Source organism: Bacillus sp. AR13-1 (assembly GCF_008042285.1).
Classification (GTDB): domain Bacteria; phylum Bacillota; class Bacilli; order Bacillales; family Bacillaceae_G; genus Bacillus_A; species Bacillus_A mycoides.
Map to the genome: position 1 here is coordinate 1 of NZ_QNUA01000013.1, position 56,405 is coordinate 56,405.

63 protein-coding genes, 12 tRNA genes and 5 riboswitches (1 of these 80 running past the window's edge) are annotated in these 56,405 nt (G+C 36.2%); of the genes, 51 read left to right on the top strand and 24 right to left on the bottom strand.

All coding sequences use genetic code 11. The features are described from left to right. The first annotated feature begins 29 nt into the window (after positions 1–29). From DN408_RS11660 to DN408_RS11725, 14 genes are all read left to right on the top strand, one after another. A tRNA-Pro gene (locus DN408_RS11660) sits at positions 30–103 on the top strand. Between the two features lie 15 nt (positions 104–118). Further along, a tRNA-Ala gene (locus tag DN408_RS11665) sits at positions 119–191 on the top strand. Positions 192–209: 18 nt separating this feature from the next. Further along, positions 210–302, top strand: a tRNA-Ser gene (locus DN408_RS11670). Positions 303–363: 61 nt separating this feature from the next. Then, positions 364–456 (top strand) — tRNA-Ser (locus DN408_RS11675). A gap of 24 nt (positions 457–480) precedes the next feature. After that, a tRNA-Met gene (locus tag DN408_RS11680) sits at positions 481–557 on the top strand. Between the two features lie 2 nt (positions 558–559). Continuing rightward, positions 560–635 (top strand) — tRNA-Asp (locus DN408_RS11685). A 9-nt stretch (positions 636–644) separates the two neighbouring features. Next, positions 645–720, top strand: a tRNA-Phe gene (locus DN408_RS11690). A gap of 19 nt (positions 721–739) precedes the next feature. Continuing rightward, positions 740–812 (top strand) — tRNA-Thr (locus DN408_RS11695). 6 nt (positions 813–818) lie between these two features. Then, a tRNA-Trp gene (locus tag DN408_RS11700) sits at positions 819–889 on the top strand. 8 nt (positions 890–897) lie between these two features. Continuing rightward, positions 898–974 (top strand) — tRNA-Ile (locus DN408_RS11705). 7 nt (positions 975–981) lie between these two features. Beyond that, a tRNA-Asn gene (locus tag DN408_RS11710) sits at positions 982–1,056 on the top strand. Between the two features lies 1 nt (position 1,057). After that, positions 1,058–1,129, top strand: a tRNA-Glu gene (locus DN408_RS11715). Positions 1,130–1,260: 131 nt separating this feature from the next. Continuing rightward, positions 1,261–1,680: a CBS domain-containing protein gene (locus tag DN408_RS11720; RefSeq protein WP_002125317.1), complete on the top strand. Its 420-nt coding sequence runs from the start codon at positions 1,261–1,263 to the stop codon at positions 1,678–1,680. 423 nt (positions 1,681–2,103) lie between these two features. Next, positions 2,104–3,255, top strand: coding sequence for a DUF3965 domain-containing protein (locus tag DN408_RS11725; RefSeq protein ID WP_002125318.1), 1,152 nt, complete (start codon positions 2,104–2,106; stop codon positions 3,253–3,255). A 241-nt stretch (positions 3,256–3,496) separates the two neighbouring features. Here the strand turns inward: DN408_RS11725 and DN408_RS11730 are convergent, their stop codons facing one another. Both DN408_RS11730 and DN408_RS11735 read right to left on the bottom strand, forming a co-directional pair. Next, complete coding sequence (locus DN408_RS11730) at positions 3,497–3,829, bottom strand: hypothetical protein (protein ID WP_078178466.1); 333 nt, start codon at positions 3,827–3,829, stop codon at positions 3,497–3,499. A gap of 5 nt (positions 3,830–3,834) precedes the next feature. Then, complete coding sequence (locus tag DN408_RS11735; protein WP_078178467.1) at positions 3,835–4,989, bottom strand: SH3 domain-containing protein; 1,155 nt, start codon at positions 4,987–4,989, stop codon at positions 3,835–3,837. Positions 4,990–5,248: 259 nt separating this feature from the next. Continuing rightward, a riboswitch (TPP riboswitch) is annotated at positions 5,249–5,361 on the top strand. A 60-nt stretch (positions 5,362–5,421) separates the two neighbouring features. Beyond that, positions 5,422–5,525, top strand: a riboswitch (TPP riboswitch). An 89-nt stretch (positions 5,526–5,614) separates the two neighbouring features. Between DN408_RS11735 and tenA the strand changes: the two genes are divergently transcribed. From tenA to kdpDN, 18 genes are all read left to right on the top strand, one after another. Beyond that, on the top strand, positions 5,615–6,310 hold the full coding sequence (tenA, locus tag DN408_RS11740) for a thiaminase II (RefSeq protein WP_002125324.1): 696 nt from the start codon (positions 5,615–5,617) through the stop codon (positions 6,308–6,310). Next, on the top strand, positions 6,279–7,028 hold the full coding sequence (locus DN408_RS11745) for an ABC transporter ATP-binding protein (protein ID WP_078178468.1): 750 nt from the start codon (positions 6,279–6,281) through the stop codon (positions 7,026–7,028). The genes tenA and DN408_RS11745 overlap by 32 nt, the downstream gene beginning before the upstream one ends. Continuing rightward, positions 7,028–7,780 carry an ABC transporter permease gene (locus DN408_RS11750; RefSeq protein WP_033708231.1) on the top strand — a complete coding sequence of 251 codons (753 nt, stop codon included), beginning with the start codon at positions 7,028–7,030 and terminating at the stop codon, positions 7,778–7,780. Before DN408_RS11745 ends, DN408_RS11750 begins: the two co-directional genes overlap by 1 nt. Continuing rightward, on the top strand, positions 7,777–8,778 hold the full coding sequence (locus tag DN408_RS11755) for an ABC transporter substrate-binding protein (RefSeq protein ID WP_002125329.1): 1,002 nt from the start codon (positions 7,777–7,779) through the stop codon (positions 8,776–8,778). Before DN408_RS11750 ends, DN408_RS11755 begins: the two co-directional genes overlap by 4 nt. Positions 8,779–8,788: 10 nt before the next feature. Continuing rightward, complete coding sequence (tenI, locus tag DN408_RS11760) at positions 8,789–9,409, top strand: thiazole tautomerase TenI (protein WP_016101785.1); 621 nt, start codon at positions 8,789–8,791, stop codon at positions 9,407–9,409. Then, the gene (thiO, locus tag DN408_RS11765; protein ID WP_002186756.1) at positions 9,402–10,511 is read left to right on the top strand and encodes a glycine oxidase ThiO; all 1,110 of its coding nucleotides are present in this window, start codon (positions 9,402–9,404) and stop codon (positions 10,509–10,511) included. The genes tenI and thiO overlap by 8 nt, the downstream gene beginning before the upstream one ends. Positions 10,512–10,526: 15 nt before the next feature. Continuing rightward, the gene (gene thiS / locus DN408_RS11770; protein WP_001049509.1) at positions 10,527–10,730 is read left to right on the top strand and encodes a sulfur carrier protein ThiS; all 204 of its coding nucleotides are present in this window, start codon (positions 10,527–10,529) and stop codon (positions 10,728–10,730) included. Between the two features lie 2 nt (positions 10,731–10,732). After that, a complete protein-coding gene (thiG, locus tag DN408_RS11775; RefSeq protein WP_002125333.1) occupies positions 10,733–11,503 on the top strand; it encodes a thiazole synthase in 771 nt (256 codons plus the stop codon). After that, a complete protein-coding gene (locus DN408_RS11780) occupies positions 11,496–12,515 on the top strand; it encodes a thiazole biosynthesis adenylyltransferase ThiF (protein WP_002125334.1) in 1,020 nt (339 codons plus the stop codon). Before thiG ends, DN408_RS11780 begins: the two co-directional genes overlap by 8 nt. A gap of 15 nt (positions 12,516–12,530) precedes the next feature. Next, complete coding sequence (thiD, locus tag DN408_RS11785; RefSeq protein WP_147740109.1) at positions 12,531–13,343, top strand: bifunctional hydroxymethylpyrimidine kinase/phosphomethylpyrimidine kinase; 813 nt, start codon at positions 12,531–12,533, stop codon at positions 13,341–13,343. 85 nt (positions 13,344–13,428) lie between these two features. Beyond that, positions 13,429–13,576, top strand: a riboswitch (cyclic di-AMP (ydaO/yuaA leader). Positions 13,577–13,669: 93 nt separating this feature from the next. After that, entirely contained in the window at positions 13,670–14,056 is a 387-nt protein-coding gene (locus DN408_RS11790; RefSeq protein WP_002010661.1) for a hypothetical protein, read from the top strand. Positions 14,057–14,072: 16 nt separating this feature from the next. Next, positions 14,073–14,303 (top strand): hypothetical protein, encoded by a 231-nt coding sequence (locus DN408_RS11795; protein WP_016101779.1) that lies wholly within the window; start codon positions 14,073–14,075, stop codon positions 14,301–14,303. Between the two features lie 262 nt (positions 14,304–14,565). Then, a riboswitch (cyclic di-AMP (ydaO/yuaA leader) is annotated at positions 14,566–14,711 on the top strand. 94 nt (positions 14,712–14,805) lie between these two features. Beyond that, positions 14,806–14,910 (top strand): SipW-dependent-type signal peptide-containing protein, encoded by a 105-nt coding sequence (locus DN408_RS11800; RefSeq protein ID WP_000887888.1) that lies wholly within the window; start codon positions 14,806–14,808, stop codon positions 14,908–14,910. Further along, complete coding sequence (gene kdpF, locus DN408_RS11805; protein WP_000972378.1) at positions 14,907–14,987, top strand: K(+)-transporting ATPase subunit F; 81 nt, start codon at positions 14,907–14,909, stop codon at positions 14,985–14,987. Before DN408_RS11800 ends, kdpF begins: the two co-directional genes overlap by 4 nt. 19 nt (positions 14,988–15,006) lie before the next feature. Next, complete coding sequence (gene kdpA / locus DN408_RS11810; protein WP_078178471.1) at positions 15,007–16,674, top strand: potassium-transporting ATPase subunit KdpA; 1,668 nt, start codon at positions 15,007–15,009, stop codon at positions 16,672–16,674. A 13-nt stretch (positions 16,675–16,687) separates the two neighbouring features. Next, on the top strand, positions 16,688–18,778 hold the full coding sequence (gene kdpB, locus DN408_RS11815; protein ID WP_002125344.1) for a potassium-transporting ATPase subunit KdpB: 2,091 nt from the start codon (positions 16,688–16,690) through the stop codon (positions 18,776–18,778). Between the two features lie 17 nt (positions 18,779–18,795). After that, positions 18,796–19,377, top strand: a complete 582-nt coding sequence (gene kdpC, locus DN408_RS11820; RefSeq protein WP_147740110.1) for a K(+)-transporting ATPase subunit C — start codon at positions 18,796–18,798, stop codon at positions 19,375–19,377. 56 nt (positions 19,378–19,433) lie between these two features. Beyond that, positions 19,434–20,588, top strand: coding sequence for a KdpD-like non-kinase potassium sensor (gene kdpDN / locus DN408_RS11825; protein WP_087946251.1), 1,155 nt, complete (start codon positions 19,434–19,436; stop codon positions 20,586–20,588). A 19-nt stretch (positions 20,589–20,607) separates the two neighbouring features. On the opposite strand, the gene DN408_RS11830 is transcribed toward kdpDN, so the two are convergent. Then, a complete protein-coding gene (locus DN408_RS11830; RefSeq protein WP_002169125.1) occupies positions 20,608–21,786 on the bottom strand; it encodes an MFS transporter in 1,179 nt (392 codons plus the stop codon). 140 nt (positions 21,787–21,926) lie between these two features. On the opposite strand from DN408_RS11830, the gene DN408_RS11835 reads away from it, so the two are divergent. The 4 genes from DN408_RS11835 to DN408_RS11850 all read left to right on the top strand — a co-directional run bounded on the left by DN408_RS11835 (position 21,927) and on the right by DN408_RS11850 (position 24,025). Next, positions 21,927–22,388, top strand: a complete 462-nt coding sequence (locus DN408_RS11835) for a MarR family transcriptional regulator (protein ID WP_078178472.1) — start codon at positions 21,927–21,929, stop codon at positions 22,386–22,388. A 130-nt stretch (positions 22,389–22,518) separates the two neighbouring features. Then, entirely contained in the window at positions 22,519–23,373 is an 855-nt protein-coding gene (locus tag DN408_RS11840) for a patatin-like phospholipase family protein (RefSeq protein WP_002140445.1), read from the top strand. Between the two features lie 127 nt (positions 23,374–23,500). Continuing rightward, positions 23,501–23,704, top strand: a complete 204-nt coding sequence (locus DN408_RS11845; RefSeq protein WP_000432819.1) for a hypothetical protein — start codon at positions 23,501–23,503, stop codon at positions 23,702–23,704. Between the two features lie 48 nt (positions 23,705–23,752). Then, positions 23,753–24,025 (top strand): hypothetical protein, encoded by a 273-nt coding sequence (locus DN408_RS11850; protein WP_000143386.1) that lies wholly within the window; start codon positions 23,753–23,755, stop codon positions 24,023–24,025. Positions 24,026–24,052: 27 nt separating this feature from the next. Here the strand turns inward: DN408_RS11850 and DN408_RS11855 are convergent, their stop codons facing one another. The 4 genes from DN408_RS11855 to DN408_RS11870 form a co-directional block, all read right to left on the bottom strand. Beyond that, positions 24,053–25,048 (bottom strand): ABC transporter permease, encoded by a 996-nt coding sequence (locus tag DN408_RS11855; RefSeq protein WP_001054974.1) that lies wholly within the window; start codon positions 25,046–25,048, stop codon positions 24,053–24,055. Continuing rightward, on the bottom strand, positions 25,032–26,519 hold the full coding sequence (locus tag DN408_RS11860; protein WP_147740111.1) for a sugar ABC transporter ATP-binding protein: 1,488 nt from the start codon (positions 26,517–26,519) through the stop codon (positions 25,032–25,034). Before DN408_RS11860 ends, DN408_RS11855 begins: the two co-directional genes overlap by 17 nt. Next, entirely contained in the window at positions 26,516–27,628 is a 1,113-nt protein-coding gene (locus DN408_RS11865; RefSeq protein ID WP_002125355.1) for a sugar ABC transporter substrate-binding protein, read from the bottom strand. Before DN408_RS11865 ends, DN408_RS11860 begins: the two co-directional genes overlap by 4 nt. Before the next feature lie 87 nt (positions 27,629–27,715). After that, positions 27,716–27,821: riboswitch (SAM riboswitch) on the bottom strand. Between the two features lie 92 nt (positions 27,822–27,913). Then, positions 27,914–29,215 (bottom strand): NCS2 family permease, encoded by a 1,302-nt coding sequence (locus DN408_RS11870; protein WP_002029878.1) that lies wholly within the window; start codon positions 29,213–29,215, stop codon positions 27,914–27,916. 224 nt (positions 29,216–29,439) lie between these two features. On the opposite strand from DN408_RS11870, the gene DN408_RS11875 reads away from it, so the two are divergent. From DN408_RS11875 to DN408_RS11885, 3 genes are all read left to right on the top strand, one after another. After that, positions 29,440–30,306: an SDR family oxidoreductase gene (locus DN408_RS11875; RefSeq protein WP_002087502.1), complete on the top strand. Its 867-nt coding sequence runs from the start codon at positions 29,440–29,442 to the stop codon at positions 30,304–30,306. A gap of 221 nt (positions 30,307–30,527) precedes the next feature. Continuing rightward, positions 30,528–31,289, top strand: coding sequence for a L,D-transpeptidase (locus DN408_RS11880; protein WP_002029880.1), 762 nt, complete (start codon positions 30,528–30,530; stop codon positions 31,287–31,289). 163 nt (positions 31,290–31,452) lie between these two features. Further along, the gene (locus tag DN408_RS11885; RefSeq protein ID WP_002029881.1) at positions 31,453–31,704 is read left to right on the top strand and encodes a hypothetical protein; all 252 of its coding nucleotides are present in this window, start codon (positions 31,453–31,455) and stop codon (positions 31,702–31,704) included. 12 nt (positions 31,705–31,716) lie between these two features. Here the strand turns inward: DN408_RS11885 and DN408_RS11890 are convergent, their stop codons facing one another. The 13 genes from DN408_RS11890 to DN408_RS11950 form a co-directional block, all read right to left on the bottom strand. Continuing rightward, complete coding sequence (locus tag DN408_RS11890) at positions 31,717–32,658, bottom strand: carbohydrate kinase family protein (protein WP_016126587.1); 942 nt, start codon at positions 32,656–32,658, stop codon at positions 31,717–31,719. Beyond that, the gene (locus tag DN408_RS11895; RefSeq protein WP_063226061.1) at positions 32,655–34,130 is read right to left on the bottom strand and encodes a glycoside hydrolase family 32 protein; all 1,476 of its coding nucleotides are present in this window, start codon (positions 34,128–34,130) and stop codon (positions 32,655–32,657) included. The genes DN408_RS11890 and DN408_RS11895 overlap by 4 nt, the downstream gene beginning before the upstream one ends. Positions 34,131–34,147: 17 nt before the next feature. Further along, positions 34,148–35,524 carry a sucrose-specific PTS transporter subunit IIBC gene (locus tag DN408_RS11900; protein ID WP_078178473.1) on the bottom strand — a complete coding sequence of 459 codons (1,377 nt, stop codon included), beginning with the start codon at positions 35,522–35,524 and terminating at the stop codon, positions 34,148–34,150. A 135-nt stretch (positions 35,525–35,659) separates the two neighbouring features. Beyond that, positions 35,660–36,646 carry a LacI family DNA-binding transcriptional regulator gene (locus DN408_RS11905; RefSeq protein WP_147740112.1) on the bottom strand — a complete coding sequence of 329 codons (987 nt, stop codon included), beginning with the start codon at positions 36,644–36,646 and terminating at the stop codon, positions 35,660–35,662. 118 nt (positions 36,647–36,764) lie between these two features. Then, positions 36,765–36,980, bottom strand: coding sequence for a DUF1540 domain-containing protein (locus DN408_RS11910; RefSeq protein ID WP_002029883.1), 216 nt, complete (start codon positions 36,978–36,980; stop codon positions 36,765–36,767). Between the two features lie 72 nt (positions 36,981–37,052). Continuing rightward, positions 37,053–37,505, bottom strand: coding sequence for a thioredoxin family protein (locus DN408_RS11915; protein WP_002029885.1), 453 nt, complete (start codon positions 37,503–37,505; stop codon positions 37,053–37,055). A gap of 12 nt (positions 37,506–37,517) precedes the next feature. After that, a complete protein-coding gene (locus tag DN408_RS11920) occupies positions 37,518–37,937 on the bottom strand; it encodes a disulfide formation protein C (RefSeq protein ID WP_002125372.1) in 420 nt (139 codons plus the stop codon). A gap of 165 nt (positions 37,938–38,102) precedes the next feature. Then, positions 38,103–38,351 (bottom strand): YhdB family protein, encoded by a 249-nt coding sequence (locus DN408_RS11925; RefSeq protein ID WP_001195459.1) that lies wholly within the window; start codon positions 38,349–38,351, stop codon positions 38,103–38,105. A gap of 121 nt (positions 38,352–38,472) precedes the next feature. Then, the gene (locus DN408_RS11930) at positions 38,473–38,982 is read right to left on the bottom strand and encodes a PCYCGC domain-containing protein (RefSeq protein WP_002125374.1); all 510 of its coding nucleotides are present in this window, start codon (positions 38,980–38,982) and stop codon (positions 38,473–38,475) included. A 45-nt stretch (positions 38,983–39,027) separates the two neighbouring features. Next, a complete protein-coding gene (locus DN408_RS11935; protein ID WP_000840531.1) occupies positions 39,028–40,137 on the bottom strand; it encodes a GerAB/ArcD/ProY family transporter in 1,110 nt (369 codons plus the stop codon). A 12-nt stretch (positions 40,138–40,149) separates the two neighbouring features. Continuing rightward, a complete protein-coding gene (gene gerYC / locus DN408_RS11940; RefSeq protein ID WP_016126588.1) occupies positions 40,150–41,232 on the bottom strand; it encodes a spore germination protein GerYC in 1,083 nt (360 codons plus the stop codon). Continuing rightward, positions 41,229–42,734, bottom strand: coding sequence for a spore germination protein (locus DN408_RS11945; RefSeq protein WP_033729732.1), 1,506 nt, complete (start codon positions 42,732–42,734; stop codon positions 41,229–41,231). Before DN408_RS11945 ends, gerYC begins: the two co-directional genes overlap by 4 nt. A gap of 124 nt (positions 42,735–42,858) precedes the next feature. Continuing rightward, a complete protein-coding gene (locus DN408_RS11950; RefSeq protein WP_002087481.1) occupies positions 42,859–43,455 on the bottom strand; it encodes a hypothetical protein in 597 nt (198 codons plus the stop codon). Between the two features lie 231 nt (positions 43,456–43,686). On the opposite strand from DN408_RS11950, the gene DN408_RS11955 reads away from it, so the two are divergent. Together DN408_RS11955 and spoVR are read left to right on the top strand one after the other, a co-directional pair. After that, positions 43,687–44,247 carry a nitroreductase family protein gene (locus DN408_RS11955; RefSeq protein WP_002125380.1) on the top strand — a complete coding sequence of 187 codons (561 nt, stop codon included), beginning with the start codon at positions 43,687–43,689 and terminating at the stop codon, positions 44,245–44,247. A 117-nt stretch (positions 44,248–44,364) separates the two neighbouring features. Then, a complete protein-coding gene (spoVR, locus tag DN408_RS11960) occupies positions 44,365–45,780 on the top strand; it encodes a stage V sporulation protein SpoVR (protein WP_016101765.1) in 1,416 nt (471 codons plus the stop codon). Between the two features lie 59 nt (positions 45,781–45,839). Here spoVR and DN408_RS11965 read toward each other — a convergent pair whose 3' ends face one another. Beyond that, positions 45,840–46,313, bottom strand: a complete 474-nt coding sequence (locus tag DN408_RS11965; protein ID WP_002087475.1) for a MarR family winged helix-turn-helix transcriptional regulator — start codon at positions 46,311–46,313, stop codon at positions 45,840–45,842. 152 nt (positions 46,314–46,465) lie between these two features. On the opposite strand from DN408_RS11965, the gene DN408_RS11970 reads away from it, so the two are divergent. The 9 genes from DN408_RS11970 (at position 46,466) to DN408_RS12010 (ending at position 52,125) form a co-directional block, all read left to right on the top strand. Then, complete coding sequence (locus tag DN408_RS11970) at positions 46,466–47,050, top strand: DUF3238 domain-containing protein (protein WP_147740113.1); 585 nt, start codon at positions 46,466–46,468, stop codon at positions 47,048–47,050. Between the two features lie 136 nt (positions 47,051–47,186). Beyond that, the gene (locus tag DN408_RS11975) at positions 47,187–47,771 is read left to right on the top strand and encodes a DUF3238 domain-containing protein (protein WP_078178478.1); all 585 of its coding nucleotides are present in this window, start codon (positions 47,187–47,189) and stop codon (positions 47,769–47,771) included. A gap of 241 nt (positions 47,772–48,012) precedes the next feature. Then, positions 48,013–48,276 carry a metal-sensitive transcriptional regulator gene (locus DN408_RS11980; protein ID WP_000456201.1) on the top strand — a complete coding sequence of 88 codons (264 nt, stop codon included), beginning with the start codon at positions 48,013–48,015 and terminating at the stop codon, positions 48,274–48,276. An 88-nt stretch (positions 48,277–48,364) separates the two neighbouring features. Further along, on the top strand, positions 48,365–48,925 hold the full coding sequence (locus DN408_RS11985) for a sulfurtransferase TusA family protein (RefSeq protein ID WP_002125386.1): 561 nt from the start codon (positions 48,365–48,367) through the stop codon (positions 48,923–48,925). Between the two features lie 38 nt (positions 48,926–48,963). After that, positions 48,964–50,100, top strand: coding sequence for an MBL fold metallo-hydrolase (locus DN408_RS11990; protein ID WP_002188384.1), 1,137 nt, complete (start codon positions 48,964–48,966; stop codon positions 50,098–50,100). A 21-nt stretch (positions 50,101–50,121) separates the two neighbouring features. Then, on the top strand, positions 50,122–50,355 hold the full coding sequence (locus DN408_RS11995; RefSeq protein ID WP_078179138.1) for a sulfurtransferase TusA family protein: 234 nt from the start codon (positions 50,122–50,124) through the stop codon (positions 50,353–50,355). 35 nt (positions 50,356–50,390) lie between these two features. After that, on the top strand, positions 50,391–50,750 hold the full coding sequence (locus tag DN408_RS12000) for a rhodanese-like domain-containing protein (protein ID WP_002169111.1): 360 nt from the start codon (positions 50,391–50,393) through the stop codon (positions 50,748–50,750). 88 nt (positions 50,751–50,838) lie between these two features. Beyond that, on the top strand, positions 50,839–51,318 hold the full coding sequence (locus DN408_RS12005) for a DsrE/DsrF/DrsH-like family protein (RefSeq protein ID WP_078179139.1): 480 nt from the start codon (positions 50,839–50,841) through the stop codon (positions 51,316–51,318). A 33-nt stretch (positions 51,319–51,351) separates the two neighbouring features. Then, the gene (locus DN408_RS12010) at positions 51,352–52,125 is read left to right on the top strand and encodes a sulfite exporter TauE/SafE family protein (RefSeq protein ID WP_078179140.1); all 774 of its coding nucleotides are present in this window, start codon (positions 51,352–51,354) and stop codon (positions 52,123–52,125) included. Between the two features lie 33 nt (positions 52,126–52,158). Here DN408_RS12010 and DN408_RS12015 read toward each other — a convergent pair whose 3' ends face one another. After that, the gene (locus DN408_RS12015; protein WP_002029912.1) at positions 52,159–52,599 is read right to left on the bottom strand and encodes a hypothetical protein; all 441 of its coding nucleotides are present in this window, start codon (positions 52,597–52,599) and stop codon (positions 52,159–52,161) included. Between the two features lie 148 nt (positions 52,600–52,747). Further along, complete coding sequence (locus DN408_RS12020; RefSeq protein ID WP_147740114.1) at positions 52,748–53,950, bottom strand: LCP family protein; 1,203 nt, start codon at positions 53,948–53,950, stop codon at positions 52,748–52,750. Positions 53,951–54,264: 314 nt separating this feature from the next. Here DN408_RS12020 and DN408_RS12025 point away from each other — a divergent pair, with 314 nt between their 5' ends. Continuing rightward, a complete protein-coding gene (locus DN408_RS12025; protein ID WP_098632416.1) occupies positions 54,265–55,263 on the top strand; it encodes a YhdH/YhfP family quinone oxidoreductase in 999 nt (332 codons plus the stop codon). Positions 55,264–55,297: 34 nt separating this feature from the next. On the opposite strand, the gene DN408_RS12030 is transcribed toward DN408_RS12025, so the two are convergent. Continuing rightward, on the bottom strand, positions 55,298–56,405 hold the 3' portion of the coding sequence (locus DN408_RS12030; RefSeq protein ID WP_098632415.1) for a Na/Pi cotransporter family protein. The gene runs 548 nt beyond the window's last position; the window shows 1,108 of its 1,656 coding nt (coding positions 549–1,656); its start codon lies off the right edge, out of view — the gene reads right to left on this strand; its stop codon occupies positions 55,298–55,300.

Here is a 56,405-nt window from a genome sequence, read left to right on the forward strand (position 1 = left end):
TCGACTCCTCTCGGGCGCGCTTTTATTAACGGGAAGTGGCTCAGCTTGGTAGAGCACCTGGTTTGGGACCAGGGGGTCGCAGGTTCAAATCCTGTCTTCCCGATTTTCCCAAAAACATGGGGCCTTAGCTCAGCTGGGAGAGCGCCTGCCTTGCACGCAGGAGGTCAGCGGTTCGATCCCGCTAGGCTCCACTTTATTTTTTATATGTCGGAGGTATACCCAAGTTCGGCTGAAGGGATCGGTCTTGAAAACCGACAGGCGGCGAGAGTCGCGCGGGGGTTCGAATCCCTCTACCTCCTCCATTTTTTTAAAAAGTGGTTTAGTTACATATAAAAATGAATAAGATATTAATTTTTCCTTCATGGAGGTATACCCAAGTTCGGCTGAAGGGATCGGTCTTGAAAACCGACAGGCGGCGAGAGTCGCGCGGGGGTTCGAATCCCTCTACCTCCTCCATTTATTTTTAAAACATAATATCGTCGCGGGGTGGAGCAGTACGGTAGCTCGTCGGGCTCATAATCCGAAGGTCGCAGGTTCAAATCCTGTCCCCGCAACCAATGGTCCCGTGGTGTAGTGGTTAACATGCCTGCCTGTCACGCAGGAGATCGCCGGTTCGACCCCGGTCGGGACCGCCATTTTATGTTGGCTCGGTAGCTCAGTCGGTAGAGCAGAGGACTGAAAATCCTCGTGTCGGCGGTTCGATTCCGTCCCGAGCCACCATTTTTTTGTTTTTTTTTATGCCGGCTTAGCTCAATTGGTAGAGCAACTGACTTGTAATCAGTAGGTTGGGGGTTCAAGTCCTCTAGCCGGCATCATTTAGGGGCATAGTTTAAAGGTAGAACTGAGGTCTCCAAAACCTCCAGTGTGGGTTCAATTCCTACTGCCCCTGTAAAGTATGGGCCTATAGCTCAGCTGGTTAGAGCGCACGCCTGATAAGCGTGAGGTCGATGGTTCGAGTCCATTTAGGCCCACCATATATATTCCGCAGTAGCTCAGTGGTAGAGCTATCGGCTGTTAACCGATCGGTCGTAGGTTCGAGTCCTACCTGCGGAGCCATGGCCCGTTGGTCAAGTGGTTAAGACACCGCCCTTTCACGGCGGTAACACGGGTTCGAATCCCGTACGGGTCATAAAAAAAGAGTCAGCATATTGCTGACTCTTTTTTATTATGTATAAGCCTCTTTTTATCACCTTATTTTTCTGAAATAAATAAAGGGATTTAGGAAAAGCTATGGTATGTATTAAAAGGAGGAGATGAAAAATGACGCAAGTTAGAGAACTTATGAGTACTCATATCGTACATTGTACACCATTAGACAATGTATATGAGGCAGCTGTAAAAATGAAAGAAGAATCGGTTGGATTGATTCCTGTTATTGAAAATAAACAAGTTGTTGGGCTTGTTACTGATCGAGACTTAGTTGTTCGTGGGATTGCTGAAAAACATCCTGGATCTAATCAAATTACAAATGTAATGACAACAAACATTGTTTCAGTTTCTCCAGATGATTCTATTGAAAAAGCTACAGAATTAATGGCACAATATCAAATTAGACGGTTACCGGTTGTTGAGAGCGGTCAACTTGTTGGGATGCTAGCACTAGGTGATTTAGCTATAAGAAAATCAGCAGATGATCAAGCAGGGTTTGCTTTAAGTGAAATCTCAGAGCATACGGAATAAACTATTTATAAAGATCAGATACATTATTCTAGTATATACGGATTAAACTAATATGTTAGCGTGATGTATCTGAGACATTATATAATAAGTATAGCGTCAATATTTTTGACAGTTTTTTTAAATTTGTCATTCCTGATTTTTAATAAGAGAAAAAATGATATACTGAGAGATATAAGTATTATGATAGATTTTGAATATAACAATATTCATCGTTAATGATGTAATAATGAATTAATATTTCCTACATAGATAAAGTGAAACTTTAATTATTGGGGGGTGTCCATCCCAAAATAATTATTAGTTGAACCAATCGGGCTTTTATGGGCAGTTTTATCTCCTACCTAACTTCCTCGCATTCGCAGAATTTTGAGGTGGGAGTCTTACTGCCCGCAAATAGCGGGATAAAAAGGGAAGGGGAATTATATGAGGGCTGTACAGGGCGATCCAAATTGGAATTTGGTTACAGATACATATATAGAACCAAATGATTTCGCTGAGTTATTTTCTTTGCTTGTACCTTGTCATCCAAAAGGTGAAGGGAAAGAGCGAACTATATTAGTATGGAAAGAAAAAGAATTTTATAAAGAAGAAAATTTAGCGCCATTTATCGTATATGGCATGAATAAAGTAAAGAATTTACCGCAGTTTCATAAAGATGAAATTCCAACTCTAGTACGTATTCTTCGTTTATGTCAAGAGATTGGTTGGTATGAAGAGGCAAATGCTTTTATGATAACCCAAGGGCTAGATGAATTTGTCCGAACTTCATTGGAGTATGAAACATGGGATCTTTTGACGAAAGCAGTTGCTTTAAACTATTTAATTATTAAATATCGTATTGGTGAATTAACAGCTGAGGATGTAGAAATTTGGGATCGAGTTAAATTTAATGAGAAATGTATAACAGATTGCAAACATCTATTATCTCATAAAGAAGTATTGGAATTTACATTCTTTTATATGTGTAAGCGAGCTAAGCTACTGTCAAAAGAGCAATTAAATAGTGATATGATGAGTCTGGCAATGTATTGTAATACTTTTGTGTATGATTTATATACACATGACTTATTACGGAAGTATCGTAAGTGTACAGACTTCCTATCATATTATGGACCTAGTCAAGCGGTTTTAGCTTGTCAAAGAGCTGTACTTTCACAAATTTCCGATCGATTAGACCCTTTAAAGACAACTCATGTAGATGATTATTTATATGTGATGAAAGAAATGATGGAGCATATGACGATAGGGGTAATGGATCGGTATGGTCATTTTATTGGAAAGCTACTATCATATGTACCATTTTTCGAAATGATCCAAGTTCCACAGCATGCATATTACTGTGAAGAATTACTGTATATTTGTAAGGGAATTGAATACAAAGAAGAAATACTACGCAATTATATATTTATACAATTACATGATTGTTTACCATCATTCTTTAAACTATTTCTTAAAAATAAGCGTTATGCAACGATTCATGATATTCTTTTCTATTGGTGCGACGATGAACAAAGAATGAGCTTAGAGAAAAAATATAATCTTAGTTTCATTTATGAAAAATATGCTTGTGGATAAACCATATTTTTCATATTAAAAATTAATATAAATTAAAAAGGATCTCAAGTTTATGTGAGATCCTTTTTTTGTTAGTAAAGCAAGGAGAAAGTACCTAAGATAAGAAATAACATTCCATAAAGGAGAAATTGTGCAGTATAACTTCCTTGTATACCAAAAAAAGTATTCATTTTTTCATATAAATTCAATATATATTTCATTGGATTATCTTTGAAAGATTGGTACACAGTGTCTCCTCTTTCTAAGCTTCTTGTTCATGTTTTTGGTTATTAGGAACATGAACGTATCTAGCTATGAATAATAAAACACCTATAAAGAATACAGGAAGTACGGTAGATAAATAAAAACCATTACTAATTATATTTGTTACAAGAGCACTTAAAAGAAAAATTACATTATAAATATGGGCAATTTTTTGTTTTAGCCGCATTTGTAATGCTTCCATAATGATTTCTAAAGCAACAAAAGCAATAATAATAGATAAAAATACAGTGTTCGTATTATAAATGATTAAACAACAGATTAAACCTAAAAAGGCCAGGTATTCAATAAAGAGAGGTATATTGCGTGGCATATAATTTACCTAACTAAATATGGCAGTGGGTTTACTGCATTTGTTTTTTCAAAATTCCATTCCCCATTATGTAATTCAAAATGGAGATGTTGCCCGTATGAATGACCTGTGTTTCCCATATGACCTACTAATTGTCCAGTTTGTACTTGATCACCAGCTTGTACAGTGCGATCCTTCATATGAGCATAAACTGTTGTATATAATTTCCCATTTATTTGATGGGCGATGAACACGACATTGCCGTAGCTAGCCGAATAATAAGATTTCACAACCTTACCTGCAGCAGCAGCTTGAATAGAGACATTTCCTTGTGCTGCTATATCTATACCATAATGCATTTGCTCCCAGCGCATATCAAAAGTGGAGCTGATTTTCCCTTGAGTAGGGAATTTGAAAACTGCTGGAATTGATGCAGGTTGAGCTGTTTTAGCTTGTGGTTGATTTTGCACTACATAGTGTTTTGCTACATATCCGTATCCTGTGCCAAAACGAATTTTATACCAAGTACCTACCGTTTCTACTACTTGTACTTGTGTACCATTTTGTAATGAGCCAAGTAGAGTGCCACTTGTGCTAGCATTGCTACGTACATTTAATTTTGGTGTTGCAACAGTATACGAAGGAGAACCTTGTACTGTTACACCTTTTACTAGAGGTGTGGATCCATTAGATACAAATGTTTTTTGTACGTAACCAATTTGACCGTTATGTAATATTTTGTACCAATCTCCTTGTTCACCTTGAATGGTAATGAATTGACCATTTGGTAATATATCTAGAATAGAAGACTCTGTATTAGGTTCAGAACGAACGTTTAATGCGTTTGCAGTTACGATATATTGAGACTTTGGTTGAACATTTTTTTTGAATAGAATTGCATCTTTTTTCATATAGCCTGTTTTGTTGTTAACAGATACTTTATACCAATCTTGAACTGTTTCAAGAATAGTAACCGGGCTATTAAATCGAATGGTATCAACTATTGCACTGTCTGTATGGCTATTTTGATGTAGTGCAACGTTGTCAATTTTTACATATCCAGTTTTTACTGTAGATGGTTGCTTAGCAGCCGCTGTTTGTATATCGGATTCTCCCATAGAAGGAAGTAAAGAAGCAATTGCGATAGTAGTTGCTGTTAAAGCTGTGGCTTTCATATTCATGTAATAAAGACCTCCTCTAGTTGTATAGTTGTAATTTTATTATAGTATAAAGATATAATATATTGGTCGTATTCACATAAATGTAATATGAAATCAATAAAAATAATGTCAGAAGAGAGATTCGTATATAAATATTGTATATATCATTTGTGAGGTCGCATTTATATTTGTTTAACACGTTAAGAATTAATTCTTAATTAAGAAAATTAAAACAGTTGATGATGTCTTATGGCGATGTTATACTGACAGTGATAATTTTATAGTTTGCTAGGAGGGCTGGTGTTGCCAGCTGAGAGTAGGGCCATAAGCCTTTGATCCTTTTTATTACCTGATCTAGATTATGCTAGCGTAGGGAAGCAATTCGGACATTAACAATGAGTCCCCGTTTCTTTGCGTATAGAAACGGGGCTTTTTTATTTGAAAATTTCATATTAACACCACTAGGGGTGCTTTTCGTGCTGAGAGAGGAATAATCCTTAACCCTTACAACACCTGATCTAGATAATACTAGCGAAGGGAAGTGGAACAACGAATAAATTATAATTTTATTTGCTGTAACCACTTCTTATATACAGAAGTGGTTTTTTTATTGAGATAAATAGATATATAGGAAGGGGAATTATTAATGAAATTTTGTGAAAGATTATTTGATACGGTGCAGCCTGTTTGGGAGAAAAGTCATAATCATCCGTTTGTAGTAGGTATGGGGGATGGTACGTTGGAAAAAGACAAATTCCAGTATTATATTATTCAAGATTATTTATATTTGTTAGATTATGCAAAGCTATATGCAATTGGGGTTGTAAAGGCAACGAATCCACAAGTTATGGCAAAATTTGCAGAGCAAATTGATGGGATTTTAAATGGAGAAATGACGATCCATAAACAGTATGCAAATAAACTTGGCATTACTGTAGAGGAGATAGAATCTGCGAAACCATCTGCTAAAAATTTAGCCTATACAAATTACATGATGTCTGTATCTCAAAATGGCACACTTGCAGAATTAATATCAGCTTTACTTCCATGTATGTGGAGCTATTGGGAGATCGGAAAGCGTTTAAATGATATTCCTGGAGCAAGCGATCATGAGTTCTTTGGAGAGTGGATTCAAGGATATTGTTCTGAAGAATACGGTAACCTTTGTATTTGGTTAATAGATTTATTAAATGAAATGGCAGTTGGAAAGTCAGAGAAAGAGCTAGACCGATTAGAGGAGATTTTCTTATATTCCAGCCGATTTGAATATTTATTCTGGGATATGGCTTATCGTAAGGAGATGTGGGGTTTTGAGGAGCAAGAACATACTACAGTTTCATAATGTTTCCTTTCATTATGATGAGAAACCAATCATCAATGAATTAAATGCTTCTATACAAGATAAAGAGTTTGTAAGTATTATCGGGCCGAGTGGATGCGGGAAAAGTACTTTATTTCGCCTTATTACAGGCTTAGAAGAGGCAAGTACTGGACAGATAGAGCTGACAAAAACAAAGAGTCATCCTGTAGGGTATATGCCCCAAAAAGATATGCTCTTGCCGTGGAGGACGATTATTGAGAATGCTGCCCTGCCGCTAGAGTGCCAAGGTGTGCAGAAGAAAGAAGCGCAAGTAAAAGCGAAACAACTGTTACATAAATTTGGTTTACAAGGGTACGAGAAAAAATATCCGAAAGATTTATCTGGTGGTATGAGGCAACGCGTATCTTTTATCCGAACTTTATTAACAGGCGGGGAGATATTATTGTTAGATGAACCGTTTAGCGCATTGGACGCTTTAACGAAGGCATCTTTGCAAGAATGGTTGTTTGAACAATGGAAAGAGTGGGAAAAAACAATTTTATTTATCACTCATGATGTTGAAGAAGCATTGTTTCTTTCTAATCGAATTTTGGTTGTAGAAAATCAACCGATAGCAACTTTAACTGAGCGAATTGTGCCGCTTGATCGTAACCGAACAAGAAAAGATTTATATAAGCCTGAAGTGTTAGCGCTTAAAGAAGAGCTCCTTAGTATGTTACAAAGGCAGGTACTCGTATGATGAATCGCTTGAAGGAGTTATTACCTGCCCTAATATTAAGTGGAATTTTACTTGCTCTGTGGGAAGTAGGAGCAAGAATTGTAGATGAGATGTACATTTTGCCATCACCTTCTGCAATTGTAATGAAGATATGGGCGCTGAAAGATATATTATTTACCGTTCATTTACCTGCAACGTTGTACGTCGTTTTAATAGGCGTTGTTATTTCTATCGTACTGGGCGTAGGGCTAGCAATGTTAATGAATGCGAGTACGTGGATGGAAAGAGCATTTTATCCGTTATTAGTTGCTTCACAAACCATCCCGATTACTGCGCTTGCGCCGCTCTTCGTTTTATGGTTTGGATATACCATCTGGAGTAAGGTTGTTGTTACCGTTTTAATTACGTTTTTCCCAATTGCGGTCAATACGTATGATGGACTGCGCAGTACGAAAAAAGAATGGGAGGAGCTATTAGTTACATATGGTGCAACGAAAAAAGATGTTTTTCTAAAGCTAAAGTTGCCATCTGCTCTTCCTTACTTTTTTTCAGCGTTAAAAATTGCGGTACCACTTAGCGTTATTGGGGCAGCGATTGGTGAATGGCTCGGTGCACAAGCTGGGCTTGGATATTTCAGTAAAAGAATGATGACGCAGTTAGACGGAGCTGGTGTATTTGCACCAATCGTATTGTTATCATTATTAGCTATTTTCTTCGTCATACTTATTTCCATATTGGAAAAGAAATTTATTAGTTGGAGGAAACATTCATGAAATTATTAAAACGCATCTTTGTGTTTACATTATTAGTTGCAATGATTGCAGGATGTTCGAGTAACTCGGCATCAGATAAGAATAAATCAGAAAAAGAAATAACAGTAATGCTTGATTGGTACCCGAATGCGGTACATAGCTTTATTTATACGGCAATTGAAAAAGGATACTTTAAAGAAGAAGGAGTCAAGGTGAATATTAAATTCCCTTCTAATCCGACTGATCCATTAACGCTAGCGGCAGCAGGGAAAGTGACAGTTGGTTTGTATTATCAACCAGATGTTGTCATGGCAAAAGCAAATGAACAAATTCCAGTGAAATCAATTGGAGCTGTCGTACGTTCACCGTTAAATCATGTTGTATCACTGAAATCAGCAGGCATTCAATCGCCAAAAGATTTAGAGGGGAAAACAGTTGGATATTCTGGAACACCTTTAAGTGAGATGTATTTAAAAACGATGGTAAAAGAAGCTGGTGGTAATCCAGATACAGTGAAAGTAGTCGATGTTGGCTTTGATTTAGTACCAGCATTAATTACGAAAAAAGTGGATGCGGTAACAGGGGCATACATTAACCATGAAGTACCTGTTATGCGTCATGAAGGTCATGAACCAGCATACTTTAATCCAGCAGATTATGGTGTACCGAACTATCATGAGCTTGTGTTTGTAACGGGTGATAAAACGTTGAAAAAAGATAAAGAAGCATTGCAAGCCTTTTTACGTGGGGCACAAAAAGGGTATGACTTTATGAAGAAAAAACCCGATGAAGCATTAAATATTTTATTAAATCATCAAGAAAAAGAAAACTTCCCGCTTGTACCAGAAGTTGAAAAAGAAAGTATGAAAATTTTATTAGAGAAGATGGAAACGAAAGATGAGCCATTCTTATCGGATTCAAAAGAGTCATGGGAGAAACAAAACAAATGGTTGAAAGACAAAGGAATGACGAAAGAAATCGTTCCAGCCGATGAATTATTTGAAAACATTTTAAAGTAGGCGAATGAATATGAAAAATGAGCTCCATGTAATCTCAAATGGCCATATGCCATTCGAAGAGTTAGTGAATGTAGCGATGCAAATTGAGAGTGAGATCGATTATTTGCATATTCGTGAGCGTGAGAAAAGTACGAAGGAATTGTATGAAGGTGTGGAAAGTCTTTTGGGGAAAGGCTTTCCAGCATCGAAGATAGTGATAAATGATCGAATTGATATTGCTATTCTATTAAATATTCCGCGTGTTCAGCTAGGATATCGAAGCGCAGATGTAAGGTTAGTAAAAGAAAAGTTTTCTTATTTGCATGTCGGTTATTCAGTACATTCGCTAGATGAAGCGATAGTAGCATTTAAAAATGGAGCAGATTCACTCGTTTATGGTCATGTATTTCCGACAGATTGTAAAAAAGGTGTGCCAGCGAGAGGATTAGAAGAAATTGCTCATATGGCAAGTTGTTTATCCATACCAATAACTGCAATTGGTGGGATTACCCCTGAAAATACAGGTGATGTTCTTGCAAATGGTGTAAGTGGCATTGCTGTTATGTCCGGGATTATAAGCAGTAGTAATCCGTATAGCAAGGCGAAATCTTATAAGGAATCAATAAGAAAGTGGGCGGAAAAACATGTGTAAGAAGTATGATGTAGCGATTATTGGCGGAGGTGTAATTGGTAGTTCAGTTGCACACTTTCTAGCAGAAAGAGGGCATAAAGTAGCGATTGTAGAGAAGCAAAGAATCGCATCTGAAGCTTCGAAAGCAGCTGCTGGTTTGCTCGGTGTTCAGGCAGAATGGGATGCATATGATCCGTTGTTTGAGCTTGCTAGAGAAAGCCGTGCTATATTTCCACAACTTGCAGCAGTTTTACGTGAAAAAACAGGCATCGATATTGGGTATGAAGAAAAGGGCATTTATCGCATCGCTCAAAATGAAGATGAGAAGAAAAGAATTCTTCATATTATGGATTGGCAGCAGAAAACAGGTGAAGATTCCCGATTTCTAACGGGGGACCATTTACGGGAAAAAGAGCCGTTTCTTTCCGAGTCAATTATAGGGGCGGTGTATTATCCGAAAGATGGTCAAGTTATTGCACCAGAGCTTACGAAAGCATTCGCACATTCTGCAGCAATTTCCGGAGCTGATATATATGAACAAACAGAAGTGTTTGATATTCGTATTGAAAATAATAAAGTGACTGGAATTGTGACAAGCGAAGGTGTAATCACATGTGAAAAAGTCGTTATCGCCGGAGGATCATGGAGTACGAAATTGCTACATTATTTTCAGAGTGATTGGGGTACATATCCTGTTAAGGGGGAGGTTGTTGCAGTAAGAAGCAGGAAACCTCTGTTGAAAGCTCCTATTTTCCAGGAGAGGTTTTATATTACGCCGAAGCGCGGTGGCCGTTATGTGATTGGGGCAACGATGAAGCCTCATACATTTAATAAATCTGTACAACCAGAAAGTATTACTTCCATATTAGAGCGTGCGTATACAATATTGCCTGCTTTAAAAGAAGCAGAATGGGAAAGTACGTGGGCTGGGTTAAGACCGCAGTCTAATCATGAAGCTCCTTATATGGGAGAGCATGAAGAAATAAAAGGTTTATATGCTTGTACTGGACATTATCGAAACGGCATTTTATTAAGTCCTGTTTCTGGTCAGTATATGGCTGATTTAATAGAAGGAAAGCAGGAGAATCACTTGCTAGATTCATTGCTTTCTAAAACGGTTTAGAAAGGGGATGGAAGTTTGAATTTAAAAATTAATGGTAACCAAATTGAAGTACCAGAGAGTGTGAAAACAGTAGCTGGGCTACTTACACATTTAGAGTTAGATAACAGAATTGTTGTAGTAGAACGTAATAAAGATATTTTACAAAAAGATGATCATAACGATACATCTGTTTTTGATGGGGACCAAATTGAGATTGTAACTTTCGTAGGAGGCGGTTGATTATGTTAAACATTGGACAATTTTCATTTCATTCTAGACTTTTATTAGGAACAGGGAAATTCCCTGATTTTGATGTGCAGCAAAAGGCAATTGATGTTTCTGAGGCTGAGATTTTAACATTCGCAGTACGTCGTATGGATATATTCGATGCGAAGCAGCCTAATTTATTAGAGAAACTTGATGTGAAAAAATATACGTTATTACCGAATACAGCAGGAGCAAAAAATGCTGAAGAAGCTGTTCGTATTGCAAAATTAGCAAAAGCTTCTGGACTTTGTGACATGATAAAAGTAGAAGTTATTGGTGATGATAGAACGTTATTACCTGATCCAGTAGAAACGTTAAAGGCATCTGAAATGTTACTAGAAGAAGGATTTATCGTTCTACCATACACATCTGATGATGTTGTATTAGCTCGTAAATTACAAGAACTTGGTGTACACGCGATTATGCCAGGAGCATCACCGATTGGTTCAGGGCTTGGTATTGTAAATCCATTAAATTTAAGTTTCATTATTGAACAAGCGACAGTACCAGTTATCGTTGACGCTGGTATTGGTAGTCCAGCTGATGCAGCATTTGCAATGGAATTAGGAGCAGATGGTGTGTTATTAAATACTGCAGTATCTGGATCGAACGATCCTATTAAAATGGCATATGCAATGAAATTAGGTATTGAGGCAGGACGATTAGGGTTTGAAGCAGGTCGTATTGCACGTAAACGTTGTGCAACAGCAAGTAGTCCTTTAGAAGGAATGAGCGTAGTTGAATAATCGATATTCTCGCCAAGAGCTATTTTCTCCAATTGGGGAAGAAGGGCAACAAAAGATAAGGACAAAGCATGTACTTATTATCGGTGCAGGCGCATTAGGTAGTGCAAACGCAGAGATGTTTGTAAGAGCAGGCGTCGGTCAAGTAACAATTGTTGACCGTGATTATGTCGATTGGAGTAATTTGCAAAGACAACAATTGTATGCAGAGAGTGATGTAGAGAATAATCTTCCGAAGGCTGTAGCGGCAAAAAAACGTCTAGAAGAGGTTAATAGTGAAGTAAGAGTAGAAGCTCTCGTTCAGGATGTAACGGCTGAAGAGTTGGAAGAACTCGTTACAAATGTTGATGTAATCATCGATGCGACTGACAATTTTGAAACACGTTTCATTGTGAATGATATATCGCAAAAATATTCTATTCCATGGGTTTATGGGGCATGTGTAGGGAGTTACGGTCTTTCTTATACTATTCTTCCAGGAAAAACGCCATGTTTATCTTGTTTATTACAATCGATTCCGCTTGGCGGAGCGACATGTGATACAGCGGGGATTATATCGCCTGCTGTGTCTCTTGTCGTTTCTCATCAAGTAACGGAAACACTTAAACTGTTAGTAGAAGATTATGACTCGCTTCGAGATGGGCTTGTATCATTTGATGTATGGAAAAATGAATATTCATGTATGAATGTGCGAAAGCTTCGTAAACATAATTGTCTATCGTGTGGTGAACAGGCAGTATATCCATATTTAAATAAGGAAAACACTTCAAAAACAGCAGTGTTATGCGGGAGAAATACAGTTCAAATTAGACCACCTCATAAAGAGGAAATGGATTTTGAACAATATAAAAAATTGCTGAATGATCGCGTGAATGATTTGAATGTAAATCCATATTTATTATCATTTTCGGTTGAAGAAAAGAGATTAGTTGCTTTTAAAGATGGCCGTGTACTTGTACATGGCACGAAAGATATAAGCGAAGCGAAAACAATTTATCATCGCTATTTTGGGTAGAAAAGGATGAGTGGGATGAAAGTGAATAAAGCTTTAACAATTGCAGGGTCTGATAGCGGAGGCGGCGCTGGGATTCAGGCGGATTTAAAAACATTCCAAGAGCTTGGTGTGTATGGAATGACGGCTATTACAGCAATTACTGCTCAAAATACGTTTGGCGTTCAAGGGGTATATCCTGTTTCTTTAGAAGGGATTACGGAGCAGCTGAATTCAATTGGTACGGATTTAACGCCAGATGCTGTGAAACTGGGAATGTTATTTAGTAGTGAAATTATTCAAATTGTGGCAGAGCATATTAAGAAATTTGGCTGGAATAATATTGTGCTAGATCCTGTTATGATTGCTAAAGGCGGTGCGTCATTATTACAACAAGAAGCAGTACAAGCATTAAAAGAATATTTATTGCCAGTAGCAACTGTTGTCACACCGAATGTTCCTGAAGCAGAAGTGTTAACTGGAATGGAGATTCATAATGTAGAAGATAGTAAGGAAGCTGCAAAAGTATTGCATGAATTAGGGGCTAAATATGTGCTTATGAAGGGCGGACATGCAGAATATCAAGGTAATGAAGTAATTGATTTACTCTTTGATGGTGAGCAGTTTATTGAATTTAGAAGTGAACGAATTCCTTCGAAGCAAACGCACGGAAGTGGGTGTACATTTGCTTCAGCGGTTACAGCAGGACTTGCGAAGGGCTACTTGATGGAAGAGGCAGTTCAAGAAGCAAAACGATTTATTAGTATAGCAATTGAAGAGCCATTGAATATTGGAAGTGGTCATGGGCCGACGAATCATTTTGCATATAAATTGAATAAGACGCATGTATAAAGATACGAGAAGCCAGTTTGTTAACTGGCTTTTTTTGTGTTTACTTTTTCCAAATACAGGAGTAATATATCAGCCAGAATATATTTTTTGTAATACGCTGAGTCCAAATGTATGGAGCGGAGGAACCAATTTGTGCGTCGTCACTAGGGGTGAATCTTTCAATGTTGAAAGTAGGGCTACTCTCAAAGTCCGAATCCGACAGCTAACTTCGTAAGCGTCTTGAGAGAGGACGGTGCCATGATGGATACATCACTTCATCGGTCTGATTAGTATAGGAGAATATCAATCTATGTTTGAGTTCTTTTATGCTAAGGAGGATGAGGTACATGGAACTAACACTTATTTGTGTTGGAGAAAAAAACAAGGTAAAGAGTTTAAGAGAGCTAGTAGCATTTCAGCATGAGTTAATTATTTTTACAGCCAATGAAGAGATAGCGGCTGAAGTTAGAGAGTATGGGTTTGAATCAGCTTATAGCTGTAATAAGGAGAAGGATTTTACTAGTATTTGCACACGTATTAAGAAGGTGATTTTACTAGGGGATGAGCTTCCGATAGTTAGTTTCTTCACAGAACACATTCGTTTTTCTTTTCAAGCGCCTATTACTGTTGTTACAAAGAATAAACGCTATCCGGCCAGGCTCTATGAAACAATTGGAGCTAAATTTGTAGTGTTTACGAACTGTGATAATATTTCTTTTTTATTTTTTGAATAAGGTGGGGGAAATGAAGATGAAAGTGTTGTTACTAGGAGATATAGCGAATCGTTGGGCGATATCGGTAGAGAGAGTTCACGAATTGGTAGTGCTCGATCCTCTTTTTCCAGGTCCATATATTATATTACCATCAAAAGATGTTTTGTATTTAGAGGCGGATATTACCGAATATGAGCAGTTACATGCGGAATTATCACAAGTTTATATTCGAGGGAGAAATTTGCGTGCTTTTTTGCGTGGAGAATAAAGGTTGAATGAAAAAAGAGCGAATGCTGAGTGCAACAAGCTATGCACTTCATGTAATTCGCTCTTTTTATTTCGTATTTAAAAGATCATTTCTGTGAAAAAGAAAGGAAAGACGAGAAAACAGATGAAAAAATATTAATAACAACTAATGTAAACGCTTAAATAGATGGATATTTTCTTATTTTCAGTAATTTACCCCTTTACAAGTTAAATTTAGAGGAGTATATTTACTCTCATAAATCATTCGTAAAATTTCCAAAAAAAACCTAAAATCGCTGAGTTCCAGAAATGGAGCGGGGGAACCAATTTTGTGCATTGTCACTTGGGGTGAATCTTTCAATTTTGAAAGTAGGGCTACTCTTTAGGCCCGAATCCGACAGCTAACCTCGTAAGCGTTTAGAGAGGAGGTTTACTTTGTGTTGTTCGTTTCGAACACTAAGTAGAGCTTAGTGTTCTTTTTTTGATAACTAGATGGTAAAAATTAACAAAAGTGAGGGGTAGTTATGTTAGATGTTGTAATGATCGGTATTTTTGTTGGGTTAGTCGCATCGATGGCAAGTCTTGCAAGTTGGTCAGATAAAGTTGTGAAAGAAGGGAAGCAATCATGATGATTGCCTTATCGGTTATTGTTGCAGCGATTACGGTGTACTTAGTATACGCATTATTAAATCCAGAAAAGTTTTAATTAGGGGGAATCATTCATTATGATTTGGGTTGCAGTCGTTATTACAATGCTCTTGTTTATTTTAGTAGCAAAGCCAACGGGGATTTATTTAGAGAAAGCCTTTCAAGGTAGCAAGAAGCTAGATAAAGTATTCGGGCCTTTTGAGAAACTTATTTTTAAAATTACAGGTGTAAAAGGATACAATCAAACGTGGAAACAGTATGCATTATCATTAGTTCTACTCAATGGATTTATGATTGTCGTCGTATATTTCATTTTCAGATTACAAGGTGTATTGCCATTAAATCCAGCGCATATTGAAGGGATGAAGCCTACGCTCGCTTTTAATACAGCGATTAGTTTTATGGCTGATACAAACTTACAACATTACAGCGGTGAAAATGGTTTATCTTATTTATCACAATTAATCGGGATTACATTTTTAATGTTTGCGGCACCAGCAACGACGTTAGCCATCGTTATGGCATTTATAAGAGGGCTCGCTGGAAAAGAACTTGGTAACTTTTTCGTTGATTTTACGAGAGCGTTAACGAGAGTTTTTCTTCCTATCGCATTTATTGCGGCGTTAGTCTTTGTCGCACTTGGTGTACCACAAACGTTAGATGGGGCGGTTACAGCACAAACAATTGATGGTGCGAAGCAAAGTATTTTACGTGGTCCAGTTGCATCATTCGTTTCCATTAAGGAACTTGGAAATAACGGCGGAGGATTTTTCGGAGCAAACTCTACACATCCTTTCGAAAATCCAGGGCAAATGAGTAATATTTTGCAAATGATGCTTATGATGTTATTGCCAACAGCACTTCCATTTACGTACGGAAGAATGGTAGGAAATAAAAAACAAGGACGTACCCTTTTCGTTTCACTATTTATGGTGTTTTTACTCGGATTTATAACGATTACTACATCTGAATTAAATGGTAATCCGGCATTAAATGGAATGGGTATCGAACATGTACAAGGAAGTACAGAAGGAAAAGAAGTGCGATTTGGAACAGTATTTTCTTCACTATACGCAACAGTAACGACAGCTGCTGAAACAGGGGCCGTTAATACGATGCATGATACGTTAACACCAATTGGCGGATTAGTACCACTCGTAAATATGATGTTGAATACAGTATACGGTGGTGTTGGAGCGGGCTTTATTAATATTATTATGTATGCAATTATTGCAGTCTTTATATCTGGATTAATGGTCGGAAGGACACCAGAGTTTTTAGGTAAAAAGATTGAAGGTAAGGAAATGAAATTAATTGCAGTAACGATTCTATTTCATCCATTACTTATTTTAGGATTTTCAGCATTAGCTCTTTCAACAAGTTTAGGAACGGATGCGATTTCTCACTCCGGTTTTCACGGTTTAACGCAAGTTGTATATGAATACACATCGTCAGCTGCGAATAACGGATCTGGATTTGAAGGATTAGCAGATAATACACCGTTTTGGAATATTACGACTGGTTTAGTTATGTTTTTAGGACGTTATTTCAGTTTAATTACGATGCTAGCTGTGGCAGCTTCATTGAAAGAGAAGACGGTAGTACCAGAAACAGTCGGAACGTTCCGTACGGATAATGGTTTATTTGGAGGAATCTTTATTGGAACGATTGTAATTGTTGGTGCGTTAACATTTTTCCCGATGTTAGTACTCGGCCCAATTGCAGAATTTCTTACATTGAAGTAATGGAGGGTAAATGATGAGACCGGTAGTAGTAAAAGAAAAACAAGTAAATCAGTCACAAATACATGCTGTAGAAGATGAAGTTAGACAAGCGAAAACGATGGATCGTGATATCGTGACACATGCGATGAAACAATCCTTTGCGAAATTGAACCCGAAAGTAATGATAAAGAATCCGATTATGTTTGTTGTGGAAATTGGATTTATCATTACGTTAATTTTATCCTTTCTTCCAAGTATTTCCAGTAGTGTACCAGGATGGTTTAATATAACAGTTTCTCTTATTCTATTATTTACAGTTTTATTTGCTAACTTTGCAGAAGCGTTGGCTGAAGGTCGTGGTAAAGCGCAAGCCGATTCTTTAAAACAATCGAAGAAAGATGTGTTTGCAAACGTTGTAAAAGAAAATGGAGACATTGTTCAAGTTTCAGCAACTGATCTGAGAAAAGGTGACGTTGTTATTGTAAAACAAGGAGAAATGATTCCGAATGATGGTGAAGTAATTAAAGGATTAGCGTCTGTAGATGAATCTGCAATAACAGGAGAATCAGCTCCTGTTATAAAAGAAGCGGGTGGTGATTTTTGTTCCGTAACAGGCGGTACGATGGTCGTAAGTGATGAGATTACGATTGTAATTACGAGTAACCCTGGCGAATCATTTATTGATAAAATGATTTCTTTAGTAGAAGGAGCTGCGCGTCAAAAAACGCCGAATGAGATTGCTTTAAATACAGTATTAACGAGTTTAACGCTTATTTTCTTAATCGTCGTTGTGACGTTGCCGATTTTCACAAATTATCTAGGGTTTCAAATTGATACTGCTGTACTTGTAGCGTTGTTAGTTTGTTTAATTCCAACGACAATTGGTGGGTTATTATCAGCGATTGGTATTGCCGGGATGGACCGCGTGACAAAGTTTAATGTGCTAGCAATGTCAGGGAAAGCAGTAGAAGCTGCGGGTGATATTAATACAATTATTTTAGACAAAACGGGTACGATTACTTTCGGGAACCGTATGGCACATACACTACTCCCTGTGGGAAATGAAACGATTGAACAAGTAGGAAAATGGGCTGCGATTAGCTCAGTTTTAGATGAAACACCAGAAGGTCGATCTGTTATAGAATATGTACAAACGAAATCTATATCATATAATAGAGAAATTGCAGAACAAGGTGAATTTGTTCCATTTAAAGCAGAAACAAGAATGAGCGGTGTTGATTTACAGGATGGAACGAAAGTGAGAAAAGGTGCTGTTGGTGCCGTGATTGAATGGGTTCAATCGCAAGGCGGGATGATTCCAAAAGATGTGAATCAAAAAGCAGATTTGATTTCAAAAGAAGGCGGAACACCACTTGTAGTTGCAGTAGACAATCGTATTTACGGTTTAATATATTTAAAGGATACAGTGAAACCTGGTATGCGTGAACGTTTTGAACAATTGCGCCAAATGGGGATTAAAACGGTTATGTGTACAGGTGATAATCCGTTAACAGCAGCAACAATTGCAAAGGAAGCAGGAGTAGATGAATTCGTTGCTGAGTGTAAACCAGAAGATAAAATTGCGGTTATTAAAGCAGAGCAAGACAAAGGGAAACTTGTAGCGATGACAGGTGATGGTACAAATGATGCCCCGGCATTAGCGCAGGCGGATGTTGGATTAGCGATGAATAGTGGTACGACAGCTGCGAAAGAAGCAGCGAATATGATTGATCTAGATTCGAATCCAACAAAAATCATTGAGGTTGTAGGAATTGGTAAGCAATTGTTAATGACGCGTGGTGCGTTAACAACGTTTAGTATTGCAAACGATATAGCAAAATACTTTGCAATCATTCCAGCGATGTTTACATTAGCAATTCCGCAAATGGAAGCATTGAACATTATGAAATTAACATCGCCACTTTCAGCGATTTTATCAGCATTAATATTTAATGCAGTTATTATTCCACTACTAATTCCGTTAGCGATGAAAGGTATTGCGTATAAACCGATGAGTTCTAATGCATTGCTTAGCCGAAACTTACTCATTTATGGGCTTGGTGGAGTTATCGTTCCATTCATTGGAATTAAAGTAATTGATATGATTGTCGGCTTGTTCATATAAGGAAGAGGGGAAAAAAGATGGCGAAAAAACAAAGTATAATTTCACCAATTATTCGTATTACTTTTATATTTCTAGTTTTGTGCGGCCTCGTATACCCACTTATTGTAACTGGTATTGCGCAAGCGGTAATGAAGGATAATGCGGATGGAAGTCTTATATATAATGATAAAGATGAAGTAGTTGGTTCAAAATTAATCGGTCAAAATTTCACAGATCCACGTTATTTTCATGGACGTGTCTCTAGTATAGAATATAAAGCAGAAGCATCTGGTTCAAATAACTATGCACCGTCTAATCCAGATTTAGCAAAACGAGTTGAGAAAAGTATTGATGACTGGAAGAAACAAAACCGGGCCATTCCAGTTACAGAAGTACCAATAGATTTAGTGACGAATTCAGGTTCAGGGCTTGATCCTGACATTAGTCCGAAGGCGGCTTCTGTACAGGTAGATCGCATCTCGAAATTAACGAATATTTCGAAAGAAAAGCTAGATCAATTGATTAAGGATCAAACGGAAGGTGCAGCGCTTGGCTTGTTTGGAGAAGATCGCGTGAACGTCTTAAAGTTAAATTTAGAATTACAGAAACTAATGAAATAGTAACAGTGCTACCTCAATCTAACGGATTGAGGTAGCGTTGTTTCGAAAGAAAGGTTGTGAGTGTTTTGTATGCGGATGACTATAAACCGACGTTTCAAAGGCGAACGCCAGAAGAGTATTTAGAATATATTCGGCAGCAAAATCGCGGAAAGTTAAAGCTATACGTAGGGGCTGCACCTGGAGTTGGGAAAAGTTATAAAATGCTATTTGATGCAAGAGAGATGAAAAAAGACGGTATTGATATTGTAGTTGGTTTAATTGAAACACACGGTAGAAAAGAGACGGAAGAAGCAATTGCTGATTTAGAAAAAGTTCCTTTAAAAGAAATAGATTATAAAGGGAAAGTATTTTATGAACTTGATGTAGAAGAAATTATAAAGCGGGCACCACAAATTGTTGTTGTGGATGAACTTGCGCATAGTAATATTCCCGGATCGAAAAATAAGAAACGTTACATGGATGTGCAGGAATTGTTAGATGCCGGTATATCTGTATTATCAGCGTTTAATATTCAACATTTAGAAAGCGTTCATGATATTGTAGCTCAAATTACGAATGTCAAAGTACGAGAGCGTATTCCAGACTTTATTTTACAAAAAGCAAATGAAATTCAGCTTGTTGATGCAACACCTGAGGTACTCCGGAAGAGATTAATAGATGGAAAGATATATAAGGAAGAAAAAATTCAACAAAGCTTACAAAACTTCTTTACGATAAATAATTTAGGGGCATTAAGAGAGTTATCACTTCGAGAAGTTGCAGATGATATGGATGAGAAAATTAGCCAAACAGTAATAGAACCGATCGGTGTGAAAGAAAAAATTCTCGTTTGTGTACAATACAGTTCAACAGCAGAGAAATTAATACGGAGAGGTTGGCGCATGGCTGATCGGCTAAATGCTGAATTGTATGTGTTAAACGTTGAAAGAGAAAATATAGATTCTATTTCAGCAGGCAAAAAGCAAACGATTGAAGAATGGAAATCGCTAACGAATCAATTTGATGCGAGCTTTGTATTAGAAGAAGCAAAGGGAAGAAAGCCCGCTGATGTTATTATTGAAGTTGCAAAAAGACTACAGGTGACACAAGTTTTACTTGGGCAATCGGCGAGAACACGGTGGGAAGAAATACGAAAAGGTTCTATTGTAAATGAAATTATGAGACAAACGAAGTATATTGATATTCATATCGTTGCTGATCAAAGAGCTTAAGAGACCATCTATAGGTCTCTTAAGCTCTTTGTGCAGCATGGGAATGTAGCATTTTCATTGCGTGTAAAACTATAAGTAGAAATATAATTGCCCCTAGGAAGAAAATCCAAAAGTAATTTTGATTAAATAAAAGAAACCCACCTACAATAGGCCCTGTACCCATACCAAGATAGCGAATGAAGTTGTACATACCGATGGCAGTTGCGCGTTCTTGTACGAATTCTTCCGTTAATAAAGTAGTGTGAGTCGGCATAGAAAGTCCCATACTAAAACCGTATAAAGAGGTAACGATAATTACGGATGGGATATTGATGCTATATGTGAAAGAGAATAAAGTGACACATATAATGTTGAAGAAACTAGTGATGAATAAAGCCTGCTTTGTTGTGAAATGTTTTTGCAAAAATTTGTAGCAATAGCTTCCTAACATAAGAGAAAGGGACATCGGTACAAACATAAGACCAATTTCGCTTGCGCTTAGATGAAATATATTTGTTAATATGCTAGGTAAAAAAACGAGGAAACAGAAATATATACAAAATTGAATAAAGCCAATAAGTGTAATGGAAAATCCAGTTTTATTTTTTAAGATAAGCCAGTAATTCTTTTTTGCTTTAGGTTTCTCAATTACATTTGGTTTTGTTTCTGGAAGTAGTGAAATGTTTATAATTAATAAGATGATGCCAATTGTAGATAAAAAAAGAAATACAGATAAGTGGCCATTTATACTGCCGAGATAGCCACCTATGAGAGGACCGATTGCAGGTGCGAGAGCAAGTAACATTTGATAAAGGCTCATCGCTTCTCCGCGTTCTTTTCCTTCAAATAAATCACCGATAATCGTTGCTGCAACTACAGGTATAGCCGCTATTCCTATAGCTTGAACAGCTCTAAAAAATAGAAATAAGTAAATGTTTGGTGAGAAAGCACAACCAATTGAGCCGATTGTACTAATGATTAAACTAGGGATAAGGACAGATTTTCTTCCCTTTGTATCAATTAAAGGTCCGTATATGAGCTGCATAACCGCAAGAACGAATGTGAAAAGTGAAACGGTTAAATTTACAAGATAAAGAGAAGTATGAAACGAATTTTGAATCATCGGCAAGATAGGTGTATAAATATTTTGAGCGAAGGAACCGAGTAAGGCACTCATACAGACAACATATAAAATGAAATTCAGTTTGGTTTTTTCCATAATGTTAACCTCCTTGTCATTTGGTTTCCTTGGAAACTAAATTAATTTTAACATGATTTTCTCACTTGTAAAGATGAAAAAATGATTTTAAAATGGTATATAGTTAAATTGTTTCTTTGGAAACTTAGGAGGCGAATGGATTGGAACGTACAGCGAAACAAATGGAAATACTTTCGGATATTCGTACACTTTTTCATAAAAAAGAAGAGCATTTGAAAGAAAATAATGAGAAGTTTCTTCGTGAGACAGGTGTAAGTGGTATGTCTTTATCTGAGTTACATGTTATCGAGTGTATCGGAAAAAATGGTCTGATGAATGTAACTGCTATTGCAACAGAAATGGGAATGACGAAAGGCGCAATCTCTAAAATTTGTACAAAGTTGTTTCAAAAGCAATTCGTTGAGAAAATGCAAATGTTAGATAATCAAAAAGAAATTTTCTTCCGCTTAACGGAAAGAGGAGATGAAATATATAAAGCTCATGAAAAATTGCATAAACAAGCTGAAGAAAAGTGGCTGTTACTTTTAGATGGATATACGAAAGAAGAGCAAGATTTTATTCAAAGGTTTATAAAGGATGTCTCTGGTCATTTGGAAATATAATTGGAAGAAAAAACCCCTCCATTTCAAGCCTTTTCAATATAATTTCTGAAAGAACTCATATATAATAGAAAAAGATACTTAACATAGTGAATAATTAAAGAGTCAATATATATAAAGAGGAGAGAATAACATGCTTGAAAATACGGGGTTAGTATTAGAAGGCGGCGGTATGCGTGGTGTATATACGGGCGGGATATTAGAATATTTTATGGAACAAGATTTATATTTTCCATATGTAATTGGTGTATCAGCTGGTGCTTGTCATGCAGCGTCGTATCTTTCCAGACAAAGAAATAGAAATAAAACAGTAAATATTGATTATGCATCACATCCGCAGTATTTATCGTATAAAAACTTGTGGAAAAAACGTCAGCTATTTGATATGGAATTCATTTTTCATGAAATTCCAGAAAAGCATGTACCGTTTGATTTTGAAACATACTTTAATAGTCCAGAGCGTTTCCTTGTAGGAACAACTGATTGTGAAACAGGACAGTCTGTTTATTTTGAAAAAGAGGGAACGAATGATGATGCACTAAATTTATTGCAAGCATCTAGTTCATTACCTTTCATTGCACCGGCAGTAAACTACCGAGGTAAGCAATTGTTAGATGGCGGGATTTCAGATCCGATTCCAGTTCGTAAAGCACAGGAAGATGGATTTAAAAAATCAGTCGTTATTTTGACGAGAAATCATGGTTACGCGAAGAAAAAATCAAAATTTGGTTGGATTGCAGCAAAGGCTTATAAGAAGTATCCAAACCTTGTAAATACGATGCTGAATCGTTATGAAGTGTATAATGAAACACTTCACTACATTGAAAAAGAAGAGCAAGCTGGTAATTTATTTGTTATTCGCCCAGAAGTGCCGCTTCAAGTAGATCGTATGGAAAAGGATACGGCTAAATTACAAAGTTTATATGAGCAAGGCTATGAAGATGCAAAGAGACAATTTGCAGATTTACAGGCGTTTTTGCAAAAATAATAATTAGGCTGTGGAGAAGGAGTTCTCTGCAGCCTTTTTTATTATTGGTTTCAATACCGAATGTTGGTTATATACATTTTGGGATTATGGTATAATATGGATAAAAGTATGTAGAGAGGTGATACATATGGAAAATGTATATAAAGGGCTTAGACATACTGGATTTACAATGTTGCTTATTTTTGGTGGCGTATTTCTACTACGCTGGTTCATTCATGATGAAATGTTATTAGATCAGCTTATTGGTTTTAGTATAGGAATGGTAATGGTTATTTCATCAGTGTTCATTCAAAAGTATAGTAAAGAATTGCAGGTAAATGAGAAATATTAAAGGTTTCTAACCTCTTTTAAGTAGTTTGGTCGTAGAGGAGGCTTTCATATGACTTTTTTATTTGCGGTATATTTTGTTTTTATTATGACATTGTTAATTACATTTCTTCTTTCTAAAAGATCATTTGAGAAGCCTTTTATTAAATATATACCAGCGTTCATATTGTTTATTTTGGCTTTCATTTCTTCTATTATTTTTATATTTAATAACGGAATGGGAGAGCTTATGATAGCAATCTTCTTAGGTGTTACAGCAATAGCGAACGGTCTTTTGCTTTTTGCGTTGAAAGTAGTTCGTGTGATTGTTGCAAAAGGAAAGTAGCGCATCGGAATTCGATGCGCTACTTTTTTATTTACGCTTCTTTTTAATAAATGAAAAGGCTAAAGCTGCAATTAAAATACTGCCTTTAATGATATCTTGCGCATAATAAGGAACGTTCATCATTGTAAGGCCGTTTAATATGATTCCAATTAATACGGAACCAAGAAATGTTCCGATGACATTTGGTTTCTTAGCACCGAACATTGCATAACCGATATAGGCAGCTGCAACTGCATCCATTAATAATGGGGCGCCAGCTGAAACTTGTCCTGTTCCAACGCGGCTACATAGAATAATACCGCCAATAGAGGCAAGTAAGCCGCTAATCATATAAGCATATACACGGTAACGATCAGTAGGAATACCAGCTAGTCTAGCAGCTTCTCGATTCCCACCTGTCATATAAAAGAAACGACCGTACGTTGTTTTTTCTAAAAATACATATGCAATTAAAACGACGATAAGCATGATAATGACAGGGACTGGAATTCCTAACACAGAACCTTGACCGATAAATAAAAAGGATGGAATAAAATGTCCTTTGGCACCAGACATTCCTTCATAAATAGAAGATCCTTTTGAAAATGTTAAGTGTAGTCCATTCACGATATACATGATACTTAATGTAGCTAGTAAATCTGGTAGTTTAATTCGGATAACGAGTAGTGCATTTAATAATCCAACTAATAGCCCACAAAGAATAGGAACAAGGAGTGTGACTAATAGTTCTTGTCGATATAAAATGAGACAGGAAGCAGCGGCAATGGTTGCTAAACTAGCGGTAGAGCCGACTGATAAATCAAATCCATCTACAATTAATGTAAAGGTAACACCAATTGCAAGTAACGTTACGATAGAAATGGAACGTAAAATATCACTAATATTGTTGTATGTTAAAAAAGAATCGTTGACGATAGAGAAGAAAATTGTAACACCTATAATGATAGCAATCGTACTAAATTGATAAAAAAGATGAGTAGGTAAATATAGTTTCTTAGTTTTTGTTTTATGAACGAGATTCAATGGAATAACTCCCTTCAGATAAATGTAAAAGCTGTTCAGGAGATAGTCCGTCTGGTAAGTATTCACCTACAAATTCTCCGTTTGCGAGTATAAGAATGCGATCAGCGATATGTAGTGCTTCATCTTGTTCTCCTGTGAAGTAAATTACGGAACTTCCGTTTTCAGTAATGTTACGAATGAATTGAAAAATGTCTTGTTTTGCAGCTATGTCTACACCTTTAGTTGGCTCGTCCAAAAGAAATAGATTCGGTTTGAATCCATGCCACTTTGCAATGGAGACTTTTTGCTGGTTTCCACCGCTAAGTGAATGAATAAATGCTTTTGGGTCATTGGGTGAAATGCTGAAAGAAGAAATTGCTGTAGTAGCATTATTTACTTCGGTTTGCTTTCGTCTCCAACCTGATTGGTGTAAATTAGTGTGGCTTATAATATCTTCCGAAAGAAATACACCTTGTTTTCTTCTTTCCTCTGGTACAAGTGCGATCTTTGCTTTAATCGCATCTCGCGGTGTTTTAATTGTTATTGTTTGACCATCTATTTCTGCGTGATAAGTATGACGAGTACCAAATAACGTTTCAGCAAGTGTTGTTTTGCCACTGCCAATTAATCCGTATATCACAACAGTTTCACCTTTCCGTACGGTGAGAGAAAGGGGAGAATGGTCTTTGTGTAATGGAAGTTCTTGTACTTTAAATAATTCTTCGCTCCCTCGTTTTGGCGCTGTATTAATAGGAAGTGTAAGTTGTTTTCCAGTCATCGCTTCCACAATTTGTTGATCTGTAACCTTTGTGATCGCTTCAGAAAGTGCAACTTTACCGTTATGTAATACGGTTACATCATCCGCGAAATTTCGAATCTCTGATAAACGATGAGAAATTAAGATGATGCCAATTCCTTTCAATGTTAAATCTTTTAATAGTTGCCCGAAGGTTTCAACTTCTTTCGGTCCAAGAGAAGAAGTAGGCTCATCTAATAAAAGATAATTTGTATTGTTGGATAAAGCTCTTGCGATAAGAAGTAATTGTTTTTCATGTAATGAGCAGTTTGAAACATCTTCCGAAACATTTAAATCAGCCTGTACAGTTTGCAAATGTTGTTTAGCGAGTGAGACTAATTTTGACTTTGAAAATAGTACTTTATTTTGCATTGCTAAATGATCGATTAGTACATTTTCTAATACAGATAATCCAGGAATAAGTCCGTGATCCACTTCTTGTGTTACGAAAGAAATACCATGTTTTTTTGCATCGCGTGGTGAAGTAAAGGAAATAGACTGATTATCAATTTTTATATTCCCAGCAACTGGTTGAATTTCACCAGTTGCTATTTTTAGTAAAGTACTTTTTCCTGCACCATTCATTCCTAGTAAAGCGTGAACTTTTCCTTTTTGTATGTTAATAGAAACATTTTCTAGTACAGGGGTAGAGATGTGATAAGAATGTGTAATGTTTTGAAGAGAGAATGTCATCATTTTTTCTCCTTCTCTAATTTTTTCATCCAAGGTGAATATGCATCTTTCGAGTCTCCCCAACCGTTTATATGTTTTGATAATTGATCCATCGTTATATTTTCTTGTGGCAAACTATTTTTCTTTACTAAATAAGGTTCTAGTGAATAAATATCTGGCGTTTGTTCACCAGCGATTTTCTTATATAAGAAACGCACTTGAACTTTACCGACTTCAGCTGGATCGGTTGCAGCCGTAGCAGTCCAAGGTGAATTTTCTTTTTGCATGAGTTGTAAATCTTCATTACTTAAGTCAATGCTGTATACTTTTATATCTGTACGACCAGCTTGTTCGAGTGCTTTGACGGCCCCCTTAGCAAACTCATCCCACGAAGCGAAAATAGCTTGTAAATCACCTTTTTTCGGATATTTTTTTAGTAAAGCCTCTACTTGTGTTTGCGTATCAAGTGGTGTGTTATTACTAGCGGTACCAAAGCGTGCAACTTCTTTTATATTTGGATAACGTTTATAAAAAGCATCAATGATAACATTGCGACGTTCCATTGGAGCAAATCCGCCAACCCATACGACGGCGATATTCCCTTGTCCATTCAGATCTTCCGCTAACGTTTTTAATGATTTCCATGCAAGACTATAGTCATCTTGATCAATAATCGTTACGCCTGGTAAGCGTAGGTCGTTATCAAATGCAACTACAGGAATATTCGCTTGTAATGCTTTTTCTACTCCGGGTTTTAGTGCTTCAGAGCGACCGTGATCAATTAAAATACCATCAACTTTTGAATTAATAGCAGTATCTAGATTTGCTGCCATTTTTGCTAAATCATTATCAGAATTGTAGACTTGCACACTGCCGCCGAATAGCTCGACTTGTTTTTTGACACCCTCAATATATTGAGAGGAAAAAGTTCCGATGGACATTTGCATAATTAATGCGATTTTTAATGGCTTTTTTACTTGGCTTGGAATTTCTGTTTGTAAATGATTTGCTGCTGTAGTAGTTTCTTTCTTCACCGTTTGTTGCTTTTGTGAAGAGATAGCATCTTGTTCATTTGTGCAAGCTGTTAATGCGAGTAAGAGAATAATGAGTACGGTGGAACATAATTTTTTCATAAAAAAATCCCTCCTAAATTAAGAAAAGAGAGGAGGGAGTGAAAATAAAAACGTCTTTTCATATAGAAAAGACGTCTTATCATATTACTCTTATCTTTCAACACAATGTGTTGTAAGAATTAGCACCGTGCCCATAAATGGGTCGGTTGCCGGGCTTCGTAGGGCTCATCCCTCCACCTGCTCTTGATAAGACATCGAATATTTAACTATTTCGAATTATTCCATAAGTGTATGCTGTTGTCAAATGTTTTTTTGTAAATAAAAAATCCCTCACAACGAGGGATTTTAATGTGGTAAGAAAACTAATTGATAAGCGAACAAGATCCCGAATAAATACACAAGTGGGTGAACAGCACGGAATTGTCCTTTTGCCACTTTCATAAGTGGGTATGAAATAAATCCAAGTGCAATACCTGTTGAGATACTTGATGTAAGTGGCATGCTTAAGATTACTAAAAATGCTGGGAATGCTTCATCGAATGTATCCCAATCGATGTGGCGAACTGAGCCCATCATAAGACTACCAACGATAATTAGTGATGGTGCTGTAATAGCTGAAACGCCAGAAACAGCGCTCACTAACGGTCCGAAGAATGCTGCTAATGCAAATAGAACAGCTACTGTAACAGTTGTTAAACCAGTACGACCACCAGCTGCAACACCAGCAGATGATTCAATGTAAGCTGTTGATGGTGTTGTTCCGAACATAGCTCCAATTGTTGCTGAGAATGAGTCAGATAGAAGAGCTCGTCCTGCTTTTGGAAGCTTTCCATCTTTCATAAATCCACCTTGTTGTGCAACGCCAAGTAGTGTACCTGTTGTATCAAATAGTGTAACAAGGAAGAATGAGAAGACAACGCCGTATAATCCGTAGTTAATTACATCAGATACAGCAGTAATTGGATTTGAAACGATAATTCCTTCTGGTAATCCAGGCATTGATGTAACGCCGCTTGAGAATGTTAATTGACCTGTGAAGTAAGCGATAATACCAGTTAATAACATTCCGATAAATAGTGCCCCGTTTATATTTAAAGACATAAGGATAATTGTAATTCCAAGGCCAGCTAATGCTAGTAGAACTGGAGCAGAGTGAAGATCGCCAAGCCCAACTAAGTTTGCATCATTTTTTGTAACAATTCCCGTTAAGCGCAAACCGATAAAAGCAATAAAAAGACCGATACCAGCAGTAAGTGCATGTTTTAAGTTCTCAGGAATTACTTCCATTAATTTCGTACGGAAAGATGTGAATGATAACAAAATTAAAATCATACCTGCTACGAATACAGCAGAGAATGCAATTGCGAAAGTCATGCCTTCATGGGCTTTTACAACAGAATAAGAGAAGTAAGCATTTAATCCCATACCTGGTGCAATTGCGATTGGTAAATTAGTAAAGATCGCCATAAATAATGTTCCGACAACAGCAGCGATAATTGTAGCTGTAAATGCTTGTTCAAACGGAACACCTGCATCCCCAAGGATGACAGGGTTTACGACAATGATATATGCCATTGTTAAAAAGGTAATAATACCTGCCATAATTTCAGTTTTAATAGAAGTTTTATGTTTTGAAAGGTTAAACATATAAACATCCTTTCTTTTTACGAATAATTTTCACAACAGTTATATATAATATTCGTTTTTTAACTATTTTGCAATAGTTTTGCATAAAAACTTTAGAACAACTCATATTTTATGTCGTAAATTCGAATATTAATCGTAAAACTGTGTGTGCATTGCGGTTCTTTAATGTGTAAGTAGTTTTTTTTATTGTGCGCATTATAAGGGGAAAGGAGTTGAAGGAAGTTATGCCGCAGCAAAAAAACTTTTTAACAATGCCAGCACAACATCAAAATAAACAACCTGGTATTGAATCGTTAATGAATCCTCTTCCAAAGTTTGAAGATCCAAATTATAAAGGAAGTGAAAAGTTAAAAGGAAAGAATGTATTAATTACAGGAGGAGATAGCGGGATTGGAAGAGCTGTTTCTATCGCTTTTGCAAAAGAGGGAGCAAATATTGCGATTGCTTATTTAGATGAGGACGAAGATGCAACTGAGACGAAACAACTTGTGGAAAAAGAAGGCGTGAATTGTGTATTATTGCCGGGAGATTTGAGTAATGAACAACATTGTAAAGAGATTGTAGAAGAGACCGCCCAGCAGCTAGGGGGGCTAAATGTTCTTGTGAATAACGTCGCACAGCAATATCCGCAGCAAGGACTAGAGTATATTACAGCGGAACAGCTAGAAAAAACGTTCCGTATTAATATTTTTTCTTATTTTCATGTTACAAAAGCAGCCCTCTCTCATTTAAAGCAAGGGGATGTAATTATAAACACGGCATCTATCGTTGCGTATGAAGGAAATGAAACGTTGATTGATTATTCTGCAACGAAAGGAGCGATTGTCGCTTTTACAAGATCGCTATCTCAGTCGTTAGTACAAAAGGGAATTCGTGTAAATGGTGTTGCACCAGGCCCAATTTGGACACCGCTTATTCCATCCAGTTTTGATGAGAAAAAAGTATCACAGTTTGGGAGTAATGTTCCTATGCAAAGGCCTGGTCAGCCGTATGAATTAGCGCCTGCATATGTATATTTAGCGTCTAGTGATTCGGCATATGTAACGGGACAGATGATGCATGTAAATGGTGGAGTAATTGTGAATGGATAGTTTTCATTTATAAGAGCAAAGTAAAGTTAATTGTATTTATCCCGCTATTTGCGGGCAGTAAGACTCCTACCTAACAATTCGATGAATACAAGGAAGTTAGGTGGGAGATAAATGTCCGTAAATGCTCGATTGGTGAAGGCTAATCCTCAGTGGGGATGGACAAAATCCCCCAACGAGTAAAGTTTCACTTTATTATGATGTTAGTGCTAGGGAGGATTTAGATGAAGAAAGTATGGTTTATCGTAATCCTATTTTTCTGCCTGCCAGCTAGCGTTTTTGCTAATACAGATCATTTAATATTAGTTAACCTTACGACGAATCAGCTGTCTTTTTTTGAAGATGGAAACTATACTAAGACATTTCCGATAACGACAGGAAAAGACAGGACCCCGACGCCTGAGGGTAATTTTTGTATTATAACTAAATATAAAAATAAAGAATACCATCGTAAAAAAATAGCTGGGGGTGCTCCGAATAACCCTCTCGGTACGAGGTGGTTAGGTCTAGATAAAAAGGAATATGCAATTCATGGAACAAATCGGGAATGGACGATTGGAAGCAGGGAGTCGAATGGTTGTATTCGCATGCACGATCGGGACATACAATGGTTATACGACCGGGTACAATTACAGACGAAAGTAATTATTTCTCGTTTTCATACGAGTCCCGAATATGAAGCGTATAAGCTTGGTTATCGGGTTGTGAGTTGGAATGGTCGTAAAGTAGAAGAAGAACAAATTGGAATGCTTACGTTAGTAGATCGTGTAAATATATATTGGCAAGAACCAAATGGACAATTGACGAAAGTAAAAACGGTATTGCCAAATGAAAAATATACAGTGTATTCCAAACGAAAAGATGGAACCTATTATATAGGAAACAATTTGTATATTGTAGATGTAACGGGAGAAAAAATTCGTTATGAGCAATTACCTTATTCGATTTTAAGTAACATATATAAAAGGAAATATAATGTTCCATAATAGCTACCGTGTATAGGCGGTAGCTTATTTGTGATGAAGTTTAGTTGGTTTTAATGATTTCATACCAATCGAGCGCCTGTAAATAGTGAGATAAAAAAATTGAAACAGCAACTATTATGTTTTGCTGAATATAATACAGTACAGACTGGGGGGCGGTCACATTATGAAAAGTGAATTTGCATTTAAAATTTTCTTAATCACGACTTGTTTATTTATCGTGTATTTATATGCGTTACTCGTCTTCTCCTTTTATGTTCCATATATTGATTTAATATTGTTCGTTGGATTTATTTGGGCATTTGTTAAAGCGAGGGAAGGGGAGAAGAGTGTATATCGGCGCATTACTTTATGCGGGACGGTCCTTCTCGTTATTTTGTACTTTTTTATGATGCATGATGTTTGGAGAGGAATGTAAAAAAGCATACGACTAATCGTATGCTTTTACCTCTGCCAATGATGGAAGTGAAGCGATTGCTCCGTAGTTTGTACATGTTATGGCACCTACTTTATTTGCAAAAGAGACAAACTCGGCTAAATCTGTGAATTTTTGAGGAAGCGTTTGTTCATTTTTAGAAATTTGATACAACATCGCTCCGACGAAAGCATCACCAGCACCAGTTGTATCTACTTGTTTAATTGAAATAGAAGGTACAATGATTTGAGCCTCTTTTGTCGCGAGAAGAGTACCGTCTTTTCCAAGTGTGATAGCTACAACTTTAGCCCCGTAATTTAATAATTTTAGTGCTGATTGTTGTAGATTAGTTTCTTTAGAAAGCATCGTTGCTTCTTCTTGGCTTACTTTTACGAAATGTGCGTGTTTTATAAAGGATAGGCAATCTTGAGAAAATTGTTCTACATCTGTAATAAGTGCATCTCGATAATTTGGATCAAAAGAAATAAAGTGATTATTGTCTTTTGCATATTGTAATAGTTGAAAATATGTTTCTTTTAATGGACTTGATAATAAGGCAGTTGCCGAACCGAAATGTATTAGATCATTACTTTTTATTTTTGCTAAATTAATTTTATTAAAGGTGTATTGACCATCAGCCCCACGCATAAAAATAAAATCGCGTTCACCATCTTTATCGATAGATACGAAAGCAAGCGTTGTTTGTTTATCTTTTATGAGCATTGAAGTGTCAACATGAGCACGTTGTAAAGTTTGTTCTAGAAAATCACCAAATGGATCATTTCCTACTTGTCCCATAAATGTAGCATGTCCACCTAATTTTGTAATAGCAGCGGCAACGTTAGCGGGAGCTCCACCAGCTTTCTTTTCGAAATCAGTACCATCTACTAAAGAAACATTGGAGTTTCGGCAAACGAAATCAATTAATAATTCACCTATACAAAAAACATTTCTCATATAATCCCTCTTTTAAGTTTATATTGTGTAATTGTAAAGTTTAGTTTTGCATCTGAAAAGATTGCGATATGATGTGTAATGTCTTTTCGCGGAAATACTCTAGACGTAAAGACAGTGGAACCATCATATAAGAAGATTTCTACGATGCTATTATCTACAAATATTCTGAGGTCTATCGTATCTTGAATATCAATTTTTTCACAGCGTTCATATCCATATTCTCCGCCAAATTGGTGATGGAAGTTGCTTCGGTCTATGGAAACAGTTCCTTTTTCACGGTTAAATATAATCGGGAAAGAATCTTCTTCATTATGGAAGAGAGAAAGGCCAAAGTTATTCGCATCATCTGTTTTAAGAGTTACAATTAATTCATATGAGCATTCATGGCCAAGGGTCGCCAGTACGTTTAATCCAGTTGATATGTCACCTGAAATCTCTTTTTTTGTTGTTCTTAGTTTTTTTAGTTCTGAAACTGGTTTTTGTTTTAATATATTATTTTCTAACGTTAGTTCTCGTGGAAGTGTTAAACAATGAGCCCACATATAATCATCAGAAGGGTATGTTATTTCGCTTGAGCCCGCCCAAGCAAATAAAAGGCGGCGTCCAGATTGATCTTCTAAAGTTTGAGGGGCATAAAAGTCGAAACCTTTATCAACTTCGTAATACGAATCAATATGGAAATATAAATTTTCAATATCGAAATTTCCGATTGCATATATGACATTATATACATTTTGAAAATTCCCCTCGTCTTTTTCGATTCCTTGTGGCGAAAAGAGTAACATATCTTTCCCTAATAATTGGAAATAGTCGGGGCACTCCCACATAAATCCGAACTCTTTTAAATTTGTTTTAACCTCGCCTTGGAAATTCCAACTGTATAGGTCTAGTGACTTATATAATAATAGAGTACCCGTTTTATTTTCACGTTGTGCTCCGAGTAACATATAGTACGTATCGTTATTTTTCCATACTTTGGGGTCACGTACATGCTTCGTATATCCGTCAGGAATCATATCAATAACAGGATTATTACTATACTTAGTCATCGTATATTGAGAATCCATCGTTACCATACATTGTTTAGCATCCCGAGAATCATTAGGTTTCTTTATATTCCCTGTATACAATAAGTGAAGAAGCCCATCTTTTATAATAGAGCTACCAGAATATGCGCCATGTGACTCATAGCTTTCGGTAGGGATAATGGCTACAGGCATTCGTTCCCAGTTAATAAGATCTTTTGATTTTACATGCCCCCAATGTTTCATTCCGTGAATCGGGCCAAATGGATACCACTGATAAAAAACATGATATTCATCATTGTAGTATGATACACCGTTAGGATCATTCATTAATCCATATGGCGGATGAATATGATAAATCGGTTTCCATGAATCTTGATTTGCAATTGTATATAAAGAATGTAATTCTTCTTTATTGGATTGCAGTATTGTTTTATATTTCGACATAGGTTTTTACCTCGTTGTTATTTACTTTCTTTATATAAAATGAGAGTGGCAACAAAAGCAGTAATAACTGCAATAGCGAAGCCGATTACATAATGAATCACATTCATCATGCCAAGCGGTGCAACAATTGTAAGCATTGGAATACCTGTTAAACCGTATGCATTGGCTGCGACTTGCATCCAAACAACGTAAGCGCCTCCAATTGCGCCACCAATAGCAGCTGCAATAAATGGTTTACCAAGTTTTAAATTGACACCAAAAATAGCTGGTTCTGTAATTCCTAAAAATGCTGACGCTGCTGCTGGAATTGCGATTTCTTTCGTTTTTTTGTTTTTTGTTTTGAAATAAACTGCTAAAGTAGCTCCGCCTTGGGCGACGTTAGCCATTGACCAAATAGGGAGTAAGAAATTGACACCGATATCTTTATTAGCAAGTAAGCCAGCTTCAATAGCGTGGAAGCTATGGTGTAAGCCAGTAAGAACGATTGTTGAATATAGACCACCGAATATAAGACCAGCCACTGGTCCTGCAAATTGATAAATAGTATTTAAAAGGTACGTAATACCGTCACCGATTTTATATCCAATTGGTCCGATAATAATAAGTGATAAAAAGCCAGTTATAATAATTGTTAAGAACGGTGTAACTAATAAATCTAAAGAGTTCGGAACTCGTTTGCGGAGTTCTTTTTCAATTGTACTCATAACGTATACGCATAATAAAATAGGTAAAACAGTGCCTTGATAGCCAATCATATCAATATCCATACCGAGGAAATGTAAAACAGTTGGTTTTGCGTTTGCAAGAGTCCAAGGATTCGTTAAGTTTGGGTGAGTTAATATACCACCAATAACGGCACCTAAGAAAATATTTCCTCCAAATTCCTTGGCTGCACTAACACCGATTAAAATAGGTAAAATAACGAAAGCTGCACTTGAGAACATATCAAGTAATTGGATAAGTGGGTGATCGCCAGGAACTAATTTAAACGCTTTCAACATTCCGAGTAGTCCCATAAGTAAACCACTTGCAACGATGGCTGGAATAATTGGAACGAAAATATTGGATAACGTTTTTGCTAGGCGAGTAATCGGATTCATTTTTTTCTTAGGAAGATCGTTTGATGCCGTAGAATCAAGTTCAGTTATTCCGATTAGTTTTGAAAACTCATCATACACTTTGTTTACTACGCCAGTGCCAAAAATAATTTGGTATTGCTCATTCGTTGCGAAAGCACCTTTAACCCCATCAATGTTTTCGATTTCTGACGTGTTTATTTTTGTTTCATCTTTTAGTACAAGACGAAGGCGAGTAGCGCAATGAGTAGCACGAATAATGTTTTCTGTTCCTCCGATGTTCTGTAAGACTTGAGCTGCAATTTGTTTCATATCCATAAAAATTCCCCCTTACTATATACTTCGAGTTTGTGGAACCGGTTCCGTTTTTGGTTAAAATAAAAAACAGGGACGTGATGTGAAAATCCTGTTTTTTAAATATGGAACCGGTTTTAATTTTATTATAAAGCGCCTTTAAATTTTGTCAACGCTTTCTTGAATTTTTAATGTATAGCGAGAATGTAATATTTTAGGGATTGTTTTATTTTCAACAAGCTGCGAAAGGGAAGTAGCAGCAAGCTTACCAGCATGCTCATAGTCAAATGCGATTGTCGTTAAGCTAGGGTGTACCATTTCAGAAATATCATATCCACCGAATCCTACTACAGATATATGATTTGGTATGGAAAGGTGGTTAGAATGAATTACTTTCATGGCTCCAAGAGCGATATTATCTGTAGCACATACGATAATAGTAGGACGGTTGTTATCTAAAATATGTTGTACTTGTTTCATCGCATCTTCTATTTTGAAAGTTGTTTCGTAGTAAGAAGCGATGCAAGTAGATTCTAAATTTTCAATGGCTTTTTGAAAACCATTTTTTCGATTTACACCAACAGAAATATCATCTTTTTCTATTCCTAAATAAGCGATATGGCGGTGTCCTTGTGATAATACGTATGCTCCTAGCTCATAAGCAGCGTCAAAATCATCGTGAACGAGGCAATATTGATTCTCATATTCTTGACCAACAAATAAAATAGGGGTAGTAGAATTAGCGATGATGTGTTTATGCTCTTTTGTTAAAGTTTTTGTTAATAAAATTATGCCAGCTACTTTTTGCTTTATAAAGTTTTCCATTGCTTGAATTTCTGTTTCAATTTTTTGATTCGCATTTGCAACAAGCATCTGATAGTTATTTTCCTGTAAAGCATTATCAATACCAATAAGTGTTTTTGTTGTAGCAAAGGAGTCTAATCGGGGGATAATAACGCCAATTAAATTTGTTGTTTTCGCTTTTAAACTTTGCGCAAATGTATTTGGAGAGAAATTCGTTTCTTGAATAATACCTTCAATTTTCTTTTTTGTTTTATTACTTACATAGCCACCATTTAAGTAACGAGAGACAGTACTTTTTGCAACCCCAGCTAATTTGGCGATATCTACAATTGTTTTAGCCATAGTATTCCACCTTCATATTCATAAAAAACTTTTAATTTTATTATAGGGAGAATTAAAGGTTACGTAAACAAGAAGAGAAGAAGAAAAACCACCTCACGTATATGAGGTGGAATAAGTGTTAATATTTCGGTTTAAATGTATGACAACACGTTTCTACACTCGTTGTTACAGAACTTTCAAGCGTCTCGTTTGTTAAAGTAGCGTTTGTATATGAACTGTTTTCAATTTGACCTGCTTCTTGTGCATCAGGTTGAACAACGATTGCACTTGCTTGACAAAGGTTACCTTGTCCCCAAAATGAGCAATTGGAAACAGAGCATTTCACTTCTGGCATAAAACCCCCTCCTCATACATTAGTGTGGGATTTTACGCCCATTTCATGTATAGAAGGAGTTTCCTTTTCTTATTATTTTTTCGTTTGCTCAAGCCACTCTTTTAATTTGTCTTCCGGTTGTTCGCCGCTAATACGGCTCACTTCTTTACCGTCTTTAAAATGAATGATTGTTGGAGTTCCTTTAATTTTATATTCATCCCAAGGAGCATCTAATTTTTCAATATCCATAACTTTCATATCAACATTCAAGTCTTTAGCCATTGGTACTACGATAGGAGATAATTTTTGGCAATGAACGCAAGATGTTTGATAAAAGTATACTGTTTCTTCTTTTTTCTCTTTTAAATTCTTTTGGAGATCTGAAAGAGAGATTTTATTTGTGTAGTAGTCAGAACCATCTGTTTGACTAGTAGCATTATCAATTTTTTGGCTTGTTGAAGCATTTTTTTCTTCCATTTGTGTTACAGCGAAAATTGCTGCAAACAAGGCGATAATAATACCGCCAAATATAAGCATTTTTTTCATTCTTTCATCTCCTTATTTGTTTTTAATTACGATGAAGCTACAAACAGCGATTGTGATAAAGCCGATAAGTGCTAAAAACGGGATTGTCACAAAGCCGAACCAGTTTATGTATTCTCCCGTACAAGGTACGCGGCCGCAAGCTGCCCCAGCAGCTGAAAATGCTGCGATTTTTTGAATTGCATAGTGATATAAAGAAATACAAGCACCAATACTTGCGATTGGTAAAGAATAACTTGCAATGCGATAGTCTTTCTTTACTACAGCGATACCGAGCCATAAAACAAATGGATACATAAAAATACGTTGATACCAACAAAGGACACAAGGCTCAAATTTCATAATTTCGGAAAAGTATAGACTTCCTAATGTAGCAATAAACGAAGCTCCCCATGCAGCAAATAAAGCATACTCTTGCTTTTTTTCTCGTCCCATATTTTATACCTCACTTATAATAGTTACATACTAAATTATAGTATGAAGTGGTAGGGAAAAGAAAGAAAAAATATGTTTATCAATAAAAGTTTTATAAGGAGAAACTTTTATTGATATAAACATTTTAAAAAAGCGCTATTCTCATAAAGAGAATAGCGCTATATTTTACATTTGAATTTGCTCTACTTCTTCTACATGTGACTTTTGGGATGCGTGGTCAATATATTGAAATAGGAGCTGCAATTGTTTATCAACTTCTGGTAGTTCTTTACTGTATTGATAAGCGTGTAAAAAATGCTCAATACGCTTAGAAAATAATTGATCGTTCGTTTGAACCATGAGAACGAGTAATTTATCCCAATTACAGCAATACGTGTAATAGAGAGCTTTATCATAGTCGTTATATGTTTGCACTGTGTACCCTCCTTACCGAGGAGTTATATATAGTGTGTGACAAGTAAGGAGAAATACACTTGAAAGAATTTGTTAAGAAAAAAGGTGAATGAAAAGAGAAAAACGAGGGATTTCCTCGTTTTTATGCTTTTGGCATTGGCGTAGGTGTTGGCTTGCCATACCCTTCTTTGTATTTATTGTCGATATAGTTACGAATTTCGAGCGTTGATTTTCCTTTTTGTTTCATGGAAGCCGATTCAACCGCGATTTCTAGGCAGTTGACACAAGTTGTTGCGTGGGAATCCCAAACAACTTCACCATTCTTTTTAATTTCACGAATAAAGCAGTTTTTATTGTTTTTATGTCCTACACTCTCACCGCAACCGCAGTAACATGGAATCCAATCTAATAGCTCTGCATTTTGTCCAGCGACAGTGTAGATATCTTTCATTTGCGGATCAAGCTTGTCTAGGAAGGTAGGGAGTGTGTCGACTCCTTTTGTCTTTTCTTGAATATCAGCTTGCTGAGTATGTGATGCGTGGTCATGCTCTTCTTTTGATTCAGAAGATTTTTTGTCATTTGTACTAGTACTCCCGCATCCAACAAGAATTAGGCTCAGTACTGCAAGTAAAGAAAATACATACTTTTTCATTCGCTTGTCCCCTTTACAAATGTATTAATAAAATTGTATCAGAGATTATGGTGTGTCGGGTGAAGATTTTTTCGACTGATTTTTGAAGCGCCATCGTAGTGAATGGAATAGAAATAAGATTGGGATATAAGCGTATACAATATACAATCCAGCCTGAGATAGTACGGTATTTAATGTATTGATGCTTTCCCTGTTTGTGAAAAACAAAGATGAAACAAATATAGTCGCGATAAACAATGGCAATGTAATGTTAAATGGTATGTGAAAAGAGTATTTACTAATACGACAAGAAGACCAAATGGTTAAACAAAGATTAGGTAAAATAATAAGAAACCAGATGAAAATAATAATGTATTCAAATCGCTGAATGAATGGGACTTTAATAATTTTTAGCATTGTTAAAGTAGGCCAAATTGTATGATGCAGTTGGCCCTGACTATAGTACATAAGGGAAACGATTGCTAGTACTACATATAAAATAGTTGTGAAAGCAATCCCGCCATGTGCCCATTTATGTAGCGATTTTCCCTTTTTAATAAGTGGGTAAAAGATAAGGATTGCTTCAAATCCAAGAAACTCTAATGCAGATGCTTTCGCTGAATATAGAATGTCTGCAGGTGAATGGGTGAAAATAGGTAAAATATTACGGACATGTGCATATTTCATAGGGAAAACTAAGAAGAATAGTACGAAAATCGGTATTACGACTCCCCAAAAACACATTCCTGTTACAGAGCGGAAGCCACCTTTTATTACGTAATACGTCACGAGTAAAAATAATAATGTTAATTTCCATGGTTTAATTGTAGGAAAGACCCATACTTGAATGACTTCGATATATGTACGAAGCACAGTAAGGCAAAATAACAGAAGATATGCAGCAAAGCACATAGACAAAAAGGTTCCAATCCATTTTCCGAAACATGTCGTATGAATGGTCATCAAATCATTGTCTTTATCTAACATTTTTAACATACAAAACAGTACGATATGAGTTAAGACACCCGCAACAATAAGGGAAATCCAAGAATCATAACCAGCATATTGTGCAATAACTCGTTGGTATCCTAACACGCCTACTCCAATTTGAAGAGAGTGTAATAAAAGAAATGTGAAATAAGGGGAAACAGTCATTGTTTTATTTTGCTCAGCCATTGTAACACCTCACTATTCTCCGATACCAGATTGCACAACATTGATTTGTACGTGAACAGCAACATCTACATTAGGGTACATTTCTTGAATTTGTTTTATAGTCCATTTTCTTGAATGACTACGAATTTCTTCCCGTATCCCTATCGGATCGACCTCTTTTTCTTGGAATTGTTTTATTAATTCGTTTAAATGTTTCTCAACTGTTTTTTCTACATGTTTTTTTATGTAAGTTATGTTTTCGTTTTTCGCTAAATCAAGCCAGTTTGGAGCGCTTTTTATGAGTCCATTTAATTTTAAGTGGATGTTAACTTTCGGAATGTCACCAGTATCGGAAAGGTAACAAACGCTCTTTCCAGATAAGTTTTGAGTGGCAATTAATCCTTTATGGTTACCTTGCTGTATTGGAACTTCATAACGACCATTTGTAGTTGGATTAAGGAGTAATTTCAATAAAAAAGATCCTTTTTTATCTGTGTACATAACCACTTTATCCTTTTTTAAAAAAGCGAGTCCTTTAATGGAAGCAGACTTGTCTTCATCAATTTCAATATAAGGAAGAAATGGATCGCATCCTGATGAATAAAAGTTATATAAAAAAATATTTAAAGCAGTCCGTGGAATCGTTTCGGCTTCTATGTTTTGCTCCAGTAAGTCAGACAGATAGAGTGATCCATTTGTTTTAATATGTTTGAGCAGTTTTTCTGTAGAACCGTCTACCAGTGCTAGTTGAACATCTCGGCCAATATTAGGATCACGTTGTAAGTTGTTAATAACATCCCCAATTCCACGTTCACCAAATGATTTTCCAAATAGGACAACACGCATTTGACCTACAGCGATCGTATGTGGTGATTTGGCGTTTAGAAGTGAAGAAATTGTTTCAATTGTATCTGCGGTAGTTGACTGAGTTTCTGGTTTTGATTGAACGCCTTTTGTGTAATCGGGATATAAGATTGTCCCGCGAAATTTTTTATCTTTCGTTATATCAAATCCACCTATATGAATCATTCGCTGTGTGTCTACTATATTCGGTTGTGTACAGCCGGATTGGAAAATTAAAATGATAATGGAAAAGCATAATAAAGTATTTTTCATTTCTCTTCACCATCATGTTTTTCTTTCGCTTTGTTTGGATCATAGCGCCATTTCTTTTTTGGTCTTAGAAAAGAGGCACGTCCTGCAGTTTGACTAAATGGCAAGCGAAAGAGACCTTCTGCCGTTCCTAAACCGCGAAATGGATATAGAGGTAATAAATAAGGTGATCCAAGTGATTTTAAGCGAATTAAATGAGCTAATATGAGTACGAATCCTACAATGAGACCTAAGCCCCCAAATGCACCAGCTAAAAGAATAAGTGGAAATCGTAGTATCCGGATAGTAGAAGACATTTTTACAGTTGGTGTTGTAAAAGAAGCGAGTGCTGATAAAGCAACTGCAATTAATAAAATGGTACTCGTTAAAGCAGCCTGAACAGATGCTTGGCCAATTACAATCCCGCCAACGATGCCGATTGTTTGTCCAACTTTTGTAGGTAATCGTGCTCCAGCTTCACGGAGCAATTCGATTGTGATTTCTAAAAAAAGTGCTTCTAAAATGGGCGGAAAGGGTACATTAGCTCTTGAAAAAATAATCGGACCTAGTAAATCCGCAGGAATCATTTGATAGTGATACGTTAATACAGCTGTATAAATAGCTGATGAAAATAGCGAGAATGCTGCTCCGAAAAAGCGAACCATTCGAAGAAATGAGCCTGCTATCCATGGTAAATAATAATCTTCTGGAGAGACGAAGAAATCGAGTAATGTCGCTGGTCCAGCTAATGCGTAAGGTGAACCGTCTGTTAAAATGACGACTCCTCCATTCAATAATGCATAAACGGAGCGATCTAAACGCTCTGTAGGAAGTAAAACAGGGAAGGGAGAGTTGCTGTTATCACTAATAAACTGTTCAATCATAGTTGCATCGAAAGGAACATCAAAGTCAATGTCTTGTAGGCGCTGCATCGCAGTATTAACGTGCTGCTCATTCGTAATATCTTCGATGTAAGCAACTACGACTTTTGTTTTTGATATAGAACCAACTATAACTTCTTTGAAAACTAATTGTTCTGTGACGATATTTCGCCGAAGTAAGTGTATATTTGTATCGATATTCTCAACAAATCCGACTTTTGGACCGATGACACTATATTCATTTTCAGTATCGTTATATAGCCGTGTACCTAAAACGGAACTTTCAGCACGAATAAGTGCATATTCTGCGATTTGAGAATCATTTTTTAGTTGTATAAGTACATATCCACTTAATAATTTTTCACGAATGTCATCAATAGTAGGGCCAGTGATAATCTCCTCAAGTGTGACGATATTTGCTATATCACTTATATTTTCAATGTGATCTAATTCTCTTTTTATAGGTGTTAAAATGAATCGATTAATGAGGAGTGATTCAGCCGTAGATTTATAGTAAAACAAACATAATGTCCCATCTTCTACGATGTTATAAGAAACGAAATCACTCGATTCTTTCATAGTATGGATAAACTCTGGAATGGAACAGATTGTTTTTTTCTTCTTTTTAGACGATAAACGAAACATTTTCTCACCCCTTACTACATCATTTTCTTATGTTAGTTTTTGGGAAAGACGGGAATTTATACTTGAAAATTGAAAGTTCATAAAGAAAAGGAAGAGTATTGAATATCTCTTCCTTTTTGACAGGCTAATTTGTTTTCTTTTCTTTAATAGACTTCACTAATTTAATCATTTCTGCCCGTATATCTTCTTTTTTAACATTTAATTTTTCCGCAATTTGTTTAATATCCATCCCATCTTTTTTCATTTTTAGTACATCGTCAAGAGGGGTATTACTTTTTTGGGAGATGATTGTTAACACGGTAAGTTGGCGTAAGCCGATGTTATATTCTTTCATTTTTTGTTTCAGTCCATCTGGTGTGGACTTTTGCATATTTGCTAATTTTTGCAGTAGTGCTTTTTTCGTTTCTTTATTCATATGATGCTTTTTCAATTTACTTGGGTCTACACCGAAATGCTCGGCTGTTTTCTCCCAAGATTTATTTTGCTTATAGTAAGCTAAAACGTCCTTAATTTCTTTTTTACTTATTCTTGCAATGTGGGCAGCTTTCCAAATTTCATGTTTATTATAGCCGAGTTTTTCGAGCGACTGCATTTCTTCTTCTGAAATAGGCTTATGATGGTGCATTGTTACTTCTTTTGGCGTGGCAGCGGAAGCAGGAAAGACAGATATCCCGCACAATAATGCTGCCATAGTCATACTTACTGCGATTTTCTTGTACATATAAACTCCTCCTAGATGGGTAATGTGGAAAACTTACACATATCATTTCCATAAAATGTGAAAAACTTGTGAACAAGTTAAGTTTTTTTATTCACAGTATAAAAAGAAGTTTTTCATGGTTTTCCAACATAAAACATTGATTAATAGTGAAAAACTAGGTTATAATCGAAATTGAAAATCAATATCAATGACGGATTTATACATATAGATAAAAATAAGGGAGAGAAAAATATGACTACATATACTTCCATCGCAAACGTTATTAAAGAAAGACGTTCTGTTCGTACATTTACAAATAAAGCAGTAGAAAAAGAGCTATTAATTGAACTATTGAACGACGCAACATGGGCACCGAATCATAAACACCGTGAACCATGGAATTGTAAATTATACATTGGAGAAGGCCGTCAGAAATTAGTAGACGCAGTACTAAACTCTTTCACAGAAGAAGAAAGAGCAAAACGCGGCAAAACTTTATCTGATCGTTTCTTAAGCACACCTGCTCAAATCGTTGTTTACATTAATGAAGATCCGCGTCAAATTCAACGTGACGAAGATTACGCTGCAACATGTGCATTTATGCAAAACTTTCAATTACTTGCTTGGGAACGCGGCTTAGGGTGCGTTTGGAAATCAGGTGGATTAAACTACAATCCACTATTTATAGAAGGAATTGGTTTAACAAGAGGTCAACGCATCATTGGAATTCTTCATATCGGCTATTTCGATAAAGCACCAGAAGGAAAAGCTCGTACACCGATTACGGAGAAGATGGAGATCATTGAAGGTTAATTAGAAAGAGGCATTCTCGTTTTTTTAGAGGGTGCCTTTTTATTATGCAATCAATCCTCATGAAAGCTTGTTCCTTATCATACACTTTCTTAAGGGAAAGTGTAAGGAGGGAAAATAATGAGAGCAAGTGAAGATAAAGCGCTGCAATATGCGATTGCTGAAATTACGGAAATTGCGACTGGATTTGGTCTTGATTTTTATCCGATGCGCTATGAAGTATGTCCAGCGGAAATTATCTATACATTTGGTGCATATGGGATGCCGACGAGGTTTTCGCATTGGAGTTTTGGAAAGCAATTTTTCAGAATGAAATTACAATACGATTTAGGACTTAGTAAAATTTATGAACTCGTTATTAACTCTAATCCATGTTACGCCTTTTTATTAGATACGAATTCTTTAATTCAAAATAAATTAATCGTGGCGCACGTTTTAGCACATTGTGATTTCTTCAAAAATAATATTCGTTTTTCTAATACGAAACGCGATATGGTTGAGAGTATGGCAGCGACAGCAGATCGTGTGAAGGCGTATGAACATAAGTATGGAAGAGAAGAGGTAGAAACATTTTTAGATGCCGTACTTGCCATTCAAGAACATATTGATCCATCGCTTATGCGTCCGAAACTTGCATGGAGTATTGAAGATTTAGAAGAGGATGTAGAAAAGAAAAAGATATCACAGTACGATGATTTATGGAATTTAGATGATCGAAACAAAAAGAGAGAACGACCTAATATGCATAAAAAGAAGAAAATCCCACCGCAGCCAGAAAAAGATTTACTCCTCTTTATTGAAGAATATAGCCGTGAGCTAGAAGAGTGGCAGCGCGACATATTAACGATGATGCGTGAAGAAATGTTATACTTCTGGCCACAGCTTGAAACGAAGATTATGAATGAAGGTTGGGCTTCCTTCTGGCATCAACGCATACTTCGTGAAATGGACTTAACATCTTCTGAAGCAATCGAATTCGCGAAGCTTAACGCAGGTGTCGTACAGCCATCAAAAACAAGTATTAATCCATACTACCTCGGTATTAAAATGTTCGAAGATATTGAAGAGCGCTATAACAACCCGACAGAAGAAATGAAACGACGCGGTGTGAAACCTGGTTCTGGTCGTGACAAAATCTTTGAAGTACGGGAAATTGAATGGGATGTATCGTTCCTAAGAAACTATTTAAATAAAAAACTTGTAATGAGAGAAGATATGTACTTATTCCAGCGCCAAGGAAAAGAATATAAAGTAATTGATAAAGAATGGGAGCATGTACGCGATCAACTCGTAAATATGCGCACAAATGGAGGTTTCCCGTACTTAGTAGTAGAAGATGGAGACTACTTAAAGAATGGGGAATTGTACATTAAACATAGCTATGAAGGAATTGAACTAGATTTAAAATACTTAGAAAAAGTATTACCGTATCTTCATCAGCTATGGGGAAGAACAGTGCATATGGAATCGATTGTGGAGAGTAAGGGCGTTGTGTTTTCTTATGATGGGAAGATGGTGCATCGGAAGTATGTGTGATGGAAAGAACGGACATAGAAATGCTATGTCCGTTCTTTTTTATTATATGGAGTTTTTGTTTACCAAACAGGTCGTATGCTCGATGATAATTTTCCTGTATTTTCTTTAGTAACGAATGTTGTTAAATCCTCTTTAAGCATTTGCATTCGTTCTGCACCTATGTTTGCAATCCATCGTTGTTCTATTTCAGCTACTATTTCTTCTTTTGCTTTCATTACTGCTAAACCACGCTCGGTTAAAACAATAATTTTACCTCTTTTATCAGTAGGATGCGTTTGGCGCGTGACATAACCACTGTTCTCAAGAGAATCTACCATTTTACTTATGGCTTGTTTTGAAACCCCTAAATATTCAGCTAGTTCTATACCGGTTGCTCCATTAGGAAGGATACGTTTGAACATAAAACCGTGTGCGGGCCTAATATCTTCAAATCCCAATTCACTTAATTTGTCGTGTAGTTCAGTAATTAATGTACTGAAGGATAGTGATAAAAGTGAAGTAAGATCTAGTTCGTTAAGTGTTTGATGAGTCATGTATATAACCTCCTTGCTTATAGTCAATTAAATTGACTATAAGTAGAATCTATTGTACTATACAGGATATAGTCAATCAAATTGACTATATAATGGTAATAGAATAAATAATGATTTATCTAAATAAAATCAATGAATTATGGAGGTTTCACATGGTTAATATCGTTAAAATTAGAGGGAGTGTATTTGCACCATATGCATCGCTGGAACCTATTAAAGATCCTGCAACAGGAAGAGCGTTTGAATATGCCGGAGATGCACGTGAGTTTACACCATACGCTGTGAACACAAAGCGTTCAAGATTAGAACAAGAAGTGGTTGTTGATTTTTATAAAAGAGAAATTTTCACATATGCAGATGCTTGTATCGTTACTGTGGAAATTACAAATCCAGATGGCTCAATTGAGTATCAAAAAGGAGAAACAAGTACAGAAAACATTGCATGTACAAATATTGTATGGAGTGAAGATGAAGTTTCATTTGAAATGAGAGCAAGTGCAAGTAATCCGTTAAACGCGGCAGCACCTGCAGCTGATTATTTTTTGACTATACGAGTTAATGAAAGTGGTACTGTGCATGTTGAAGGTTTACATGATGGTTTTCCTTGCTATGAATTTTATAAACAAATCGACTTTGGTTCATTTGAATTAATATATACACATGATTTCAGGAAAACGGATGATACCCCAGCAGCACTAGCTGGAGAAATGGAATATAGCTTTAAAACGAAAATCTAGATATAAATATAGCGCTATTTTTTAGAAGGAAGTAGCAAACGTAAAAGAGAAAGCTATTGGTTCTAGGATTGAAATTGTGGTCTATTTTATTCAATAGTATGCAGTATATAAAATTAGAATTACAGGGGTGTTTCTTATGACGAATATCGTTAAAATTAGAGCCAGTGTATTTATTCCAGTGTCTTGGACAGAACCGCGGAAGGATGTACAAACAGGGAAAGTAATCCAATTCGAAGGTGATTCACGTGAGTTTACACCACATGCGGTAAATACTATGCGCTCTAGAGTTGAGCAAGAGGTAGTAGTGGACTTTTATAAAGAAGAAGTGTTTTCATATGCAAACACGGGTATTACGACAGAGAAGGTCACAAATCCAGATGGTTCTGTGAATAAAAGAACAGGAAAAGCGAGTACTGAAAATATTGTGTGTACGGATATTTCATGGAATTCTGACGGTGTGCAATTCAAAATGAGTGCAAGCGCTAGTAATCCGTTAAATATGTATGCCCCTCCTGTGGACTATTTATTAACTGTATGTGTGAAAAAGGATGGTAGTATTGATATTCAAGGAGAACATGATGGATTCCCTTGTTTCGAATTTTATAAGCAAGTAGATTTCGGTTCATTTGAACAAATTTATACACATGATTTTAGAGAAACTGGTGATACACCTGAAGCGTTAGGTGGAGAAATGGATTATAGTTTTACAAAGAGTTTATAAGAAGTAGGATAATAAAACGGTTGATTCCTTGATTCGTAAATGAAATGAATTAGTTGGACTACCAAGCAGTGTAGTTGAGAAATGCAAAAGCCAATGAAATCAGTGGCTTTTGCATTTTTACTATACTCTAGGATATTTCAAAAAAATAAACCACTTTACAATATACCCTTAAGGGTATATGATATTATACAAAGTTACAAAGTAATGTATAATATAGTTATAATTACGGAGGTGGTCTACAGTGGAATATAATCAAGATATGAAAAATAGATTGAAACGTATTGAAGGTCAAGTTCGTGGTGTGCTTCGCATGATGGAAGAGGGAAAAGATTGCCGAGATGTTATTACACAGTTAACTGCATCCCGTTCTGCACTTGATCGTACAATTGGACTCGTTGTTGGAACAAATTTAGAGCAATGTTTGCGCGAGCAGTTTGAAACAGGTAATGGTTCAAATGAAGAGTTAATTAAAGAAGCTGTTCAATTACTTGTAAAAAGCCGATAATCTGTCAAACATATGTGTTGACAGATTTTCAAAAACATTTTATTATACCCCTACAGGTATATGTATAATGGTTAGGGAGGAAATGATTATGAGTATAAAAGTTGATATGAATTTAGACTGTAAAGGCTTGGCTTGTCCGATGCCAATTGTGAAGACAAAAAAGGCGATGGAAGGATTGGCATCAGGACAAGTTATTGAAATAGAGGCGACGGATAAAGGATCGACGTTAGATATACAAAGTTGGTCAAATAAAGTAGGGCATCAATATATTGGAACGAAACAAGAGGGAGATATATTAAAGCATTATGTACGAAAATCCCATGAACATGAAGTAAATGAAGTTGTGAAGTATCCTCATACAATTACGAATGGGGAATTGCAAAATATATTATTAAGTGGTGAAGAGTGCACTGTATTAGATGTTCGTGAAGAAGCGGAATTCGTCTTTGGTCATATTCCATCCGCAATTTCGGTGCCGTTAGGTGAATTAGATAGTGCTATGTTAGACAGTGCGAAACCAATTTATGTTGTTTGCCGAACTGGTAACCGTAGTGATGTAGCTTGCCAAGTGTTGAAAGAGAGAGGTTTTTCAAACGTGAAAAATGTCATTCCAGGTATGTTAGAGTGGCAAGGAAATATAGAAAAATAAAATTTTTTAAATATAAATATACCTCAGGGGGTAATTGAATGAGTGTTAAACTGTTACAAGCAAAAGATGTCGTAGAGAAAGTTTTATTCGGAGAATTGTTTATTTTAGATGTTCGTAATGAAACGGACTATGAAGATTGGAAAATTGAAGGGAAACAAGTTTCTTCTATAAATAAACCGTATTTTGACTTATTAGATGGTGTAGATCATATTGTAGATGAATTGCCGAGGGAGAAAGAAATTTTAGTCGTATGTGCGAAAGAAGGTTCTTCGCAGTTTGTCGCAGAGCAATTGTTACATGCCGGATTCAATGATGTTTATTATTTAGCTGGTGGTATGAAAGCTTGGAGTGAATATGTAAAGCCGTTAAAAGTAGGAGATGTACAGGGCGGAGGAAGTGTATATCAATTTAACCGTCTTGGAAAAGGCTGTTTATCTTATATGATCGTCTCAAACGGTGAAGCAGCAGTTATTGATGCAGTCAGAACGGTTGAAGCATATGAAGATTTTGCGGAAGAGCATGGTGTTACTATTACGAATGTCATGGATACACATTTACATGCAGACCATATTTCTGGAGGACGTAGGTTAGCTGAAAAAGTAGGTGGTACGTATTGGTTACCTCCAAAAGATGCGGAGGAAGTCGTTTTCTCATATAAACCGCTTGTTGAAGGATCTGTTATTACGGTGGGGGGTACCAAAATTGAAATTGACGCATTATACTCACCGGGGCATACGATTGGAAGTACATCATTTATTGTAGATGATTCCTATTTATTATCAGGTGATATTTTATTTGTAGATTCAATTGGCCGTCCAGATCTTGCTGGGAAGGCTGAAGATTGGGTGAGTGATTTACGAAATACGTTATATAAACTTTATAAGGAACTGTCTCAAGATTTAATTGTTTTACCGGCTCATTATTCAAAAATAAGTGAAATGGACGACAGAGGCATTGTGAGTGCGCATTTACAAGATTTATTTAAGGAGAATGTAGGGTTAAATATTGTTGATGAGGGAGAGTTTCGTAAAAATGTGACAGAGAACTTACCGTCTCAGCCGAATGCTTATGAAGAAATTCGTCAAACGAATATGGGTAAGATTTATCCGAGTGTGGAAGAAGAGCGTGAAATGGAGATTGGCCCAAATCGTTGTGCAGTTCATGATTCATTATAAAATAACAAACTGGAGGAATAGATGATGAATGTAAAACAAGTATTAGATGCGAAAGGTTTAGCATGTCCAATGCCAATTGTAAGAACGAAGAGAGCGATGGATGCTTTACAAACTGGAGAAGTGTTAGAAGTACATGTAACAGATAAAGGATCAGTAAAAGATATTCCAGCATGGTCAAAAACAGGCGGTCATGAAATAGTAAAGCATAATATAGAGGACGATGTACTGAAGTTTTGGATTAAGAAGGCGCAGTGAAGAACTAGTTTTGTAAAGGCGGAGAGGTTGGTTATATGAATACAATATTAAGTACGCTTTTCATTGTACTTGCTGCATGGTTTGTTATTTCGCGTTTTTTACCGGTGAAAGGTGTTCAAAATATAAATGGAAAAGAATTAAAGAGTATAGTGGGAAAACAGGGAAAACAATTTGTCGATGTTCGTACAGTAGGTGAATATAGAGGAAATCATATGAAGGGGTTTCAGAATATCCCACTAAATGAGTTAGCTAGTAGAGCAAATCAATTAGATAAAAATAAGGAAGTGATTGTTATTTGTCAGAGCGGGATGAGAAGTAAGCAAGCAGCAAAAGTATTAAAGAAATTAGGATTTCAGCGCATTATAAATGTTTCAGGCGGTATGAACGCTTTGTAAGGGGAAATTAGTATCGGGTGTAGCTAGATAATTTGAGGCATTTCACAATTTTTTAAATACCCCCATAGGTAATTAGGAGGAGAACAACATGGAACAACAGAAGAAAACGACGATTGTTTTATTTAGTGGAGATTATGATAAGGCGATGGCAGCTTATATTATTGCAAATGGTGCAGCGGCGTATGATCAAGAGGTGACTATTTTTCATACTTTCTGGGGCTTAAATGCCCTTAGGAAAGATGAGCATGTGAAAGTAAAGAAAACGTTCATAGAAAAAGTATTTGGAAAAATGATGCCGCGCGGCGCTGATAAGATGGGATTATCAAAAATGAATTTTGCTGGTATGGGGCCAAAAATGATTAAAGGTATTATGAAAAAACATAATGCGATGCCTTTACCAGATTTAATTGATTTGGCGAAAGAACAGGGAGTTAAACTTGTAGCTTGTCAAATGACAGTAGATTTATTAGGGTTAAAAGAGGAAGAGATTATGGAAGGGATAGAGTTTGCAGGAGTAGGTGCATATTTAGCAGATGCTTCGGATGGGAATGTGAATTTATTTATTTAAATCACCTTCTTTTTAGAAGGCGGGGGATACAATATGAGTTTAACAGTACTGCTTTTTATTATTGGGTTTATAGGGTCATTTATTTCAGGAATGGTTGGGATTGGCGGTGCAATTATTAATTATCCGATGATCTTATACATTCCAGTATTGCTAGGATTTGCTGGATATACATCACATGAAGTGAGTGGTATTACAGCGATTCAAGTATTCTTTGCAACTTTTGCAGGCGCGTGGGCGTATAGGAAAAGTAACGATATGGATAAAACTTTAGTTGTGTATATGGGAGCTAGTATATTAATAGGAAGCTTTGTAGGTAGCTTTAGTGCGAATCTATTAAATGAGCATGCTGTAAACGTTGTTTACACATTACTAGCTACTATTGCGGCTATTATGATGTTTATACCGAAGCGAAGCAATCGTAAGGGGACAGAAGGAATTACGTACAAAAAGTGGCTCGCTAGTTTGCTAGCGTTTATTGTAGGAAGTGTTTCCGGCATTATTGGGGCTGGTGGTGCATTTCTTTTAGTACCGATTATGCTAGTTGTTTTAAAACTACCGATACGTACAACAATAGCAACATCTATCGCTATTACTTTTATTTCCTCGATAGGAATTACTACTGGAAAAGTGATTACTGGACAAATAGTTGTTATTCCGGCTCTTATCGTTGCGATAGCAAGTTTATTTGCCGCTCCTCTTGGAGTGAGAGTAGGGAAGAGAGTGAATCAAAAAGTTTTGCAATACGTATTGTCTACTTTAATTGTAGGAACTGCGATAAAGATGTGGGTTGATATGATATCGAAATAAAAAGATGGTGCTCTTGTAGCACCATCTTTTTATTTACGCCCAAATAACTTTCATTAAGTTCTTATACTCATCGTTTGCCAGTTTATATAGCATTCTCGTATGTTCAAAGACAAGTGCGGGATTAAAGTTTGGTTCTGAGAATGCAAGAGATGTTGAAATATCAATTGCATTTTGTTTGTTTAGCGTGAATTTTGCAAATCGATAAGATGTGTTTAATTCATTGATGACATGTAAAATATCATTTGTTGATGTTGAATCAGGTACAAGAGCAACATTGAAGCAGTATATATCCACAGCAGGATGTTCGCTTTGGAAAGCAGCGATAAGTTGAATTTTTGCGCCAGCTTCTGTTTCTAGTCCTACTGAGAAATGTACAGAACCATCATTTTCATCTATATTTTCTTCCATATATATATCGTTTGATTTTAAGTACTCTTTAAAATCTGAAATGTTATGTTTTACTGCAGCTTTCATATGTATGAGCCCCCTGATAATTGGAATAGATTACTATTATTTATTATAATTTAAAAATATTAAAAAAGATAGTTGGAAAGTTCTGATTTTTTGTTTTGAAAGCATTAAAAAGAAGCAGTGCTCTACCTCCATAGAGCACTGCTTCACTTTATTCATTGTCATTAGACGATGTTTCTGTATCTTCACTGTTATTCTTATTATTCGTTTCATTGTTACTTGATTCGCGTTCACTCGTATTTGCAGACTTAGATTCTTTTGTTTTCTCTGAGTTTGTTTTTTTCGAATCAGAATCAGATTTTGTATATGCAGGTAGTCCAAGGTGACTACGAAGTTCGTTTGTAACATTAGCTAATTCTTTTTTATCTGGATTGTAGTAGTAAGTTCGGCCACCACCAGCTGACTTACTACATGTATCATCACCTTTTGCCATGTAACAATCTTCACCTTCAATTTGTAATTTCTCAATTGAAGAATCTGCTCCATATTTATAGAATGAAAGCATATCATCGAATGTTAAGTTTGTAACGAATTGTCCGTTAATATCATCAATGATGTTACCAACTTTTGTTACGGATCCGACGCTTGTTAGTTTTTTTAAAATTGCTTCAATAACGAGTTGCTGACGTTGTCCACGCATCGCATCACTATCAACGTGTCGTGTTCTAGCAAGAGCAAGAGCTTCTTCACTATTTAACTTTTGAACACCTTTTTTCAGGTGAATTGCATCGGCGTTATCATTACTATCTTGTTCAGTAAATTCAACTGGTACGTCAACTTCAATGCCGCCTAAATCATCAACGATTTTCATGAATGATTTAAAGTTGAATTTTACAAAGTAATCGACGGGAACATTCATTAATTTTTCAACTGCATCAATACTAGCTTGTGGTCCACCATCTTTTCCGTTTTTAGTAGAACCAAATGCATGAGCGTGTGTAATTTTATCTTTTTTCTTTTCTACTGGAATATAAGTATATGTGTCTCGTGGAATACTTAATAGTTTTACAGTTTTGCTATCTTTATTAAAGGTTGCAAGTAATAGTGCATCCGTTCGTATAGCTTCACCATATTCTTTCCCACGGACATCGCTTTCATCAACACCCATTATTAAGACAGAGACGTTATTTGTAATAGGTTTTACAGCTTTATCACGTAAATCAGATTTATCACCGCGCGCTAAATCGTGAGCGGCATTTCGAACAGCAGAAGATGCTTTATTTACTAAAAACCATGTATAACCGCCACCTATTATTAAAACTAATAGAATAACGCTTATAATAATTTTTGTTTTTTTCTTACTATTTTTCGGTTTAGTTCGTGTATTTTCTTGTAAAGATGGGTTTTGCTCCATTTCTTGTACTCCTTCATTTGGATTGAAATACGACACTCATATCCACTTATTATAATGAAATTTAGCGAAAAAAAACATTACAAATCATTTACATTTCGTAAAAATTCAATTTATTTATAAAAAGTTAGATTTTCTATATTTTATTTTTGAGATGTAGAATAAGTATAAGTTGTTTTAGTAGAAATGAAAATATGTAATGTGAGAAAGTGATAGAGAAGTAAGATTTGTTGAAATATAGCCAAGAAGATGTGATTAGCTGTATATGTACTTCTTATATAATAAAGAAGGATTTTACGGATGAAGGAGAGAGCGTAATGAATCATACACCATTCCGAGCAATTGTCGTGAAAGAAAAGGAAAATAATCAATTTGAAAGAAAGCTTGTTGAGAGAGAAGTAAATAGTTTACCTGAAGGAGACGTATTAATACGTGTTCATTATTCTTCATTAAATTATAAAGATGCCCTTTCAGCTACTGGTAATAAAGGTGTAACGAGAACATATCCTCATACACCTGGCATAGATGCAGCAGGAGAGGTTGTTAGTAGTGGAAATAACGCCTTTCAGGAAGGCGATCAAGTTATTGTAACTGGATATGATTTAGGTATGAATACTTCTGGTGGTTTCGGGGAATATATTCGCGTGCCATCATCTTGGGTTGTTCCTTTACCAAAAGAAATGACTTTGAAGGAAAGTATGATGTACGGGACAGCAGGTTTTACAGCTGCCCTATCGGTATATAAGCTTATTAGAGCGGGAATTACGCCTAGTATGGGAGATGTTTTAGTAACGGGTGCTACGGGCGGAGTAGGCAGTGTAGCAGTTAGTATTTTAGGAAAGCTAGGATATAGCGTAGTAGGGGCAACAGGGAAAATGGAAGAGAAAGAGATGCTGCTACGTTTAGGTGCAAAAAAGATGATTCATCGCACGGAGTTGAGTGATGAATCAGGGAGACCGATGCTTAAAGGAATATATGCTGGGGTTGTCGATACTGTAGGCGGAAGCATGTTAGAAAGTTCTTTAAAGGTAGTTAAGTATGGAGGCTGTGTAACAACGTGTGGTAACGTAGCAGGGCATGAATTAAATACAAGTGTATACCCATTCATATTACGAGGGATTAGCCTTTTAGGAATAGATTCAGTTCAATGTCCAGTAGATGTGAGAAGAGACGTGTGGGCATTGCTAGCAGGTGAGTGGAAAAATTCAGAGCTATTATCTTATACAGAAGAATGTACATTAAAAGAATTAGATGAGAAGTTTGCACTTATACTGCAAGGAAAGTTAAAAGGAAGAACGGTTGTAAAGATGAAATGAAAAAAGAGACGCTTAAATTAGCGTCTCTTTCCTATTATAATGATTGTTTTAAATTTACTTTTCCTTGTTCACCTAAAACACCATCAGCGATATTTACAGCGTGATCACCGATACGCTCTAAGTTACTTACCATATCAACGTAGATGATGCTTGCATCACCTGAACAGCTACGTTCGTTCAGACGTAATACGTGACGTTTACGTAGAACACGTTCCATTTGGTCAATTTTACGTTCTTTTGCAATAACCGTTTGTGCTAGTTCAGTATCGAAGTTTGTTAAAGCATTGATTGCATCTTGTAATGTTGAAATTGTTAATTCAAGCATTTCATTTAATTCAGCTAGTGCTTCATCTGATAGTGAAACGCGGTTTGAAATTTGGAAATCTACAAGTTCTACAAGGTTTTCTACATGATCACCGACACGTTCAATATCTCCAACAACACCTGCTAAAACTGAATGTTTTTCAGAGTCTGTAGGTGAAAGTGGTTTTTCTGATAGTAAAACTAAATACTCGGTAATTTTTTTATCTAAATTGTTAATAGCTCCTTCTAATTGAGTAGCCATGTCAGCATGTTTTTTATCTTGTGTATTTAAAAATTGGTTTGCTTCTTTTAATCCATGTAATGAAAACTCAGCCATACGAATGATTTCTTTTTGAGCTTCTGTTAAAGCGATAGCTGGAGATTGCTCAATAAAGATTGGATTTAAATGTTGCGGTTTGAAGTTAATAGATGCATCTTCACCACGAATAATTTTTGTTACAATCCAGGCTAATACTGCAATGAATGGGAACTGAATGATTGTATTCGTTACGTTAAACGTCCCGTGTGCAAATGCAATCGTCATTTCTGGATTTAAGTTTAATGACGTTTGGAAATATTGAATTAAACTTGTAAATGGTATTAATATAATCGTAAAGATAATGGTACCGATAATATTAAAGATAACGTGAACTAATGCTGCACGTCTTGCTGCAATTGAAGTACCGATTGCTGCTAATACGGCTGTAATTGTCGTACCGATGTTATCACCGAACAATACAGGAAGAGCAGCTTGTAAATCGATTGCACCTTGACCGAATAGTTCTTGCAAAATACCGATTGTCGCACTTGAACTTTGTACAATTAAAGTGAAGACTGTA

What these genes read in the sequence shown, in the direction of transcription:
- DN408_RS11910 (WP_002029883.1), bottom strand. Translation starts at nt 36,980, where the DNA reads ATGCCAGAAGTGAAATGCTCTGTTTCCAATTGCTCATTTTGGGGACAA.
- DN408_RS11880 (WP_002029880.1), top strand. Translation starts at nt 30,528, where the DNA reads ATGAAGAAAGTATGGTTTATCGTAATCCTATTTTTCTGCCTGCCAGCT.
- kdpB (WP_002125344.1), top strand. Translation starts at nt 16,688, where the DNA reads ATGAGACCGGTAGTAGTAAAAGAAAAACAAGTAAATCAGTCACAAATA.
- DN408_RS11755 (WP_002125329.1), top strand. Translation starts at nt 7,777, where the DNA reads ATGAAATTATTAAAACGCATCTTTGTGTTTACATTATTAGTTGCAATG.
- DN408_RS11750 (WP_033708231.1), top strand. Translation starts at nt 7,028, where the DNA reads ATGAATCGCTTGAAGGAGTTATTACCTGCCCTAATATTAAGTGGAATT.
- tenI (WP_016101785.1), top strand. Translation starts at nt 8,789, where the DNA reads ATGAAAAATGAGCTCCATGTAATCTCAAATGGCCATATGCCATTCGAA.
- DN408_RS11890 (WP_016126587.1), bottom strand. Translation starts at nt 32,658, where the DNA reads ATGAGAAATGTTTTTTGTATAGGTGAATTATTAATTGATTTCGTTTGC.
- DN408_RS11975 (WP_078178478.1), top strand. Translation starts at nt 47,187, where the DNA reads ATGACGAATATCGTTAAAATTAGAGCCAGTGTATTTATTCCAGTGTCT.
- DN408_RS12020 (WP_147740114.1), bottom strand. Translation starts at nt 53,950, where the DNA reads ATGGAGCAAAACCCATCTTTACAAGAAAATACACGAACTAAACCGAAA.
- thiG (WP_002125333.1), top strand. Translation starts at nt 10,733, where the DNA reads ATGTTAAACATTGGACAATTTTCATTTCATTCTAGACTTTTATTAGGA.
- kdpA (WP_078178471.1), top strand. Translation starts at nt 15,007, where the DNA reads ATGATTTGGGTTGCAGTCGTTATTACAATGCTCTTGTTTATTTTAGTA.
- DN408_RS11970 (WP_147740113.1), top strand. Translation starts at nt 46,466, where the DNA reads ATGGTTAATATCGTTAAAATTAGAGGGAGTGTATTTGCACCATATGCA.
- DN408_RS11830 (WP_002169125.1), bottom strand. Translation starts at nt 21,786, where the DNA reads ATGGAAAAAACCAAACTGAATTTCATTTTATATGTTGTCTGTATGAGT.
- DN408_RS11895 (WP_063226061.1), bottom strand. Translation starts at nt 34,130, where the DNA reads ATGTCGAAATATAAAACAATACTGCAATCCAATAAAGAAGAATTACAT.
- DN408_RS11720 (WP_002125317.1), top strand. Translation starts at nt 1,261, where the DNA reads ATGACGCAAGTTAGAGAACTTATGAGTACTCATATCGTACATTGTACA.
- DN408_RS11850 (WP_000143386.1), top strand. Translation starts at nt 23,753, where the DNA reads ATGACTTTTTTATTTGCGGTATATTTTGTTTTTATTATGACATTGTTA.
- DN408_RS11845 (WP_000432819.1), top strand. Translation starts at nt 23,501, where the DNA reads ATGGAAAATGTATATAAAGGGCTTAGACATACTGGATTTACAATGTTG.
- DN408_RS11790 (WP_002010661.1), top strand. Translation starts at nt 13,670, where the DNA reads ATGGAACTAACACTTATTTGTGTTGGAGAAAAAAACAAGGTAAAGAGT.
- DN408_RS11990 (WP_002188384.1), top strand. Translation starts at nt 48,964, where the DNA reads ATGAGTGTTAAACTGTTACAAGCAAAAGATGTCGTAGAGAAAGTTTTA.
- DN408_RS11935 (WP_000840531.1), bottom strand. Translation starts at nt 40,137, where the DNA reads ATGGCTGAGCAAAATAAAACAATGACTGTTTCCCCTTATTTCACATTT.
- DN408_RS11885 (WP_002029881.1), top strand. Translation starts at nt 31,453, where the DNA reads ATGAAAAGTGAATTTGCATTTAAAATTTTCTTAATCACGACTTGTTTA.
- DN408_RS11915 (WP_002029885.1), bottom strand. Translation starts at nt 37,505, where the DNA reads ATGAAAAAAATGCTTATATTTGGCGGTATTATTATCGCCTTGTTTGCA.
- gerYC (WP_016126588.1), bottom strand. Translation starts at nt 41,232, where the DNA reads ATGAAAAATACTTTATTATGCTTTTCCATTATCATTTTAATTTTCCAA.
- kdpC (WP_147740110.1), top strand. Translation starts at nt 18,796, where the DNA reads ATGGCGAAAAAACAAAGTATAATTTCACCAATTATTCGTATTACTTTT.
- DN408_RS12000 (WP_002169111.1), top strand. Translation starts at nt 50,391, where the DNA reads ATGAATACAATATTAAGTACGCTTTTCATTGTACTTGCTGCATGGTTT.
- DN408_RS12005 (WP_078179139.1), top strand. Translation starts at nt 50,839, where the DNA reads ATGGAACAACAGAAGAAAACGACGATTGTTTTATTTAGTGGAGATTAT.
- DN408_RS11955 (WP_002125380.1), top strand. Translation starts at nt 43,687, where the DNA reads ATGACTACATATACTTCCATCGCAAACGTTATTAAAGAAAGACGTTCT.
- kdpF (WP_000972378.1), top strand. Translation starts at nt 14,907, where the DNA reads ATGATGATTGCCTTATCGGTTATTGTTGCAGCGATTACGGTGTACTTA.
- DN408_RS11725 (WP_002125318.1), top strand. Translation starts at nt 2,104, where the DNA reads ATGAGGGCTGTACAGGGCGATCCAAATTGGAATTTGGTTACAGATACA.
- DN408_RS11735 (WP_078178467.1), bottom strand. Translation starts at nt 4,989, where the DNA reads ATGAATATGAAAGCCACAGCTTTAACAGCAACTACTATCGCAATTGCT.
- tenA (WP_002125324.1), top strand. Translation starts at nt 5,615, where the DNA reads ATGAAATTTTGTGAAAGATTATTTGATACGGTGCAGCCTGTTTGGGAG.
- DN408_RS12025 (WP_098632416.1), top strand. Translation starts at nt 54,265, where the DNA reads ATGAATCATACACCATTCCGAGCAATTGTCGTGAAAGAAAAGGAAAAT.
- DN408_RS11875 (WP_002087502.1), top strand. Translation starts at nt 29,440, where the DNA reads ATGCCGCAGCAAAAAAACTTTTTAACAATGCCAGCACAACATCAAAAT.
- spoVR (WP_016101765.1), top strand. Translation starts at nt 44,365, where the DNA reads ATGAGAGCAAGTGAAGATAAAGCGCTGCAATATGCGATTGCTGAAATT.
- DN408_RS12015 (WP_002029912.1), bottom strand. Translation starts at nt 52,599, where the DNA reads ATGAAAGCTGCAGTAAAACATAACATTTCAGATTTTAAAGAGTACTTA.
- DN408_RS11840 (WP_002140445.1), top strand. Translation starts at nt 22,519, where the DNA reads ATGCTTGAAAATACGGGGTTAGTATTAGAAGGCGGCGGTATGCGTGGT.
- DN408_RS11865 (WP_002125355.1), bottom strand. Translation starts at nt 27,628, where the DNA reads ATGAAAAAATTATGTTCCACCGTACTCATTATTCTCTTACTCGCATTA.
- DN408_RS12010 (WP_078179140.1), top strand. Translation starts at nt 51,352, where the DNA reads ATGAGTTTAACAGTACTGCTTTTTATTATTGGGTTTATAGGGTCATTT.
- DN408_RS11860 (WP_147740111.1), bottom strand. Translation starts at nt 26,519, where the DNA reads ATGATGACATTCTCTCTTCAAAACATTACACATTCTTATCACATCTCT.
- DN408_RS11950 (WP_002087481.1), bottom strand. Translation starts at nt 43,455, where the DNA reads ATGTACAAGAAAATCGCAGTAAGTATGACTATGGCAGCATTATTGTGC.
- DN408_RS11995 (WP_078179138.1), top strand. Translation starts at nt 50,122, where the DNA reads ATGATGAATGTAAAACAAGTATTAGATGCGAAAGGTTTAGCATGTCCA.
- thiO (WP_002186756.1), top strand. Translation starts at nt 9,402, where the DNA reads ATGTGTAAGAAGTATGATGTAGCGATTATTGGCGGAGGTGTAATTGGT.
- DN408_RS11945 (WP_033729732.1), bottom strand. Translation starts at nt 42,734, where the DNA reads ATGTTTCGTTTATCGTCTAAAAAGAAGAAAAAAACAATCTGTTCCATT.
- DN408_RS11965 (WP_002087475.1), bottom strand. Translation starts at nt 46,313, where the DNA reads ATGACTCATCAAACACTTAACGAACTAGATCTTACTTCACTTTTATCA.
- DN408_RS11930 (WP_002125374.1), bottom strand. Translation starts at nt 38,982, where the DNA reads ATGAAAAAGTATGTATTTTCTTTACTTGCAGTACTGAGCCTAATTCTT.
- DN408_RS11920 (WP_002125372.1), bottom strand. Translation starts at nt 37,937, where the DNA reads ATGGGACGAGAAAAAAAGCAAGAGTATGCTTTATTTGCTGCATGGGGA.
- DN408_RS11900 (WP_078178473.1), bottom strand. Translation starts at nt 35,524, where the DNA reads ATGGATATGAAACAAATTGCAGCTCAAGTCTTACAGAACATCGGAGGA.
- DN408_RS11795 (WP_016101779.1), top strand. Translation starts at nt 14,073, where the DNA reads ATGAAAGTGTTGTTACTAGGAGATATAGCGAATCGTTGGGCGATATCG.
- DN408_RS11730 (WP_078178466.1), bottom strand. Translation starts at nt 3,829, where the DNA reads ATGCCACGCAATATACCTCTCTTTATTGAATACCTGGCCTTTTTAGGT.
- DN408_RS11905 (WP_147740112.1), bottom strand. Translation starts at nt 36,646, where the DNA reads ATGGCTAAAACAATTGTAGATATCGCCAAATTAGCTGGGGTTGCAAAA.
- DN408_RS11800 (WP_000887888.1), top strand. Translation starts at nt 14,806, where the DNA reads ATGTTAGATGTTGTAATGATCGGTATTTTTGTTGGGTTAGTCGCATCG.
- thiD (WP_147740109.1), top strand. Translation starts at nt 12,531, where the DNA reads ATGAAAGTGAATAAAGCTTTAACAATTGCAGGGTCTGATAGCGGAGGC.
- DN408_RS11985 (WP_002125386.1), top strand. Translation starts at nt 48,365, where the DNA reads ATGAGTATAAAAGTTGATATGAATTTAGACTGTAAAGGCTTGGCTTGT.
- DN408_RS11870 (WP_002029878.1), bottom strand. Translation starts at nt 29,215, where the DNA reads ATGTTTAACCTTTCAAAACATAAAACTTCTATTAAAACTGAAATTATG.